General features: G+C 70.8%; 49 protein-coding genes, 1 pseudogene and 1 riboswitch (1 of these 51 running past the window's edge). Of the genes and pseudogenes, 31 read left to right on the forward strand and 19 right to left on the reverse strand.

Annotated elements, in window-relative coordinates; translation table 11 throughout:
• Positions 1–123 precede the first annotated feature (123 nt).
• The 4 genes from ABH940_RS20315 to ABH940_RS20330 all read right to left on the reverse strand — a co-directional run bounded on the left by ABH940_RS20315 (position 124) and on the right by ABH940_RS20330 (position 5,353).
• Positions 124–2,010, reverse strand: coding sequence for an ABC transporter ATP-binding protein (locus ABH940_RS20315; protein WP_370105906.1), 1,887 nt, complete (start codon positions 2,008–2,010; stop codon positions 124–126).
• On the reverse strand, positions 2,007–3,902 hold the full coding sequence (locus tag ABH940_RS20320; protein WP_370105907.1) for an ABC transporter ATP-binding protein: 1,896 nt from the start codon (positions 3,900–3,902) through the stop codon (positions 2,007–2,009). Before ABH940_RS20320 ends, ABH940_RS20315 begins: the two co-directional genes overlap by 4 nt.
• A 186-nt stretch (positions 3,903–4,088) precedes the next feature.
• A complete protein-coding gene (locus tag ABH940_RS20325; RefSeq protein ID WP_370105908.1) occupies positions 4,089–4,823 on the reverse strand; it encodes an anti-sigma factor in 735 nt (244 codons plus the stop codon).
• Positions 4,820–5,353: a sigma-70 family RNA polymerase sigma factor gene (locus ABH940_RS20330; RefSeq protein WP_370060824.1), complete on the reverse strand. Its 534-nt coding sequence runs from the start codon at positions 5,351–5,353 to the stop codon at positions 4,820–4,822. Before ABH940_RS20330 ends, ABH940_RS20325 begins: the two co-directional genes overlap by 4 nt.
• 121 nt (positions 5,354–5,474) lie before the next feature.
• On the opposite strand from ABH940_RS20330, the gene ABH940_RS20335 reads away from it, so the two are divergent.
• Positions 5,475–6,071: a hypothetical protein gene (locus ABH940_RS20335; protein ID WP_370060823.1), complete on the forward strand. Its 597-nt coding sequence runs from the start codon at positions 5,475–5,477 to the stop codon at positions 6,069–6,071.
• Positions 6,072–6,153: 82 nt separating this feature from the next.
• On the opposite strand, the gene glgX is transcribed toward ABH940_RS20335, so the two are convergent.
• The gene (glgX, locus tag ABH940_RS20340) at positions 6,154–8,469 is read right to left on the reverse strand and encodes a glycogen debranching protein GlgX (RefSeq protein WP_370105909.1); all 2,316 of its coding nucleotides are present in this window, start codon (positions 8,467–8,469) and stop codon (positions 6,154–6,156) included.
• A 261-nt stretch (positions 8,470–8,730) separates the two neighbouring features.
• Here glgX and ABH940_RS20345 point away from each other — a divergent pair, with 261 nt between their 5' ends.
• Positions 8,731–9,921: an Ig-like domain-containing protein gene (locus ABH940_RS20345; protein WP_370060821.1), complete on the forward strand. Its 1,191-nt coding sequence runs from the start codon at positions 8,731–8,733 to the stop codon at positions 9,919–9,921.
• 34 nt (positions 9,922–9,955) lie between these two features.
• Here the strand turns inward: ABH940_RS20345 and ABH940_RS20350 are convergent, their stop codons facing one another.
• Positions 9,956–10,846 (reverse strand): LysR substrate-binding domain-containing protein, encoded by an 891-nt coding sequence (locus tag ABH940_RS20350; protein ID WP_370060820.1) that lies wholly within the window; start codon positions 10,844–10,846, stop codon positions 9,956–9,958.
• Between the two features lie 150 nt (positions 10,847–10,996).
• Between ABH940_RS20350 and ABH940_RS20355 the strand changes: the two genes are divergently transcribed.
• From ABH940_RS20355 to ABH940_RS20375, 5 genes are all read left to right on the forward strand, one after another.
• Positions 10,997–11,416, forward strand: coding sequence for a nuclear transport factor 2 family protein (locus ABH940_RS20355; protein ID WP_370105910.1), 420 nt, complete (start codon positions 10,997–10,999; stop codon positions 11,414–11,416).
• A 167-nt stretch (positions 11,417–11,583) separates the two neighbouring features.
• Positions 11,584–12,828 carry an Ig-like domain-containing protein gene (locus ABH940_RS20360; protein ID WP_370105911.1) on the forward strand — a complete coding sequence of 415 codons (1,245 nt, stop codon included), beginning with the start codon at positions 11,584–11,586 and terminating at the stop codon, positions 12,826–12,828.
• A gap of 125 nt (positions 12,829–12,953) precedes the next feature.
• Entirely contained in the window at positions 12,954–13,730 is a 777-nt protein-coding gene (locus ABH940_RS20365) for an enoyl-CoA hydratase/isomerase family protein (RefSeq protein ID WP_370060817.1), read from the forward strand.
• 278 nt (positions 13,731–14,008) lie between these two features.
• Entirely contained in the window at positions 14,009–14,509 is a 501-nt protein-coding gene (locus ABH940_RS20370) for an ATP-binding protein (protein ID WP_370060816.1), read from the forward strand.
• 315 nt (positions 14,510–14,824) lie between these two features.
• The gene (locus ABH940_RS20375; protein WP_370060815.1) at positions 14,825–15,799 is read left to right on the forward strand and encodes an oxygenase MpaB family protein; all 975 of its coding nucleotides are present in this window, start codon (positions 14,825–14,827) and stop codon (positions 15,797–15,799) included.
• Here the strand turns inward: ABH940_RS20375 and ABH940_RS20380 are convergent.
• Positions 15,726–16,046 (reverse strand): MazG-like family protein, encoded by a 321-nt coding sequence (locus ABH940_RS20380; RefSeq protein WP_370105912.1) that lies wholly within the window; start codon positions 16,044–16,046, stop codon positions 15,726–15,728. The genes ABH940_RS20375 and ABH940_RS20380 overlap by 74 nt on opposite strands.
• A 93-nt stretch (positions 16,047–16,139) precedes the next feature.
• Here ABH940_RS20380 and ABH940_RS20385 point away from each other — a divergent pair, with 93 nt between their 5' ends.
• Positions 16,140–16,829, forward strand: a complete 690-nt coding sequence (locus ABH940_RS20385) for an aspartate/glutamate racemase family protein (RefSeq protein ID WP_370060813.1) — start codon at positions 16,140–16,142, stop codon at positions 16,827–16,829.
• Positions 16,830–16,900: 71 nt separating this feature from the next.
• Here ABH940_RS20385 and ABH940_RS20390 read toward each other — a convergent pair whose 3' ends face one another.
• The 8 genes from ABH940_RS20390 to gcvT all read right to left on the reverse strand — a co-directional run bounded on the left by ABH940_RS20390 (position 16,901) and on the right by gcvT (position 26,239).
• The gene (locus ABH940_RS20390) at positions 16,901–19,441 is read right to left on the reverse strand and encodes a collagenase (RefSeq protein WP_370060812.1); all 2,541 of its coding nucleotides are present in this window, start codon (positions 19,439–19,441) and stop codon (positions 16,901–16,903) included.
• A 147-nt stretch (positions 19,442–19,588) separates the two neighbouring features.
• Complete coding sequence (locus ABH940_RS20395; protein WP_370060811.1) at positions 19,589–20,545, reverse strand: LysR family transcriptional regulator; 957 nt, start codon at positions 20,543–20,545, stop codon at positions 19,589–19,591.
• Between the two features lie 255 nt (positions 20,546–20,800).
• Positions 20,801–21,259 (reverse strand): type II toxin-antitoxin system VapC family toxin, encoded by a 459-nt coding sequence (locus tag ABH940_RS20400; RefSeq protein ID WP_370060810.1) that lies wholly within the window; start codon positions 21,257–21,259, stop codon positions 20,801–20,803.
• Positions 21,249–21,518: a type II toxin-antitoxin system Phd/YefM family antitoxin gene (locus ABH940_RS20405; protein ID WP_370060809.1), complete on the reverse strand. Its 270-nt coding sequence runs from the start codon at positions 21,516–21,518 to the stop codon at positions 21,249–21,251. The genes ABH940_RS20400 and ABH940_RS20405 overlap by 11 nt, the downstream gene beginning before the upstream one ends.
• 224 nt (positions 21,519–21,742) lie before the next feature.
• Complete coding sequence (locus ABH940_RS20410) at positions 21,743–23,110, reverse strand: L-serine ammonia-lyase (RefSeq protein WP_370060808.1); 1,368 nt, start codon at positions 23,108–23,110, stop codon at positions 21,743–21,745.
• Between the two features lie 158 nt (positions 23,111–23,268).
• Positions 23,269–24,537, reverse strand: coding sequence for a serine hydroxymethyltransferase (gene glyA, locus ABH940_RS20415; protein WP_370060807.1), 1,269 nt, complete (start codon positions 24,535–24,537; stop codon positions 23,269–23,271).
• A gap of 72 nt (positions 24,538–24,609) precedes the next feature.
• Positions 24,610–24,987 (reverse strand): glycine cleavage system protein GcvH, encoded by a 378-nt coding sequence (gene gcvH, locus ABH940_RS20420; protein ID WP_370060806.1) that lies wholly within the window; start codon positions 24,985–24,987, stop codon positions 24,610–24,612.
• 133 nt (positions 24,988–25,120) lie between these two features.
• Positions 25,121–26,239, reverse strand: coding sequence for a glycine cleavage system aminomethyltransferase GcvT (gene gcvT, locus ABH940_RS20425; protein ID WP_370060805.1), 1,119 nt, complete (start codon positions 26,237–26,239; stop codon positions 25,121–25,123).
• Between the two features lie 203 nt (positions 26,240–26,442).
• Positions 26,443–26,573: riboswitch (glycine riboswitch) on the reverse strand.
• Positions 26,574–26,718: 145 nt separating this feature from the next.
• On the opposite strand from gcvT, the gene ABH940_RS20430 reads away from it, so the two are divergent.
• The gene (locus ABH940_RS20430) at positions 26,719–27,495 is read left to right on the forward strand and encodes an enhanced serine sensitivity protein SseB C-terminal domain-containing protein (protein ID WP_370105913.1); all 777 of its coding nucleotides are present in this window, start codon (positions 26,719–26,721) and stop codon (positions 27,493–27,495) included.
• Between the two features lie 87 nt (positions 27,496–27,582).
• Here ABH940_RS20430 and ABH940_RS20435 read toward each other — a convergent pair whose 3' ends face one another.
• Positions 27,583–28,242, reverse strand: a complete 660-nt coding sequence (locus ABH940_RS20435) for a trimeric intracellular cation channel family protein (RefSeq protein ID WP_370060803.1) — start codon at positions 28,240–28,242, stop codon at positions 27,583–27,585.
• A 488-nt stretch (positions 28,243–28,730) separates the two neighbouring features.
• Here ABH940_RS20435 and ABH940_RS20440 point away from each other — a divergent pair, with 488 nt between their 5' ends.
• From ABH940_RS20440 to ABH940_RS20460, 5 genes are all read left to right on the forward strand, one after another.
• Entirely contained in the window at positions 28,731–29,771 is a 1,041-nt protein-coding gene (locus ABH940_RS20440) for an ABC transporter permease (protein WP_370060802.1), read from the forward strand.
• 73 nt (positions 29,772–29,844) lie between these two features.
• Entirely contained in the window at positions 29,845–31,521 is a 1,677-nt protein-coding gene (locus ABH940_RS20445) for an ABC transporter substrate-binding protein (protein ID WP_370060801.1), read from the forward strand.
• A 135-nt stretch (positions 31,522–31,656) separates the two neighbouring features.
• On the forward strand, positions 31,657–32,649 hold the full coding sequence (locus ABH940_RS20450; protein WP_370060800.1) for an ABC transporter permease: 993 nt from the start codon (positions 31,657–31,659) through the stop codon (positions 32,647–32,649).
• A gap of 65 nt (positions 32,650–32,714) precedes the next feature.
• Positions 32,715–33,773, forward strand: a complete 1,059-nt coding sequence (locus ABH940_RS20455; RefSeq protein WP_370060799.1) for an ABC transporter ATP-binding protein — start codon at positions 32,715–32,717, stop codon at positions 33,771–33,773.
• A 24-nt stretch (positions 33,774–33,797) separates the two neighbouring features.
• Positions 33,798–34,895 carry an ABC transporter ATP-binding protein gene (locus ABH940_RS20460; protein ID WP_370060798.1) on the forward strand — a complete coding sequence of 366 codons (1,098 nt, stop codon included), beginning with the start codon at positions 33,798–33,800 and terminating at the stop codon, positions 34,893–34,895.
• A 92-nt stretch (positions 34,896–34,987) separates the two neighbouring features.
• Here the strand turns inward: ABH940_RS20460 and ABH940_RS20465 are convergent, their stop codons facing one another.
• Together ABH940_RS20465 and ABH940_RS20470 are read right to left on the reverse strand one after the other, a co-directional pair.
• Positions 34,988–35,761 carry an enhanced serine sensitivity protein SseB C-terminal domain-containing protein gene (locus ABH940_RS20465; RefSeq protein WP_370060797.1) on the reverse strand — a complete coding sequence of 258 codons (774 nt, stop codon included), beginning with the start codon at positions 35,759–35,761 and terminating at the stop codon, positions 34,988–34,990.
• A 161-nt stretch (positions 35,762–35,922) separates the two neighbouring features.
• Complete coding sequence (locus ABH940_RS20470; protein ID WP_370060796.1) at positions 35,923–36,669, reverse strand: IclR family transcriptional regulator; 747 nt, start codon at positions 36,667–36,669, stop codon at positions 35,923–35,925.
• A 181-nt stretch (positions 36,670–36,850) separates the two neighbouring features.
• Here ABH940_RS20470 and ABH940_RS20475 point away from each other — a divergent pair, with 181 nt between their 5' ends.
• The 3 genes from ABH940_RS20475 (at position 36,851) to ABH940_RS20485 (ending at position 39,972) form a co-directional block, all read left to right on the forward strand.
• Entirely contained in the window at positions 36,851–38,029 is a 1,179-nt protein-coding gene (locus ABH940_RS20475; RefSeq protein WP_370060795.1) for a cysteine desulfurase family protein, read from the forward strand.
• 86 nt (positions 38,030–38,115) lie between these two features.
• Positions 38,116–39,270, forward strand: a complete 1,155-nt coding sequence (gene mnmA, locus ABH940_RS20480; RefSeq protein WP_370060794.1) for a tRNA 2-thiouridine(34) synthase MnmA — start codon at positions 38,116–38,118, stop codon at positions 39,268–39,270.
• A gap of 171 nt (positions 39,271–39,441) precedes the next feature.
• Positions 39,442–39,972: a TIGR00730 family Rossman fold protein gene (locus tag ABH940_RS20485; RefSeq protein ID WP_370060793.1), complete on the forward strand. Its 531-nt coding sequence runs from the start codon at positions 39,442–39,444 to the stop codon at positions 39,970–39,972.
• Here the strand turns inward: ABH940_RS20485 and ABH940_RS20490 are convergent.
• Complete coding sequence (locus tag ABH940_RS20490; RefSeq protein WP_370060792.1) at positions 39,951–41,813, reverse strand: NAD-binding protein; 1,863 nt, start codon at positions 41,811–41,813, stop codon at positions 39,951–39,953. The two genes, ABH940_RS20485 and ABH940_RS20490, sit on opposite strands and share 22 nt — an antisense overlap.
• A gap of 96 nt (positions 41,814–41,909) precedes the next feature.
• Between ABH940_RS20490 and ABH940_RS20495 the strand changes: the two genes are divergently transcribed.
• The 14 genes and pseudogenes from ABH940_RS20495 to ABH940_RS20560 form a co-directional block, all read left to right on the forward strand.
• Complete coding sequence (locus ABH940_RS20495) at positions 41,910–42,599, forward strand: SDR family oxidoreductase (RefSeq protein WP_370060791.1); 690 nt, start codon at positions 41,910–41,912, stop codon at positions 42,597–42,599.
• 114 nt (positions 42,600–42,713) lie between these two features.
• Positions 42,714–43,727: a methionine synthase gene (locus ABH940_RS20500; RefSeq protein WP_370060790.1), complete on the forward strand. Its 1,014-nt coding sequence runs from the start codon at positions 42,714–42,716 to the stop codon at positions 43,725–43,727.
• Positions 43,728–43,769: 42 nt separating this feature from the next.
• The gene (ligA, locus tag ABH940_RS20505; RefSeq protein WP_370105914.1) at positions 43,770–45,941 is read left to right on the forward strand and encodes an NAD-dependent DNA ligase LigA; all 2,172 of its coding nucleotides are present in this window, start codon (positions 43,770–43,772) and stop codon (positions 45,939–45,941) included.
• Between the two features lie 329 nt (positions 45,942–46,270).
• Positions 46,271–47,740: pseudogene (locus ABH940_RS20510) on the forward strand (putative bifunctional diguanylate cyclase/phosphodiesterase); the annotation flags it as partial.
• Positions 47,741–47,993: 253 nt separating this feature from the next.
• Positions 47,994–48,122 carry a lasso RiPP family leader peptide-containing protein gene (locus ABH940_RS20515; RefSeq protein ID WP_370060788.1) on the forward strand — a complete coding sequence of 43 codons (129 nt, stop codon included), beginning with the start codon at positions 47,994–47,996 and terminating at the stop codon, positions 48,120–48,122.
• Between the two features lie 175 nt (positions 48,123–48,297).
• Complete coding sequence (locus ABH940_RS20520) at positions 48,298–50,127, forward strand: lasso peptide isopeptide bond-forming cyclase (protein ID WP_370105915.1); 1,830 nt, start codon at positions 48,298–48,300, stop codon at positions 50,125–50,127.
• Between the two features lie 3 nt (positions 50,128–50,130).
• Complete coding sequence (locus ABH940_RS20525) at positions 50,131–50,382, forward strand: lasso peptide biosynthesis PqqD family chaperone (RefSeq protein ID WP_370060786.1); 252 nt, start codon at positions 50,131–50,133, stop codon at positions 50,380–50,382.
• Positions 50,383–50,390: 8 nt separating this feature from the next.
• Positions 50,391–50,798, forward strand: coding sequence for a lasso peptide biosynthesis B2 protein (locus ABH940_RS20530; protein ID WP_370061835.1), 408 nt, complete (start codon positions 50,391–50,393; stop codon positions 50,796–50,798).
• Between the two features lie 167 nt (positions 50,799–50,965).
• Entirely contained in the window at positions 50,966–51,262 is a 297-nt protein-coding gene (gene gatC / locus ABH940_RS20535; protein ID WP_370060785.1) for an Asp-tRNA(Asn)/Glu-tRNA(Gln) amidotransferase subunit GatC, read from the forward strand.
• 6 nt (positions 51,263–51,268) lie between these two features.
• Positions 51,269–52,762 (forward strand): Asp-tRNA(Asn)/Glu-tRNA(Gln) amidotransferase subunit GatA, encoded by a 1,494-nt coding sequence (gatA, locus tag ABH940_RS20540; RefSeq protein ID WP_370105916.1) that lies wholly within the window; start codon positions 51,269–51,271, stop codon positions 52,760–52,762.
• Complete coding sequence (locus tag ABH940_RS20545; RefSeq protein ID WP_370060783.1) at positions 52,759–52,998, forward strand: hypothetical protein; 240 nt, start codon at positions 52,759–52,761, stop codon at positions 52,996–52,998. Before gatA ends, ABH940_RS20545 begins: the two co-directional genes overlap by 4 nt.
• A 36-nt stretch (positions 52,999–53,034) precedes the next feature.
• Complete coding sequence (gene gatB, locus ABH940_RS20550) at positions 53,035–54,546, forward strand: Asp-tRNA(Asn)/Glu-tRNA(Gln) amidotransferase subunit GatB (protein WP_370060782.1); 1,512 nt, start codon at positions 53,035–53,037, stop codon at positions 54,544–54,546.
• Between the two features lie 244 nt (positions 54,547–54,790).
• The gene (locus ABH940_RS20555) at positions 54,791–54,976 is read left to right on the forward strand and encodes a hypothetical protein (protein WP_370060781.1); all 186 of its coding nucleotides are present in this window, start codon (positions 54,791–54,793) and stop codon (positions 54,974–54,976) included.
• A gap of 89 nt (positions 54,977–55,065) precedes the next feature.
• Positions 55,066–57,671, forward strand: the 5' portion of a protein-coding gene (locus ABH940_RS20560; RefSeq protein WP_370105917.1) for an AAA family ATPase. Its footprint extends 433 nt past the window's final position; only the first 2,606 of its 3,039 coding nucleotides appear in the window; the start codon lies at positions 55,066–55,068; its stop codon lies beyond the right edge, outside the window.

Here is a 57,671-nt window from a genome sequence, read left to right on the forward strand (position 1 = left end):
GCAGCCGGCAAGGAGATCTACAACCAGGTGACCGAGCCCACCGCCAAGCCGTAGTGCACTGACCGGGGGCACGGGGCTCCGCCCCGCGCCCCCGATGGCGCAACCAGCTCACCTGCCCAGCGGCTAGACCAGGCTGTCCTTCCAGGCCTGGTGCAACCCCGCGAAGCGGCCCGCGCCCGCGATCAGCTCGGCCGGGGTGCCGTCCTCGACGATCCGTCCCAGGTCCATGACCAGGACCCGGTCCGCGATCTCCACGGTCGACAACCGGTGCGCGATGATCACGGCCGTCCGTCCCGCCAGGACGGTGGCCATCGCCCGCTGGACCGCCTGCTCGCCGGGCACGTCCAGGGACGACGTCGCCTCGTCGAGGATCAGCACCGCAGGGTCCGCCAGCAGGGCGCGGGCGAAGGCGACCAACTGCCGCTGGCCGGCGGAGATCCGGCCGCCACGCTTGCGGACGTCGGTGTCGAAGCCGTCCGGGAGCGCCGCGATGAAGTCGTACGCTCCGATCGCCCGCGCCGCGGACTCGACCTCCTCGCGGGTCGCGTCCGGGCGGCCGATGGAGATGTTCTCGGCGACCGTTCCCGAGAAGAGGAACGACTCCTGAGTCACCATCACGACACCGCGCCGCAGCTCCGCCGTGGCGAGGTCGCGCAGGTCGACGCCGTCCAGGGCGACCCGTCCGGAGGAGGGGTCGTAGAACCGGGCCAGCAGCTTGGCCAGGGTCGACTTGCCCGCGCCGGTCGCGCCGACGACGGCGACGCTCTGGCCCGCCGGGACGCGCAGATCGAAGCGCGGCAGCACCTCGCGGCCGGTGCGGTAGGCGAACGAGACGCCGTCGAAGTCGACCGTGCGTCCCCGGACCCCGTCCTTCTCGCCCGCGAGTTCGGGAAGCGCGGCCGGCTCGGCCGGCTCGGGGACGGACGGCTCGTGGGCGAGCAGGCCCGCGATCTTCTCCAGCGCGGCGGACGCCGACTGGTAGCTGTTGAGGAACATCCCGACCTGGTCGATCGGGTCGAACAGCCGTCGCAGATACAGCACGAACGCGGCCAGCACGCCGAGCTGCAACTCGCCGTGGGCGACCAGGTACGCGCCCCAGACGACCACCCCGGTGATCCAGATGTTGGCCGTGGCCCGGGAGGTGGCGACGAACTTGGCCATCGACAGCAGACCGCCCGCGTTGGCGTCCGCGTAGTCCGCGTTGGCGATGCCGAAGGCCTGCTCGTTGGCCGCCTCGCGGCGGAACGCCTGGACCGGGCGGATGCCGTTCATCGTCTCGGTGAAGCGGACGATGACCGTTGCCACCGCCGTGCGCGAGCGGCGGTAGATGATCTGCGACCGCCGCCGGTACGCGCGGGTGAAGTAGTAGATCGGCACGACCGACGCGAGCGAGGCCAGGCCGAGGCGCCAGTCCAGCACCAGCAGCAGGCCGCTGATGTACATCAGCGACAGGATCACCGAGAGCAGCTCCTGCAGGCCCTCGTTGAGCAGCTCGCGCACCGTGTCGACGTCGCTGGTGGCACGGGAGATGATCCGGCCCGAGGTGTAGCGCTCGTGGAAGTCCAGGCTCAGCGCCTGGGCGTGCCGGAAGATCCGGCGGCGCATCTCCAGCAGGATGGCCTGGTTGAGCACGCCGGAGAGCCGGATGAAGGAACGTTGCAGCAGCGTGGCGACCGCCGCGCAGCCGAGGTAGCCGGCCGTCACCGCGACCAGCGGGCCCGCGTCGTGATGCTGCAGCGCCGGGATGCCGCGGTCGATTGCGTAGGAGACCAGCAGCGGGCCGACCTGCAGCGCGCCCTGCTGGACCGTGATCATCACCATGGCGAGGACCACCCGCGCCTTGTGCGGGCCCAGCAGCGAACGCAGCAGCGCCCGTGGCGCGCCGGGCGGGACGGGGATGTCCTCGCCGTCCTCGCTCCCGGAGGCGGGAGCGTCCTCGTCCGGCAGCGCGGCGCGGTCGGGTTCGAGCTCCTCCAGGAGCTCCGACTCTTCGGTTTCGGTCACGCTCATCGCGTCAGGCTCCCGTCCTCGGCCCGCTCACCCGACATCAGTTCGCGGTACTCCGGGTTCGTTTCCAGCAGTTCGTGATGGGTGCCGACCGCCTCGATCCGCCCGTCGGCCAGCAGCGCGACGCGGTCGGCCAGCATGACCGTGCTCGGTCGGTGGGCGACGACCAGGGCCGTCGTGCCCTTGAGCGCGTCGCGCAGCGCCTGCTCGACCAGGGCCTCGGTATGGACGTCGAGCGCGGAGAGCGGATCGTCCAGCACCAGGAAGGGCGGCGATCCGACGACCGCCCGGGCCAGCGCGAGACGCTGACGCTGGCCGCCGGAGAGGCTCAGGCCCTGCTCGCCCACCTGCGTCCCGGCGCCCTCCGGCAGGCCGCGGACGAAGCCCGCCTGGGCCACGTCCAGCGCCCGGTCGAGCGCCTCGGTCGACGCGTCGGGAGCGCCCATCAGCACGTTGTCGCGGACCGAGGCGGAGAAGAGGGTCGGTTCCTCGAAGGCCATCGAGACCAGCTCGCGCAGCCGGGGCCGGGGCAGGTCGCGGATGTCCGTGCCGTCCAGCGTGATCCGGCCGCCGTCGGTCTCGTAGAGGCGGGGCAGCAACGCGGTGAGCGTGGTCTTGCCGCTGCCGGTCAGACCGACCAGGGCCATGGTCTCGCCCGAGCGGATGTGCAGCTCGACGCCGCGCAGCAGGTCCGGGGAGTCGTCCGGGGCGTCCGGGTAGCGGAAGTGGACGTCCTCGAAGCGGATGCCGTCGCGGGCATGCTGCTCCGTGTCCGCGAGGTCGGTCGACTGGCCGTCAGGCGCGTCCTGCTCCTCGTCGAGGTCGGTGTCCATCACCTCGAAGAAACGGTCCGTCGCCGTGGACGCCTCGTTGCTGTAGGCGAGCAGCCAGCCGAGGGACTCGACCGGCCAGCGCAGGCCCAGCGCGGTGGAGAGGAAAGCCACCAGGGTGCCCGCCGTGACGCTGCCGTGGGCCACCTGGACGACGCCGACCGCCAGCGAGCAGCCGAGCGCGAGCTCGGGCAGGCCGACGATGACGGCCCAGAGGTCGGCCAGCAGCCGGGCCTTGCGCAGTTCGGTGTCGCGCAGCAGCTCGGCCTGGACGCGGTAGCGGGCGGCCATGGTGCGGTGACGGCCGAAGGACTTGAGGATGCGGATGCCGAGCACCGACTCCTCCAGCACGGTGGCCAGGTCGCCGTTCTGGTCCTGGGAGAGCCGGGCGGCGGCGGAGTAGCGCCCCTCGAAGTACGAGCAGAGCAGGATCAGCGGCACCGCAGGGAGGACCGTGATCAGCGCCAACTGCCAGTCCAGGCCGAACATGATGCCGATGCCGGTCAGGAAGACCATCGAGTTGACGATCAGGAAGACCAGCGGGAAGGCCAGGAACAGCCGGATGGTGAACATGTCCGAGGTGGCCCGCGAGAGCAACTGCCCCGAGGGCCAACGGTCGTGGAAGGAGACCGGCAGCTTCTGCAGCTTGGCGTAGAGGTCGCCGCGCATCCGCCGTTCGACGCCGGCCAGTGGGCGGGCCACCAGCCATCGGCGGGTGCCGAAGAGCCCGGCCTCCAGCATGCCCAGCACCAGCAGCAGTGCGCCCTGCTGCCAGAGCCCGGCGGTGTCGTGGTGGGCGACCGGGCCGTCCACGATGTCCTTCAGCACCAGCGGGATCACCAGCGCGGCCAGCGAGGCGAGCAGTGCCGCAAGCGTCGAACCGGCCAGGTACCAGCGGATCGGCCGGACGTAGGGGCGCAGCCGGAGCAGCGACCGGATCGCGGAGTGCTTCGGCACGGCCGGCGGCGCGGCGTCTGCGGCGTCGGGGGTGGAGTCGGAGTCAGGCGGGGGAGAGGGACGGTCGGGGTCGAGGGACGTCTGCGGCTGGGTGGACAGCTCAGTCATCGGCTCTACATCCAGGGATCACGGTGGCGGACTTTCAGGCAGTTCTCAGGACAATGTCCGGAGCCTAGACCGCGGCACTGACAGCCCTCACCCCAATTTCCGCCCCTTACATCGCCCTGTCTCCCCGGCCGCTTCCCATACGCACCATCTGTCCCGTCTGTCGGTTGCCGCTCCGCGTGGCTCTGTTCAGCCCTGGACGTGCACCAGCACCGTGCCGCTGCCGTCGACGACGTCCAGGCCCGCGATGTCCGAGGGGCCGATCGAGGTGGACGCCGGGATGTCGGCCTTCGCGTTGTAGCCCGAGCCCCAGGTCCCGGCCGTCTCGCTCTGCCCGTCGCGGGCGTGAACGACCAGGTGGCAGGTGATGCCGGCGGGGAGGTTGCCCAGCGCCAGCTCCATCTGGGTGCCCCAGGACTCCGGGGTCAGCGAGGCGGTCGCGGTGACGTGGGTGGTCGGGTTGCTGCCGGTCCAGGTCATCGCCGCCGCCGGGGGCGCGGACGTACCGCCGTGCACGCCCCCCGCATACACCCATGCGCCGACCACGGCCGCCGCTCCGGCCAGCACCAGACCGGCGGTCACCAGCACCCGTCGCCGCGGCCGCCGGTGCGGCACGGGGACGGCGGTCGGCACCGGGGAGGCCGTCGACTCCGCCGACGCGACCGCATTCGGCGTCGGCGTCGGTTGCGCAGGCGTCTCCGTCTCCGTCAGTGGCGGCGTCAGCGACTCCGCCAGCTCGGCGCTCTCGTCCAGCTCGTCGAACGGGGTGTGCCGGAGCAGGCCCGGGAGCGGGGCCATGGCCAGCAGCTCCTCGCGGCAGTGCGGGCAGGTGGAGATATGGGACTCCAGCGCGGACCGCTCCTCCGGGTCGAGGGCCCCGAGCAGGTAGGCGCCCAACTGCACGCTCTCCTGACAGGTCGTCATCGTGAGGTCACTCCTCTCTCCTCCAGAACGTTCCGTAGTGCCCGCAGCCCGTAGAAGCAGCGTGACTTGACCGTGCCCGGCGGGATGCCGAGCTGTTCGGCGGTCTCGGCGACCGTGCGGCGCAGGTAGTAGACCTCGATCAGCACCTCGCGGTGCTCCGGGCGCAGACCGCGCATGGCCTCCAGAAGCTGCCAGCGTTCCAGCATCCGGTCCAGCTCGGCCTCGCCGCCGAGGTCCTCGGGACCGCCGCGGTCGTCGTCCGGCAGGGGCGCCTCGGCGGGCCGGGCCCGCGCCCGGCGGTAGGCCGAGACCACCAGGTTATGGGCGACCGTGTGCAGCCACGGGCCCGCCCGCTCAAGGTCCAGCGCGTCACGGTGCTGCCAGGCGCGCAGGAAGGTCTCCTGGGTGAGGTCCTCCGCACGCTGGTAGTCGCCGTGCACCAGCCGCAGGACGTGTCCGAGCACCGAGCGTCCGTAGCGCGCGTAGAGCGCGGACACGAAGGCCGCGTCCGGGGTCGGTGCGTTGTCCACACCCCCAGTACGCGCCCGGCCGGTCGCCGGTTCAAGCTGGAGGGAAGACAAATGAACTGAACCGGCGGGCTGTCCCCGGCGTAACCCGGGACAGGATTCCCGAGAGCCCTTGGGGGCGACCATGAAGACCCGCGTTCTCGTAGCGACCGCCACCGTGTTGCTGGCCGGGGGAGTGGCGGCCGGGTGCTCGTCCAGCGGCTCGACGTCAGGGAGTGCGTCGAGCGGCGCTCCGGCACCGACCTCCGCACCGGCGAGCGGCGGCACCAGCAGTCCGCTCTCGCTGACCACGCACACGGTGAGCGGCGTCGGCACGGTGGTCGACGTCAACGGCAGGGCCGTCTACTTCGACGACCAGGACACCACCGGCAAGATCCTGTGCACCGGGGCCTGCACCACCGTCTGGGTTCCGGTCACCGTGACGTCCACGCCCGCCCCGGTCGACGGCATCACGTTCGGCACGGTCGCCCGCCCGGGTGGGACCGAGCAGCTGACCGCCGACGGCCACCCGCTCTACACCTTCGCCCGCGACACCTCCGCGAGCGACGCCACCGGCCAGGGCGCGAAGGACGCCTTCGCGGGCCAGTCCTTCAGCTGGCACGCGTTGACCACGGCCGCGGCCGGAACGTCCGGCGGCGCCGGCGGCAGCAGCAGTACGCCGAGCGCTCCACCCTCGACGCCCTCCCCGACCGCGCCCAGCGGCGGCTACGGCGGGTACTGAGCACCGCCTGCCGCGCATCACTCCGCTTACTCCTCGCCCGCTCGTACGCCTCGCTCGTACGCCTCGCTCGTACGCCTCGCTCCTACTCCTCAGGCGCGCAGACGCGGAGCAGCAGCAGCGAGCGGCCGGGAACCACGATCGGCTCGCCCGCAGGGCAGTGCCGACCGTCGGGCGCGGACTGCTGCTCCGACGCGGTGTCGACGACGGTCTCGTAGCAGCGCGCCCACGGCAGCCCGGGCAGGGTGAACCGGGTCGCCCGGTGGTGCGCGTGCAGGATCAGCAGGAAGCTGTCGTCCTGGAGCGGGTCGCCGCAGGCGTCGCGTTCGGTGAGGTCGTCGCCGGAGAGCAGCATGGCCAGGGTCGCGCCGGGTGCGTACCAGTCGGCCTCGGTCATCTCCTTGCCGCGCGAGGTGAACCAGGTCAGGTCGGGCAACCCGCCCGGATGCGCCGGACGGCCGGAGAAGAAGGCCCGCTGCCGCAGCACCGGGTGGGTGCGGCGCAGCCGGATCAGCCGCGCGGTCAGGTCGTGGAGCGGTCGCCACTCCGGTGAGTCGAGCAGCGACCAGTCCACCCAGCCGACCTCGTTGTCCTGGCAGTACGCGTTGTTGTTGCCGCCCTGGGTACGGCCGAACTCGTCGCCCGCGACCAGCATCGGCACGCCGGTGGACAGCAGCAGTGTCGAGAGCAGGTTGCGCAGCTGGCGGCGGCGCAGCGCGTTGATCGACGGCGACTCGGTCGCGCCCTCCGCGCCGCAGTTCCAGGAGTGGTTGTCGTCCGTCCCGTCGCGGTTGTCCTCGCCGTTGGCCTCGTTGTGCTTGCCGTTGTAGGAGACCAGGTCGCGCAGGGTGAAGCCGTCGTGCGCGGTGATGTAGTTGACCGACGCGAACGGCCGCCGCCCGGCGCGCTGGTAGAGGTCGGAGGAGCCGGCCAGCCGGTAGCCGAGGTCCCGCACGTCCGGACGCGCCCCGCGCCAGAAGTCGCGGACGGTGTCCCGGAAACGGTCGTTCCACTCCGTCCACAGCGGCGGGAAGTTGCCCACCTGGTAGCCGCCCAGGCCCACGTCCCAGGGCTCGGCGATCAGCTTCACCCGGCTCAGCACCGGATCCTGGAAGACGGCGCCGAGGAAGGGCGCGCGCATGTCCACGTCGTAGCCGGTCCGGGCCAGGGTGGCGGCCAGGTCGAAGCGGAAGCCGTCCACGCCCATCTCGGTGACCCAGTAGCGCAGCGAGTCGGTGATCAGCCGCAGCGCCTGCGGCTGGGCGGCGTCCAGGCTGTTGCCGCAGCCCGTGAAGTCCTGGTAGCCACGCCGGTTGTGCGGCTGGAGCCGGTAGTAGCCCGCGTTGTCGAACCCGCGCAGCGACCAGGTCGGCCCGCCTTCGCCGCCCTCGGCGGTGTGGTTGTAGACGACGTCGAGAATGACCTCGATGCCCGCCGCATGCAGGGATCTGACCATCCGTTTGAACTCGCCGACCTGTTCGCCGCGCGAGCCGGAGGCGGAGTAGGCGGCGTGCGGCGCGAAGTAGCCGATGCTGTTGTAGCCCCAGTAGTTGCGCAGCCCGAGCCGCTGCAGGTGCTCCTCGTCGGCGAACTGATGCACCGGCAGCAGCTCGACGGCGGTGACGCCGAGCCCGGTCAGGTAGTCGAGCGTGGCGGGGTGACCCAGCCCCGCGTAGGTGCCGCGCAGCTCGGGCGGGACGCCGGGGAGGTTGCGGGTGAAGCCCTTGACGTGCAGCTCGTAGAGGACGGTGTCGGCCCACGACGTCTTGGGACGCCGGTCGTCGAGCCAGTCGTCTCCGTCGTGCACGACCACGCCCTTGGGCACGTGGCGGGCCGAGTCGCGGTTGTCCCTGACCGTGTCGGCGACGTCGGCCTCCGGCCAGCCGCGGACATGGCCGTGGACGGCGTCGTGGAGCACGAACGGGCCGTCGACGGCCCGGGCGTAGGGATCGAGCAGCAGCTTGGCGGGGTTCCACCGGGCGCCGGTCCACGGGTCCCAGCGACCGTGCACCCGATACCCGTACCGCTGGCCCGGACGGACGCCCGGGAGGTGGCCGTGCCAGACCTGGAAGGTCTGCTCACGCAACGGATGGCGGGTCTCCTGGCCGTCGTCGTCGAAGAGGCAGAGCTCGACGGCCTCGGCGCCGCCCGCCCAGACCGCGAAGTTGGTCCCGGGCCGCCCGTCCGGCCCCTGGTGGTACCGAGCACCCAGCGGCTGCCAACTGCCGGGCAGCACCGCGCGCTTCGGGGCTCTGCTCGCTTCGGCGGCGGTTTGGTCGTCGGCCCGGTCCTCGGTCTGGTCCTCGGGTTGGTCGTCGGCGTGGTCCGCGGCGGACCGCTCCGACGAGTGGGATCCCTCCGGTTCCTCCTGCTCCAGTCTCAACTCAGCGGGCAGCGCCATGAGCCCCACCTCCCCGTCCCGGTGAACGTCCCGATCCTCCGGCTTACGGTTACGTTCCCCACTAGCCGTCAGATGTCACCCGCCCGGTCACGTTCGGTCCGGCGAGAACCCTTCGGCGGGGTGCTGCTGTGCAGGCGGGGGAGGCGCGGGGGGACGGGGCGGAAGAGCTCAACTTCCTTGCGCGCCAGAAGGTGACGTGCCCGTGTCGTTCGATTCGACTCCTCGTTGAGCCCTTCGGAGCAAACACAGGAGTGAGGCGGCGTGAGCGTGAACGTGTGGGCCGGACGGATGAGGCGTGCGGCGGTCGGGGTCATTCTCCCGCTCGCTCTGCTGCTGGCGGGCTGCTCGGGTTCGGGCTCCGACGCCAGCAGCGACGCCGCACGGATCTCCGCCGCGCAGGTGACGCTGACGCCGGGCGACGGCGCGTCCGAGGTGCCCGCGCAGGGCGGCGTCCAGGCCACCGTCCGCGACGGACGGCTGACCCAGGTGACGCTCAAGGACGACGACGGCCACACCGTCCCGGGCACCGTCGCTGCCAACGGCGCCTCCTGGCAGCCGACCGGCAAGCTGCTGCCGGAGACCCGCTACACCCTCAACGCGGTCGCGGTCGACAAGGACGGCCTCCAGGCCGCCAAGCACGCCAGCTTCACCACCTTCGTGCCCAAGAACACCTTCATCGGCTTCTACAACCCGGTGGACAAGAGCACGGTCGGGGTCGGCTTCATCGTCAGCATCCGTTTCAACCGCGCGATCACGGAGGAGGCGGCGGTCCTGCAGGCGATCAGCGTCACCGCGAAGCCCGCCGTGCCGATCGCGCCGCACTGGTTCGGTTCGCAGCGGCTGGACTTCCGCCCGCAGAAGTTCTGGGCTCCGGGGACGGTGGTGACGCTCGCCCTGAACCTGCGTCATGTCGAGGGCGCGCCGGGCGTCTACGGCACGCAGCAGAAGTCGATCACCTTCACCATCGGCCGCAGCCAGATCTCCACCGCCGACACCGACTCCGACACCTTGACGGTCGTCCGCGACGGCTCGACGCTGCGCACCCTCTACATCTCCGCGGGCAGCCCCGGCCACTCCACCTACGACGGCACCATGGTCATCTCCGAACAGGACCAGGTCACCCGGATGAACTCGCAGACGGTCGGCCTCGGCAGCGAGTACGACATCCCGGCGGTCCCGCACGCGATGCGCCTGACCGACTCGGGCACCTTCGTGCACGGTGTCTACTGGCGTCCGGCCTCGGTCTTCGGCGCGCAGAACACCAGTCACGGCTGCATCGGCCTCTACGACGAGGCGGGCGGATACAGCGACAGCACACCCGCGGGCTGGTTCTTCGACCACTCGATGATCGGCGACGTGGTCCGCGTCGTCGGCTCGGACGGCGACCAGGTCGCCCCGGACAACGGCATGAGCGGCTGGAACATGTCCTGGACGGACTGGACCAAGAGCTGAGCGGCTGCCTCTGGACCGCCCCTCGGGCTGTGCGTCAGCCGCGCTCTTCGATGTGGCAGGCGTCGAAGAGCGGGGCGAGGTGGCGGGCCGGTGCGGAGGGCCGCACGGCCAGGGAGGTGCGGACGGTCGGTACCGGCGGGGTGAAGGGGCGGACGGCGATGGTGCGGCCGGGCGGGAGGGTCTCCGCCTGGGCGGCGTAGAAGACCGTCCAGCTCGGCCGGCCGCTGCCGATCGCGGCGAGCGTGTCCTGGTCGGTGGTGAACGGCGGGCCGAGCACCGGTTCGAAGCCCGCGGTCCGGCAGGCGTCGGTGACCAGGTCGACCAGGTGCGGGTTGTTCTCGCGCGGGGTGATCCGCAGCGGCATGTCCGCCAGATCGGCGAGGGCCACGGACTCCTGCGCGGCCAGCGGGTGGTTCGCCGGGAGTACAGCGACCAGCGGATCCGTCCAGACCGGAACGAGCTCCAGGTCGGGGCTCCGGCGGGCACCGCGGACGAACGCCGCGTCGAGTTCGCCCTCGCGCACCAGGCGCAGTCGGGTCGAGGCGTCGGCGCTGTGCAACTCCACGCTGACGTGCGGGGCGTGCTCGGCCAGGGTGGTCAGCACCCGTTCGAGGCGGGCACCCAACCCGACGTTGGTGCCGAGTCGCAGCACCGTCGCGCGCTCGGCGCGGAGTGCGGCCATCGCCTCCGTCGCGGCCTGCTCGGCCCCGAGGACCGCGCGGGCGTGCGGTAGGAACGCGCTGCCCGCGGCCGTCAACGCGACGGACCGGGTGGTGCGGTCGAACAGATCGAGGCCCAGCTCCCGCTCCAGTCGGCGCACCTGCTGGCTGACCGTCGGCTGGACGATGCGCAGCCGCTCGGCGGCCCGCCCGAAGTGCAACTCCTCGGCCACCGCGAGGAAGTACCGCAGCTGGCGCAGTTCCACGCCCACCCCACCAGCCCCAAGCGCCGTCATTCATCACGATCGTCGATCAGTGTAGGAGCGAGGTGCTCATTGGTCACAGCCGACGATCGCGGTGAACTGAACCCGCAGCACAGACGGTGGCAGTCAAAGCCCCGACGAAAGAGGGAAGTTGTGAACGCCGGCAGCACCACCGAGCAGCAGGTCGTCCTCCGCTACTTCGACGCCCTGGCCAACGGCAAGCAGGACGTGATCCGGGACAGCTTCGCGGCGGACGCCACCTTCACCTACCCGGCGGACCTGCCGATGTCCGGCACCTGGACCGGTCCGGACGGCATCGTCGACGGCTTCCTCGCCGCGGCCTTCGCCCTGCTGGACCCGGAGAAGCCGGTCTCCGTCGACGTCACCGGCGTCTACCCGGCAGGTCAGCACGTGATCGTCGAGTGGACGTCACGCGGGACCGTGCGCAACGGAAACCCGTACCTCAACCACAACATCGCCGTTTTCACCGTGCGCGAGGGCAGGATCGTCTCCGCTCGCGAGTACGCCGACACCCAGCACTGGGAGCACGCGCTGCGCAGCACCGAGAGCTGAGTCCCCGAGGGCTGATTCTCCGAGAGCCGAGACGGCGGAATCACGGCGGAACCGCTCTCCCAGGCATAGGCGTCCCCGTTTTCGGGGAGTTCCCAGCTTGCGAGGTTATCCTCGCCGCAGTGCCCAAAAGGGACAAACCACAGCAGCTGCCGTGAGGGGAGAAACGGTTGTTCGCGCGCATCGGTGTCCTGCACGCCGCACACGTCCGACGAGGTCTGCTCGGGATAGCCACCGGGGCCCTGGTCCTCGCGGCCAGTGCCTGCGGGGGAAGCACGGCCCCGGGCCAATCCGGCGGCGGCGCGGACGGCGGCAAGCCGGGTGCGACCGCGGTGGCCGTGCCCGCCGCCACCGTGACGATCCTGCCGAAGGCCGGCGCGACCGGCGTCGACACGACCGGGACGCTGCACGTCAGCGCCGCGTCCGGGCGGCTCACCGCGGTGACCGTCACCGGCGCCGACGGCAGCACCGTCAGCGGCGCGATAACCGGAGACGGGACCGGCTGGACGCCCAGCGCGGTCCTGCACACCGGCACCCGCTACAGCGTGGTGGCCACCGCCTCCGACTCGCAGGGACGCACCACCACCCAGCGCTCCTCCTTCACCACGCTGACCCCGGCGGCCAGCGACATCGCCAACTTCAACATCAACCCCGGTGAGACCTACGGCGTGGGCATGGAGGTCTCGCTGCAGTTCAACGACCCGGTCTCGCAGCAGTACCAGGCGGACGTACTGAAGGCGGTCACTGTCACCGCGAACCCGTCCGTGGACGTCGAGGGCCACTGGTTCGGCGACAGCCGCGTGGACTTCCGTCCGCAGAACTACTGGGCGCCCGGCACCCAGGTCACCCTGCACCTGCACCTGGACGGCGTCCGCACCGGCTCGCAGGAGTACGGCCAGCAGGACAAGGACGTCAGCTTCACCGTCGGCCGCTACCAGGTCAGCGTGGCCGACAACAACGCGCACACCCTCACCGTCTACTCGGCCCCTGGCGTGGTCCGCCGGACGCTGCCGGCCAGCCTCGGCGACCCGCAGCACACCACCTGGAACGGCAAGATGGTGATCAGCGAGAAGTACTCGACCATCGACATGAACTCCCAGACGGTGGGCCTGGGCAGCGCGTACAACATCCCGGACGTCCCGCACGCCCAGCGGCTGACCACCTCGGGCACCTTCGTCCACGGCAACTACTGGCGTCCGGCCTCGACCTTCGGCAGCCAGAACACCAGCCACGGGTGCGTCGGCCTCCAGGACGTCCAGGGCGGCGGCGACCCGAACACGCCCGCGGCGTGGTTCTACGACAACTCGCTGATCGGCGACGTCGTCCAGGTCGTCAACGCGCCGGACGCGGTCGTCAGCCCGGACAACGGGCTGAACGGTTGGAACATGAGCTGGTCCGCCTGGACGTCCAACTGACCCGCTACCACTGAGCCCCCTGACCCGCTCCTCGTGATCGCCCCGGGCCCGCGTTAACATCGGTTCACTCTGCGCTCTACTCGGCGCTCTGCGCCCTTCTTCATCCCGCCCGGGGAGGCACGTACATGGACCGCTTCGTGACGCTCGAGGTCGACCAGGACGCCGTCGGTGTGATCCGGCTCGACCGCCCCAAGATGAACGCGCTCGACATCGCGATGCAGGACCAGCTCAAGGAGGTCGCCGAGGAGGCGTCCGCGCGTGCCGACGTGCGCGCCCTGGTGATCTGGGGCGGCGAGAAGGTCTTCGCGGCCGGCGCTGACATCAAGGAGATGCAGCGCATGGGCTACGCCGACATGGCGCTGCGCGGCGGCGCGCTCCAGGGCGCCTTCGACGCGGTGGCCCGGATCCCCAAGCCGGTGGTCGCCGCGGTCACCGGCTATGCCCTCGGCGGCGGTTGCGAGCTGACGCTCTGCGCGGACATCCGTGTCGCCGCGGAGAACGCCAAGTTCGGCCAGCCGGAGATCCTGCTCGGCATCATTCCGGGTGCCGGCGGCACCCAGCGGCTCTCGCGGCTGGTCGGCCCGGCCAAGGCCAAGGACCTGATCTTCACCGGCCGCATGGTCGACGCCGCCGAGGCCCACCGGATCGGCCTGGCCGACCAGGTCGTCCCCGCCGACGAGGTCTTCGCCACCGCGCACGCCTGGGCCGCGAAGCTGGCCGCCGGTCCCGCGCTCGCGCTGCGCGCCGCGAAGGAGGCCGTGGACCGCGGCCTGGAGACCGACCTGGACACCGGCCTGACCATCGAGCGGAACCTCTTCGCGGGTCTCTTCGCCACCGAGGACCGGGAGATCGGCATGCGGAGCTTCGTCGAGGAGGGCCCTGGCAAGGCCAAGTTCAACTGACGCGACCGGCTTCACCGGCTTCACCGGCCTCACCGGCTTCTCCGGTTTCCTCGGTTTTCACTGCATCCACTGGCTCCACTGACGCACCACGGCGAGGGGTGGCCGGTGGTCAACGACAGGTGTCAACTGTCGTCCCACCGGCCTCTGTTGTCCCGCTCTGCCGGGTTCACCGGGCTGAGCTGGGCGTATGCAAACCTCTTTGGCATATGCCCGAAGCAATAGATGATTTTTTGTCCATTCGCCTCCCCAGAGCGCTTCTGACGCGCCATCATTGCTCCATGGCAGTACAGGGCGAAGTGGTGCGGGCGCGGACAGTGATCAATGAGCGGGTGGATTCGGCCGATTCGGCCGTCTCCGTCGAGTTCGACGACGCCGCCCGGCTCCTTTCCCCGGAGGGCGACGGCAGCTGCCTGGTCGCCGCTCCGGGTGTCACCGCGCGCGCCCGCCGGCTCACCTTGTCCGCCCTGGAGTCCTGGGGACTGGGCGGACAAGGTGAGGTGGCGGAGCAGCTGGTGGCCGAGCTGGTGGCCAACGCGATCCGGCACACCGGCGGTCGCAGCTTCGTTCTGCGGGTGCTGCGCGGCTCCGGCCGCGTCCGCGTCGAGCTGCGCGACCCGTCGCGGGCGCTGCCGTGTCTGATCAAGGGAGACACCGAGGACGAGTCGGGGCGCGGCCTCCGGCTGGTCGATCTGCTCTCCGACCGCTGGGGCGTGGACCTGCTCTCGCGGGGCAAGTCCGTCTGGTTCGAGCTCAAGATCCGCGCAGCCGCGGCGGCGTAACCTGGGGCTCGGAGTGGAGTTCGAAGGGGCTCGGAACGTCATGCGGGGCCCCATGGATCCGTTGATCCTCGGGGCCCCTGCATTGGGCCGGGCAGCCAAGGGGGTGTTGCTGCCATGGCATCGGAAGCTCGGGTCAGAGGCGTTCCGGTCACCGACTATGGCACGAATCCCGGCATATGGGCAAAGTGCAAACCGGACAAATGGCGCTATTTCGTTATGGCGTGCCGTGGATCACAAGGCGCACTCCGCCATTTGCTTAGATTTCCCTTGTCTGCCACCTGGCAAACCTTGGATCTTTCGAGTAGATCTAAAGCTGTGTGTGCTGACCGCCTCAGTTCGTCCAGCCTGCCCAGCCGGTTCTCCCTGCGTGATGCGATCCGCGACCGGATCCGGCGCCAGGTCTATGCCACCGTCCACGGCGACGGCCTCGACTACGCCCGCTACGACCGGCCCGACGGCGATCCGGGCCTGTTCGGTCCGGACAGCATGGTCTGGCTGGTCCACGGTGACATGCCCGGCATGTTCACCGGCGGTATCGCGGCCCTGCTGCTGCAGTCGCTGCACCCGCTCGCCATGGCCGGGGTGGACCAGCACTCCGACTACCGCGAGCGCCCGATCGACCGGCTCAACGGCACGGCCGGCTTCGTCACCGTCACCAGCTACGGCGGAGCGGCGGAGGCGGAGGCCGCGATCGCCCGCGTCCGCCGGATCCACGAGCACGTCCGCGGCACGGCGCCTGACGGCCGCCCGTACGGCGCGGGCGACCCGGAGTTGCTGCGCTGGGTCCACGTCGCCGAGACCGGGTGCTTCCTGGCGGGCTACCAGCGTTACGCCCCACGGCCGTTGACCCGCTCCGAGCAGGACCGCTACTTCGCCGAGGTGGCCCTTCTGGCGGAGCGCCTCGGCGCGACGGACGTCCCGCACTCGCTCGCCGAGGTCCACGCCTACCTGGCCGAGGTCCGCCCCCAACTCGCCCTGACCGAAGCCGCATCGGCGGCCGTCGACTTCCTGCGCACGCCCGGCACGTTCGCCTCCGATCCCGGCAGCGCGGCGGCGATGCGGATCCTGGTCAACGGCGGGATCGACCTGCTGCCGGACTGGGCCCGGGCCCAACTCCGCCTCCCCGCACGGTCCGCGCTGGGCGTCACGGCGGTCCGCGCCTCCGTCCGCGCCCTGGCCGCGGCGCTGCGCTACGGCTGCGAGCCCTCCGACGTCATCACGACGGCCCGAGCGCGCGCTCTGCGACCCGCGCCAAGTGCCGGGCGAACATCCCCTCCGGATCCTCACTGACCCGTGTCAGCGCGACCATCGAGGTGATGATGACGTCGCACAGCTCCCTCTCCACGTCCTCCCACGTGTGCGAGAACCCCTTCCGCGGGTTCTGCCCGGTCGCCCCGATCACCGCCTCGGCGACCTCCCCGGCCTCCTCGGTGATCTTCAGGATCTGCAGAATGGTCCGGGTCTCGGCCGGGAGCTCGCTGTCCGTCGACAGCCAGCGCTCCAGCTCGGAGATCACGTTCCACGGGGAGTCAGTCACCGTGTCAGAGTAGAGGGCACCACTGATACCCGGTGCCCGTGGGGACCCGTGGGTGTCCGTCGGTACCCGCCAGCCGGAACTACAGTGCCGGGCATGAGGACCATCGGCCTGTTGGGCGGAATGAGCTGGGAATCGACCGCGGAGTACTACCGCGTCGTCAACGGGGGCGTCCGGGAGCGCCTCGGCGGGCTGCACTCCGCCCGGTGCGTGGTCTACTCGGTGGACTTCGCCGAGGTTGAGCGACTCCAGGTCGAGGGCCGCTGGGAGGAGGCTGGCGCGCTGCTCGCGGAGGCTGCCCGGTCGTTGGAGGCCGCCGGTGCGGAGATCGTGGTGCTGTGCACCAACACGATGCACAAGGTCGCCGACGCGATCACCGCGGCGGTCTCCGTCCCCCTGCTGCACCTCGCGGATGCCACCGCCGCCGCAGTCCGGGCCCAGGGGCTGCGCAGGGTCGGGCTGCTCGGGACCTCGTTCACCATGGAGCAGTCCTTCTACCGCGACCGCCTGGCGTCACACGGACTCGTGGTGGACGTCCCCGGGCCGGAGGCACGGGCGCTGGTCCATCACGTCATCTACGACGAGCTCTGCCTCGGCGTTGTCAACGACGCGTCGCGCGAGGCCTACCAGCAGGTCATCGCCGACCTGGTGGCCCTGGGCGCCGAGGGCATCGTGCTCGGCTGCACCGAGATCGAGCTGCTCGTCGGCCCCGAGGACAGCCCGGTCCCGGTCTTCGCCACCGCCCGCCTCCACGCCGAAGCCGCCGTGGACTTCGCGTTGGGGTGACCCCCGGTGCGGGCGTGCGGCCGGGAGCGGCCGCACGCCCGCACCGGGGCACGACGGGAAGGGCGGTGTGCTCAGAACTCCGCAGTCACCGTGACGCCGCTGAAGGACGTGTGGCCGTAGAGGCTGATGTAGCGCCAGCCGGGGGCCGTGTTGGTGACGGCGAGGGACTGGGTGGTACCAGTCCTGGTTGAGGACGCGGTGTGGAGGGCAGGGGAGGCCCAGGCCCTCGGGTCGTAGTAGAGGTATGCGGTCCCGCTGCCACCCGCGGTGCTGACGGTCAGGGTGGTCCGCCCGGCCGGGAGGTAGAGGTGCAGCTGTACCAGCCCGTCGGCGTGGGCCGACTCGCCGGAGCGGGAGCAGTCGCGGCCCAGCAGTCGCGGGTCGGGTCCGGCGCAGCGGGGTGCGGCGACGGTGACGCGCTGCGAGGCGGTCGAGGTGCGGCCGTTGGTGTCGGTCACGGTGAGGGTGACCAGGTAGCTGCCAGGGGCCGCGTAGGTCTTCGCCGGAGTGGCTGCCGTCGAGCCGGTGCCGTCGCCGAAGTCCCAGGCATGGGAGGTGATCCGGGCCTTGCCCACGTCGGTGGACCGGTCGGCCAGCCGGAGCGTCAGGCCTGCGGTACTCACTCGGAAGGCGGCCGTCGGTGAGCCGGCCCCTGCGCACGCACCCGCCGCACAGGCGTCCAGCCATCGGTCGAAGTCGGCGTCGTAGCGGGTGCCGGGGGAGTGGTAGATGGCGTAGCCGCCCTGGTAGTCGCCGACCCGGAAGCGGGCGAGCATCTGCTGCACCACGGCGGGGTGGTTCTCGACCATGTACCGGACAGCCAGGTAGCCCCAGGGGTAGGTGCGGGTCACGTCGCTGTTCTCGTAGGTGTTCTGGAACAGCGTGCTCAGCGCATAGGTGTGCTTGGCCGCCTCGGCGACCGCCTCGGTGTCGGTGACGCCGCGATAGGTGTAGGAGACGTACTCGGCCACCCCCTCGATCCACCAGACGTCGGGGACGGCCGTCTCCGCGGTGAAGTCGCCGAGCATGTCGTAGCGGCCGTCGAGGTCGTGGGTGTACTCGTGGTTGAGGTTCCAGATCCGCGCGGCGAAGCCGTCGTCGGTCGGCTTCTGGTAGACGATCGAGAGCGGCCGGTTCTTCGGGTCGGTCGGGTCGCCGGTCAGGGTGATGCCGCCGTTGTCCGTGTCCACCCCGAAGAGCGCGCCAGCGTAGGTCTGGTAGTCGGTGGGGCTGGCGAAGACCACCATGGTCACGGTGGACTCGTGCTGGTGCGGCAGCGGCTGCCGTTCCTCGACCAGCTTCTGGAAGAACGGGTCCTGTCCGCGCAGGCTGGCACAGACGGCGGCGAGGTCGGCGGGCGTGAGCGCCTGGGCCTGGACGGTGTGGGTCGCGTCGCAGGTGTGGGTGACGGGCAGCGCGGCCAGGGTCAGCTGTCGGGGCAGGTCGCAGACGCCGTAGTAGCCGCACTGCGTCGGGTCCTCGCTGGCGGCGAGGTTGGCGACGCCGACCCAGAGGGGTGCGGTCCGGCCGGTGATCGACGAGGCCGCGAGCAGCCCCTTGACCAGGGGGCGCACCAGCGCCTGGAGCGCCTGGTGCTGTAGGAACCGGGCGGTCTCGACACCGGCGTTGGCATCCAGGAACGCGTCGGCGGTGCCGAGCAGGTCGGTGTGGCGCACGGTGAAGGCGTCGAGGGTGCTGACGACGGAGGGATCGGTGGTGACGGCGGCGACGAAGTCCGGGAACTGGTGGCCGCGGTAGAGCGGGGTGAAGACGTCGTTGACGAAGTCGACCATGTACGGGGAGGCGTTGTACGCGGCGCTGTAGCCGTTCAGCACCCGTTGGTAGAGGCCTAGGTAGCGGGCCTGGAGGCCAGCGCTGTCGGTCAGCGTGACGACGTCGCCCGCGACCTGGCCGTTGGCGTCGCTGACGTCGGTGAAGTGCGCCGAGGCGGTGAACGCGTCGATGCCTGCGGCGACCGCCGAGGTCAGGGCCGCGCCGTAGCCGCCGACGTCGGCGCTGTCGTTGTACTGGACGTAGTAGCCGGCGCGCAGGAAGAGCACCAGTTGCCAGATGCCGGTGGCGTCGTCGCCCGCGTACGAGGCGGAGGCCGTGGTGAAGGCGTCGGCCACGCTCACCATCTGGTTCTCGCGGAAGATCGCTCCTGCTTCCGGGCCGGTGACCCCGAAGAGGGTGTTGAGGCAGTCGGTCGTCGCGGACTCGACGAAGGAGACCAGGGCCGTACCGCTGCGCCCACCGAAGTCCGCGGGAGTGCAGGACGCGGTCGAACCCTGCCCGCTGCTGGGCCGGGTGCCCGTCGGGAAGGTGGTCGGAGAGGTCGGCGGACTGTACGGCGGGAGCTGAGCGGCGGTCAGCCGCCCGGTCTGGACCGCCGCCTGGTCTCCGGCTCCGCTCGTACGTGTGCCCGTCGGGGGCAGCGGGCGATCCGGCCCGGCGGTGGCGACAGGGCTCGTGGCGGCGGTTCGGCCGGCTGTGCCGGTGACCGTGCCGTCGGCTCCGGCAGCCACGGCCGGGGGTGCGAGCAGTCCGGCCACGGCGGTACCGGCGGCCAGAACGAGAGCCAGTAATCCAGGCAGGGGGAAGTGGTGACGCATCGTCACTCCTTGGGGAAAGCGGACGGATGCGCCTCTGAAGAGATGCTGAGGCGTGCATGGCACCGTCTCATCGGTGCCGGGTCGGCCACAATAAGGTGTGACATGCTACTTGTCCGGGGTCTGCCATAACATCCCGGTGCGCAGGGGTCAGCTCCGAGTCGCCCACGCCTGGAAGTGCGCTGCCTGCGCGATCAGGTCCCGGTAGGACGCGGACGCCGCGCCGACGAGTGTCTCGGCCAGCTCGTCACAGACGCCGTCCCGTCGCCAGACGAGCAGATATCGGCACCACAATGGGGTGCCCTCCAGCGGCTTGACCCGCACGCCGGTGATCGGCCGCAGTGTCGCCTGCACCACCGATACCCCGAGGCCCGCGGCGATCATGCGCTGCAACTGCAACTGGTCGCCCAGGAACTCGTGCACCGTGGCGGGGGAGAACCCGGCCTGCGCACAGGCGCGGTGGAACACGCCGGGCCAGCCCGCTCCGTCGTCGGGTGTGGCGAACCAGGCGTCCTCCGCCAGGTCGGACAGTGCGATCTCGGTCCGGTGGCGCAGCCGGTGGCGGGCGGGCAGTGCGACGAAGGACGGCTCGGTCACGATTCCACGGTGTCGGACCGCGTCCGAGTGGCGCAGCTCCTGGCCCGGGTAGTCGGCGGCGATCCCGGCGTCCAACTCGCCGCGCTCCAGCAGCGCGACGATCTCCGAGGAGGCGTAGACGCTGCTCAACTGCAGGGCCAGCTCGGGTACGCGGCTGCGCAGTCGCGCCACCAGGCCCGGCAAGACGGGCGAGTTGGTGGCCGCCAGCCGTAGGGTTCGCCGGGCCTCCGCAGCTGCTGCATCCAACGCCTCCGGGATCGGGCGGCGGCCGATCCCGGCCATCCGCGTCAGCACGTCCCGCGCCCGGCCCAGCACCTCCGCGCCGTACCGCGTCGGCTCGACGCCCCAGGAGTTGCGCTCGAACAGTGGAGCATCGAAGTGCTGCTCGATCCGCCGGAGTTGCGTGCTGAGCGCCGGTTGCGAGTACCCGAGCACGGCGGCTGCCCGGCTCACACTCCCTGCGTCCGCTATCGCACACAACACCCGCAGATGCCGCACCTCCAGCTCCACCCGCGCCCCTTCCGCCTTCACGCGCCGACCGGCGCCCGCACCGGCGCGCCCGGACCGCGACGGCCCGGCTCCACGGAGCGTAGCCAGGCCTCGCGGGGGTCCGGACCCGCCGAAAGGCTGCTGATCAACGCAGGTTGGGGGATGAACCGGGGGAGTCGCGTGGCACGGCCACCTCTGCGTCACCGGTCCGGCGGCACCACCGGACCGGTGACCGGCGCCAGGCTGGGTCCCGATGCGCCGAGTGCCGGTGCCCGGCTAGCGATCGTGCAGAAGCGCGGGACGCGTGACCGGCACGATGGTCAGCAGGGTTTCCAAGCCTTTGAAGTCGTCGGGGTTGGTGGTGAACAAGGGGAGGTCCTCGGCGACGGCGATGGCGGCGATCATCAGGTCGGCCACGCGCCTTCGCGGTTTGCGGCCAGCGCCGATCACAGCAGCGCAGATCCGTCCGTAGATGCGTGCGGCCTCGGTATCGAAGGGAATGGGATCGAATTCATTCTCGGCACGCTGAAGGACGTCGAGCCGACGCGCCCGCTCCGCGTATTCGTCGTAGTCGCCCTGCTCCTCGTTCCGTCGGACCTCGTGCGGCCCGGCGGACAGTTCCGCCAGAGTGATCGCGCTGATGGCCACCTCAGTCGGCAGCTCGGCCGGGTCCACCCAGCGGCGCAGGATCATGATGTTGGTGTCGAGAAGACCCCGCTCGTGCTCAGCGGGCATAGGGATCGTCCATCTCCTGCGCGGCTGTGACGTCCTGATCCGCCCGGAAGGCATCCAGGGAGATGTCGGGTGCGCTCCGCGACATCGCAGCGAATTCTGCCCGGGGAACGAAGCGCCTGCGTCGCTTCAGCGGGATCAGCTCTCCGATCCGGCGGCCGTCACGGGTGACCGTGAACGACTGGCCGGCCTCGACGGCGTCCATGATCTCTCTCGACCTGCTGCGCAGGTCCCGCTGGGTGATCTCCGGTTGCGCTGCCATGCCATCAGACTAGCGATGTGTGCCACGTGGTGCTACGGGGTTGCACTCGGTTCGGGCACAAGGCCACGACCCCGATGAGAACGCCCAAGGCTCTTGTGTGCGTCCAGGAAGGCCCTGGTCGGCAACTGTCCGCCCAGGGCCTCCTCAGGGACTCCGCGTCGTGCACACAGGGAAGGCCCCGACAGTCCTGGATGACGCGAAGTTGCAGATCAGGGTGTGTTTCGTCAGCACTCGATGACGTTGACCGCGAGGCCGCCGCGCGAGGTCTCCTTGTACTTGACCTTCATGTCGGCGCCCGTCTCCTTCATGGTCTTGATCGCCTTGTCGAGGGAGACGTGGTGGCGCCCGTCGCCGCGCAGCGCCATCCGGGCTGCGGTGACGGCCTTCACGGCCGCCATGCCGTTGCGCTCGATGCACGGGATCTGGACCAGGCCGCCGACCGGGTCGCAGGTGAGGCCGAGGTTGTGTTCGATGCCGATCTCGGCGGCGTTCTCGACCTGTTCGGGCGTGCCGCCGAGGACCTCGGCGAGGCCGCCGGCGGCCATGGAGCAGGCGGAGCCGACCTCGCCCTGGCAGCCGACCTCGGCGCCGGAGATGGAGGCGTTCTCCTTGAAGAGCATGCCCACCGCGCCCGCTGCGAGCAGGAAGCGGACGATGCCGTCCTCGTCAGCACCCGGAATGAAGTTCAAGTAGTAGTGCAGCACCGCCGGGATGATGCCGGCCGCTCCGTTGGTCGGCGCGGTCACCACCCGGCCGCCCGCCGCGTTCTCCTCGTTGACCGCCATCGCGTAGAGGGTGACCCACTCCATCGCGTTGGCCGGGCCGATGCCCTCGACGCGCAGCGCCCGCGCTGCCGATGCCGCGCGGCGGCGGACCTTGAGGCCTCCCGGGAGGATGCCCTCGTGGTGCATGCCGTTGCGGACGCACTCCTGCATCACGGCCCAGATCTCCAGCAGGCCCGCCCGGATCTCCGCTTCGCTGCGCCAGGCCTTCTCGTTCTCCAGCATGAGGGAGGAGATGGACAGGCCGGTCTCGGCGGTCAGGCGGAGGAGATCGGCGCCGGTGCGGAACGGGTACGTGAGCACGGTGTCGTCGAGCTTGACGCGGTCCGCGCCGATCGCGTCCTCGTCGACGACGAAGCCGCCGCCGACCGAGTAGTAGGTCTTCTCCAGCAGCGGCACGCCCGCCGCGTCGTAGGCGCACAGCGTCATGCCGTTGGCGTGGTAGGGAAGGGACCGACGCCGGTGCAGGATCAGCTCGTTGTCCGGGTCGAAGGCGATCTCGTGGGTGCCCAGCAGCGAGATCCGCTTGGTCTCCTTGATCCGCGCCACGTCCAGGTCGGCCTGCTCGATGTCGACCGTGCGCGGCGAGTTGCCTTCCAGGCCGAGCAGCACCGCCTTGGGTGTGCCGTGGCCGTGGCCGGTCGCGCCGAGGGAACCGAAGAGCTCGGCCCGCATCGCGTGGACGTCCGTCAGCAGGCCCTCGGACTTCAGGCGGCGCGCGAAGATCCGGGCCGCCCGCATCGGGCCGACCGTGTGCGAGCTGGACGGGCCGATGCCGATGGAGAAGAGGTCGAAGACGCTGATGGCCACGAGGACGCCCTTGTCTTGTGGGTGGGGCAGGAAACTGCGCGGGAGGGTGCGAGCGGTGTCATGGGTAGGGGCACCGCGCGCACTGTCTGGTTCCAGTGTGCGCGGTGCCCCCACCTTTCAGGGATCACGTCAGGGATGACGAATCCCCTACCGGAGGCTTACAGGTCCGGGTACAGCGGGTGCTTCGCGGCCAGCGCGCTCACGCGGGCGGACAGTTCGGCCGCCTTGGCGTCGTCGAAGGACGGCTTGAGGGCCTCGGCGATGATGTCGGCGACCTCGCGGAAGTCCTCGGCCTTGAAGCCGCGGGTGGCCAGCGCCGGGGCGCCGATCCGCAGGCCGGAGGTGACCATCGGCGGACGCGGGTCGAACGGCACCGCGTTGCGGTTGACCGTGATGCCGACCGCGTGCAGGCGGTCCTCGGCCTGCTGGCCGTCCAGCTCGGACTTGCGCAGGTCCACCAGGACCAGGTGCACGTCCGTGCCGCCGGACAGCACGGAGACGCCCGCCTCGACCGCGTCCGGCTGGGTCAGCCGCTCGGCGAGGATCTTGGCGCCCTCGAGGGTGCGGCGCTGGCGGTCCTTGAACTCCTCCGAGGCGGCGACCTTGAAGGACACGGCCTTGGCGGCGATCACGTGCTCCAGCGGACCACCCTGCTGGCCCGGGAAGACCGCGGAGTTGATCTTCTTGGCGTACTGCTCCTTGCAGAGGATCACGCCACCGCGCGGACCGCCCAGGGTCTTGTGCGTGGTGGTGGTGACCACGTCCGCGTAGGGCACCGGGGACGGGTGCAGCCCGGCGGCGACCAGGCCCGCGAAGTGGGCCATGTCGACCATGAGCAGCGCGCCGACCTCGTCGGCGATCCGGCGGAACTCGGCGAAGTCCAGCTGGCGCGGGTAGGCGGACCAGCCGGCAATGATCAGCTTCGGGCGGTGCTCCTTGGCCAGACGCTCGACCTCGGCCATGTCGACCAGGCTGGTCTCGGCGTCCACGTGGTAGGCCACCACGTTGTAGAGCTTGCCGGAGAAGTTGATCTTCATGCCGTGGGTCAGGTGGCCGCCGTGGGCCAGGTCCAGACCGAGGATGGTGTCCCCGGGCTTGATCAGCGCGAACATCGCGGCGGCGTTGGCCTGCGCGCCGGAGTGCGGCTGGACGTTGGCGTGCTCGGCGCCGAACAGCGCCTTGATGCGGTCGATCGCGAGCTGCTCGACCACGTCGACGTGCTCGCAGCCGCCGTAGTAGCGGCGGCCGGGGTAGCCCTCGGCGTACTTGTTGGTGAGCACCGAGCCCTGGGCCTCCAGAACCGCCACGGGGGCGAAGTTCTCGGAGGCGATCATCTCCAGGGTGGACTGCTGCCGGTGCAGCTCGGCGTCCACCGCGGCGGCGACCTCGGGGTCGAGGCTGTGCAGGGACTGGTTCAGGACGGTCATGACGGTGAGATCCCTCAGGTCGTCGGTCGTCGGACGTCGTGTTGGCGGACGTCGGTTGTCAGCCGCCGGAGTTCACTCGCCGAACTGGGCGGTGTACTCGTCGGCGCTGAGCAGACCCTCGGGCTCGCCGGCAAGGCGCAGCTTGAACAGCCAACCGCCGGTGAACGGCTCGGAGTTGACCAGCGCCGGGTCGTCGACGACGGCCTGGTTGACCTCGACGACCTCGCCCGTGGCCGGGGTGTAGAGGTCGCTGACGGACTTGGTCGACTCCAGCTCACCGCAGGTGTCGCCGGCGGTGACGGTGGCGCCGACCTCGGGGAGGTCGACGTAGACCACGTCACCGAGCGCGTCGGCGGCGAAGGCGGTGATGCCCACCGTCGCCACGCCGTTCTCGGCGCCGGTCAGCCACTCGTGCTCCTTGCTGTACGTGAGGTGCTGGGGGTTGCTCATGACGTGATTCTCCCGGATGAGGTGTGGGTACGGCGAAACGGGGGTTGGGACCCCGGGAAGTGTTCTCCGAGGTCGACCGGTAGGTCGACGCTCGGGAGCGTGTGTGGCGGGCGTGCGGCGGACGCGGGTCGGACTACCGCGCGCGCTTGTAGAACGGCAGGGCGACGACCTCGACCGGCTCGTGCGTGCCGCGCACGTCGACGAAGACGGAGGCGCCCGGCGTGGCGTGGGCGGCGTCGACGTAGGCCATGGCGATCGGCTTGCCCAGCGTCGGGGACGGGGCGCCGGAGGTGATCGAGCCGATCACCGTGCCCTCGGCGTCCACCACGTTCATCTCGGCGCGCGGCACGCGGCGGCCGGGGGAGACCAGGCCGACCAGCACCCGCGGCGGGCTGGCGAGCGCCTGCTCGGCGGCCTTCTCCAGCGCCTCGCGGCCGACGAACGCGCCGTCGTTGGTGGTCTTGTCGAAGCGGACCACGCGGCCCAGACCGGCGTCGAACGGGGTCAGCGCGGTGGTGAGCTCGTGGCCGTAGAGCGGCATCCCGGCCTCCAGGCGCAGGGTGTCGCGGCAGGAGAGGCCACAGGGGATCAGGCCGTAGGAGGAGCCGGCCTCGGTCAGCGCGGTCCACACGTGGGCGGCGTCGGCGGGGGCGAGGAAGAGCTCGAAGCCGTCCTCACCGGTGTAGCCCGTCCGGGCCAGCAGGGCCGGGCGACCGGCCACGGTGGCGGGCAGGGCGGTGTAGTACTTCAGGCCCGGCAGGTCGGCGTCGGTCAGCGAGCCGAGGATGGCGGGGGAGTTCGGGCCCTGGACGGCGATCAGCGCGTAGGCGTCGCGGTCGTCGCGCACGGTGGCGTCGAAGCCGTCGGCGCGGGCGGTCAGCTCGTCGAGGACCAGCTGGGCGTTGGAGGCGTTGGCGACGATCATGAACTCGGCCTCGCCGGTGCGGTAGACGATCAGGTCGTCCAGGATGCCGCCGTCCGCCGCGCAGATCATGGTGTAGCGGGCCTTGTTGACCGCGAGCGCGGAGACGAAGCCGACCAGCGCGTGGTCGAGCATCTCGCCCGCCTGCGGACCGGAGACGGTGATCTCGCCCATGTGCGAGAGGTCGAAGAGACCGGCCTTGGTGCGGACGGCGAGGTGCTCCTCGCGCTCACTGCCGTAGCGCAGCGGCATGTCCCAGCCGGCGAAGTCGGTCATGGTGGCGCCGAGGGAGCGATGGAGGCTGTCCAGCGCGGTCAGGCGGAGAGACATTCGGTGATCTCCTAGCAATCAGGGCATGCTGCGGCAGGGCCCTCCCCGTCTGTCGCTGCGACCTGAGAGCTTCACCGCGCCGACGCGCGGGGCGTGGGCGGCTTGCACCGTGGGTGGACCAGCGCGGTACGGAGCCACGACGCGGACGGTGTCGTCCGCGCCCTCTCCGTCGCTTCCTGCGACTGGTCGCTTTCCAGAACTGCCTCGCCCGTGCGGTGTGGTGCCTGAGAGATTCGGGGGAGGCCTTGCTCCTTCGGCGCCGGCGAACTCCCACTGCGCAACCGCTGGTACGGGTGGGTGCAGGGGTGTCGCCGAGCTCTCCCGCGCGGGTTCGAACGGCCGGTATGCAATTGTGGGTGCGCTCATCATGGCATGGCGCCTGGACTGTGGCGAACAGGCTGCGATCCGGCAGCGACACAGCTGAGAACCGGCAAAAGGCCGCGAACGGGCACAACGGGCGTAACGGGCGGAGGCAGACGGTGGAGCAGTACGCGGGCATCCCGCAGCAGGGCGTGCAGCACGGCGTGCAGCACGGCGTGCAGCCGGGGAGCTGGCCGGAGAACGAGCTGGAGCAGGTGCTGGCCGCGTCGGTCGGTGATCCCGGGGCCACGCCCCGGGTGATGGAGGTGCTGGGCCGCAGCCAGGTCTGGGTCCCGCTGCCCGCCGGGCCGACCCGGGACGGCACCACACTCGACATGCCCACCACCGAGCTGGCCGGGCAGCCGTTCGTCCCGGTCTTCAGCTCGGAGTCGCAGCTGCGCGCCGTCGCGGGCGACGCCATGTCGTACGCGATCGCGCCGGTACGCGAACTGGCCCGTGGGCTGCCGCAGGGCGTCGGCATCGCGGTGAACCCTGAGGGCGCGGTCGGCCTGCCGGTCCCCGCCGCCGGCGTCCCGGACCTCTGCGGCGGCGGTGACGAGGGCGTCCGCGCCACGGCGTGGGAGCCGGAGGCGCACGAGGAGCCGTACGACTTCCTGGCCGCCGCGGCGAGCGAACTCGCCGTGCTGCCCGTGGTGCTGACGGCACGACGGGCTCTGGTGCAGGTCGAGGGCGACGCGCCGAAGCTGTTCGTGGGCGTGCAGTTGGCCCGGTACGAGCCGGGCGACCACGAGGCGGTGGGCCTGGCCCTCGGTCGCGCGCTGGGCGTGGCCCCGCTGGGGTACGAGGTCTCCCTGATCCTGCTGGACGTGGTGGCCGAGGACCCGACCGTGCAGTGGATGCTGTCGACGGTCGCCCCCTTCTACGCGCAGGGGTGACCGAGGCGCAGCCCTGAGGTGAAGCGGTGACCGGTGAGGCGTAGGGAGGAGCTCCCTACGCCTCGGCCGTCCTACGCCTCACGCGCCCTACGCCTCACCCGTCTGCGAGCTGCCGCGGTGCCAGGCACGGGGTGCGCGCAGGTTGTAGTGCAGCGCCAGCATCCGCAGCCCGAAGGCGACCAGCGTGGCAGCGGTCCCGGTCACGGCGTTGAGGTCGCCGAAGGCGATGAGCGCGGCGGTGATGCCCGCTCCCAGCATCGCCGGGACCGCGTAGAGCGACCGGTCCCAACGCAGCAGCGACGGCGTCTCCATGGCCAGCAGGTCGCGGAGGACGCCGCCCCCGACCGCGGTGATCATCCCGAGTGCCACGGACGCGATCACGCCCAGGCCGAAGTCGTGCGCCTTCGCGGTCCCGGTGACGGAGAACAGGCCCAGGCCCAGGGCGTCGAGGGTCTGCACGGTGCGGTTGATCCGGGTGACCTCGGGGTGGAGGAAGAAGACCACCGCCGCGGCGATCAGCGGGGTGACGAAGTAGCCGGTGTTGGTGAACGCCGCCGGCGGTACGGCGCCGATCAGTTCGTCGCGGATGACCCCGCCGCCGAGCGCCGTCGCCTCGGCGAGCACCGCCAGTCCGAACACGTCGAAGTTCTTGCGTACCGCCAACAGGCTGCCGGACAGGGCGAAGACGAAGATGCCGGAGATGTCGAGCACCTGTTCGACGTCGGGGGCGAAGATCTGGGAAGCCACGTCGCCTTTTCTACAGGGTGCGACGCGATGGTCGGGGGAGCGCTGGGCCGGGCGTGCGCCTGCACAGCCTGTGCACAGCCGTCCCGAAGCCAGCGCGCGGCCTTCTTTGAATCTTTCCAAAGAGGGGCTTTTTGAATGTGTCCATTCATCTTTCCCCGAGCCTTGGTCCCACGCGCCCCAGAAAGCCCATTCGTCTCACATGGTGAATCGCGGAACGTTTCTTGGCATTGAGCACCATCGGAAGGGGTGTCTCCGACAAATGCTGGCAAATCGGGCATAACACCCGACCGCATGCACCCCGTTTGCGCCGTGTCAAGGCTATATATGGCACCAAAACGGACATTGGATCACAACAGCTGTATCTCGCATGATCTCATTCTGGTTTCGGCGGGTCACGGCCTCTTGAGCAGAGAAAAGCCACGTGCATAGAGTCCCCTCACCGCGCCGCGCCATGCACACCTGAACTGAGATCCGGGGATGTCCGCACCATGACCAAGCAACCCCAACCGACCGATCCCGCAGGGGAATCGTCGACCCTCGTGGCTGATCCAACGGCCGAACAAGAGGCTCCGGCGGTCCAGGGGGACTCCTCCGCAGGCCGTTCTCCTGCACGGATGGCCTGGACGCGACTGAAGCGCGACCGTGCCTCGATGATCGCTCTGGTCGTCACCGTGCTATTCATTCTGGCTGCCGTTTGCTCGCCTCTTCTCTCCACTTTGGAGGGCTGGGGGCCGATACAGCCCGACCTGAAGGCCATCAATCCGGACACGGGTAATTTCCCGATCGGTTCATTGGGTGGCGTCAGTGGTCACCACTGGCTCGGAGTCGAGCCCGGAACCGGTTTCGACGTGTTCGCCCGGCTGATCTACGGTCTCCGGACGTCGCTGATCGTGGCGATTACCGCGGCGGTCATCTCGACGGTTATCGGCGTGGTGGTCGGCCTTGCGGCGGGCTACTTCGGCGGCAAGATCGACACCGCGCTCAACTGGATCATGAACGTCATGCTCGCGTTCCCGCAGCTGCTGTTCATCATCGCCGTGACGCCGGTGATCACCAACGCCTTCACCACCAACTCCCACGGCGGCACCAGCGAGACGCTGCAGCTCAGCGCCATCATCGCGATCATCGCCCTCTTCGCCTGGGCCTACACCGCCCGACTGGTGCGCGGTCAGGTGCTCTCCCTGCGTGAGCGGGAGTTCATCGACGCGGCACGGATCATGGGCGCCGGCTGGCGGCACATCCTGTTCAAGCAACTGCTGCCGAACCTCTGGGCGCCGATCCTGATCTCCTTCGCGCTGGCGGTGCCGATCAACATCGCCACCGAGGCGGCCCTCTCCTTCCTGGGCGTCGGCGTCGTCCCGCCGAACCCGGACCTGGGCGGGATGCTCAACGCGGCCACCCAGTACTACCTGTACGACCCGACGTACCTGGCCGTACCCGGCCTCGCTCTCCTGGTCATCGTCCTGGCCATGAACCTCCTGGGTGACGGCGTCCGCGACGCGCTCGACCCGCGGGCCAACCGCAGCTGAACTTCCGCACCTCCGGGCCGATCCGTCGGCCGGGCGAGGCGGGGCAACCAAGAAGACAAGAGGAGACCCACCCATGATGCGCAGCAAGCGCACGGTCACCATGACCGCTATCGCGATATCCGTCGCCTTGGGGGCCAGCGCCTGTGGTGGCGGCGGAAGCACCACTGGTGGAGCGCCGACCAAGGGCGGCACCCTGCTGTACTACGCGCCCAGCGACTTCGACCACATCGACCCGGGGCGTACCTACACCACCCAGGGCCAGAACATCGGCCGCGAGATCTACCGCTCGCTGACCGGTTGGACCCAGCCGTCCGACCAGCCGGACGCCACCCCGAAGCTCGTGGGTGACCTGGCGACCGACACCGGCACCGCCAGCAACGGCGACAAGACCTGGACCTTCCACATCCGTCCGGGCGTCAAGTGGCAGGACGGCTCGACCGTCACGGCCTACGACGTCAAGTACGGCGTCGAGCGCACCTTCGACCCGGACCTGTCCGGTGGCCCGACCTACGCGCAGCAGTGGCTGGCCAACGACAAGAGCTACAAGGGCCCGACGAAGAGCGGCGACCTGGCCGCGATCCAGACCCCCGACGCCAGCACGATCGTCTTCCAGCTGAGCACCCCGGTCAACGACTTCAACGAAGCGACCGCGATGTCGGACTTCTCGGCGGTGCCGAAGGCCCACGACACGGGTGCCACCTACGACACGCACGTGTGGTCGGACGGCCCCTACGAGCTGAAGTCGTACACCCAGAACAAGGAACTCATCCTGGTCAAGAACCCGGAGTGGTCGAAGTCCGTCGACCCGCTGCGGGACCAGAACGTCGACGAGATCGACGTCAAGATGGGCCAGGACATGGCGTCCATCGACCAGCTGATGAAGGCCGACGGCACGGACGCGCAGAACGCGATCATCGAGGACCCGATCGCGGGCACCGACCTGAACTCCTTCGTCAACGACCCGACGCTGCAGTCGCGTCTGCACAAGGTCGCCGCCCCGGGCACCAACTACATGGCCATCAACACCACCACGGTGAAGAGCCTCCAGGTCCGCCAGGCGATCGAGTACGCGATCAACAAGCAGACCGTCCGCGGTGCCTTCGGTGGTTCGGCCTACGGTCCCTACGCCACGGTCTTCCTGCCGCCGGGCACCGCCGGTCGCCAGGACAACGCCGCGCCGTACGGCAGCAACCCGGCCGGTGACCTGACCAAGGCCAAGGCGCTCATGGCGCAGGCCGGCGTCAAGAACCTGACCCTGTCGCTGGCGGTCGAGGCGACCCCGACCCAGGGCAAGGTCGCCACCGCGATCGCGACCTCGCTGGCGCAGATCGGCATCACGGTCAACATCAAGCAGATCGACCGTGGTTCCTACTTCAACACGGTCGGGAACCTGTCCAACCACTTCGACCTGATCTGGGGTGACTGGATCGCCGACTGGCCGAACGCCAGCACGATCCTGCCGCCGCTCTTCGACGGCCGCCAGATCATCCCCCAGGGCAACCAGGTCTTCTCGCAGCTGCAGGACCCGGCCGCCGAGAAGCAGATGGACAACATCAACCAGATGGCCGACCCGAACCAGGCCAACGCCGCCTGGGGCGCGCTCGACACCCAGCTGCTGCAGAACGACGCCGCGGTCGTCCCGCTCGTCTACATGACCTTCTACGAGCTGCAGGGCAAGAACGTCGGCGGTCTGACCAACGACACCGAGCTCGCCGAGATGAACCTCGCGCACGTCTTCGTGAAGCAGTAACACCTCCGGGTCCGGGCGGCGGCGTACCCGCTGCCGCCCGGACCCACGTCCGAACCATCACTCCGCGCGCAGGTCACACCCGGCCGCCCGAAGCGAGAGGGAGGCGGGCCAGGCAGAGCCCGGTCCAAGCACCACATGACTCGTTATCTGATTCGGCGCTTGCTCAGCGCCTTCACCATCATCCTGATGGTCAGCCTCGTTACCTTCCTCATCTTTTTCGCGGTGCCGAGCAACCCGGCCGTCCTGGCTTGTGGCAAGGCCTGCAACCCGGGCCGCATCCTGGAGATCAAGCACTCCCTGGGACTCGACAAGAGCCTCTTCACGCAGTACTTCGAGTTCCTCAAGGGCATCTTCGCCGGCCGGACCATCGGCGACGGGCCCCTGGCGGTCCAGTGCCCGGCTCCCTGCCTGGGCATCTCGTTCCACGACGACTCCAACGTCTTCGACACCCTGATGAACCGTCTGCCGGCGGACATCTCGCTGGCGGCCGGTGCGGCTGTGGCCTTCCTCATCACCGGTGTCGGCCTCGGCATCCTCGCGGCCGTCCGCAAGGGCAAGCTGGTGGACAAGCTCGCCGTCGGACTGGCGATGGTCGGTATCTCGCTGCCGATCTACTTCCTCGCGCTGGTGCTGCAGTACGCCTTCGTGGACAAGTGGCAGCTGCTGCCGACCCCCAACTACTCCCCGATCACGCAGGGCTTCGGCCAGTGGTTCCAGGGCCTTCTGCTCCCCTGGGCCTCGCTGACGATCGGCTTCCTCGCCTACTACACCCGGCTCACCCGCTCCAGCATGCTGGAGACCCTGGGCGAGGACTTCATCCGCACCGCCCGTGCCAAGGGCCTGGGTCAGCGAACCCTGGTCTTCAAGCACGCGCTGCGTGCCGCGATCACGCCGATCGTCACCATCTTCGGCATGGACTTCGCCACCCTGGTGGGCGGCTCGGCAGTCATCACCGAAAGCGTCTTCGGCATCCCCGGCATCGGTCAGCTGGCCGTCCAGGCCGTGGAGAACGTCGACCTCCCCGTCATCATGGCCACCACGCTCTTCGCCGCCGTGGCCGTCGTGCTTGCCAACGTCGTCGTCGACGTGGTGTACGGCATCATCGACCCCCGCGTCCGCCTCGCCTGAAGCCGGGCCAGAACCATCCGGCGCGGGTCGGCGATCCCGACCCCCTGTCGACTGAGGAACTACCAGTGGCCATCGAAATCTCGCCGCAGACCGTCCCCGTCAGCCCGCCGTCGACCTTCCTGGAGGTGCGCGACCTGAAGGTGCACTTCCCGACCGAGGACGGGCTCGTCAAGTCCGTGGACGGGGTCTCCTTCAGCCTGGAGCACGGCAAGACCCTGGGCATCGTGGGCGAGTCCGGCTCCGGAAAGTCCGTCACCAGCCTTGCCCTGCTCGGTCTCCACAAGGGAACGCGGGCGAAGGTCTCCGGCGAGATCTGGCTGGACGGCGACGAGCTCGTCGCGCTCGACGAGCGCGAGATGCGCCCGCTGCGCGGCAACAAGGTGTCCATGATCTTCCAGGACCCGCTCTCCGCGCTCCACCCGTTCTTCACGGTGGGCGCGCAGATCGCCGAGGCGTACCGGGTCCACCACAAGGTCTCCAAGAAGGAGGCCAACGTCCGCGCGGTCGACATGCTCAAGCGCGTCGGCATCCCGCAGCCGGAGCGCCGTGCGAAGAGCTACCCGCACGAGTTCTCCGGCGGTATGCGCCAGCGCGCCATGATCGCCATGTCGCTGGTCTGCGACCCGCAGCTGCTGATCGCCGACGAGCCGACCACCGCCCTGGACGTCACCGTCCAGGCGCAGATCCTGGACCTGATCCGGGACCTGCAGGAGGAGTTCGGCTCGGCGGTCATCATCATCACCCACGACCTGGGCGTGGTCGCCGAGATCGCCGACGACATCCTGGTGATGTACGGCGGCCGGCGTATCGAGTACGGCAGTGTGCGCGAGGTGCTCAAGGCCCCCGAGCACCCGTACACCTGGGGTCTGCTCCAGTCGATGCCGCACCTGGGTGGCGACGTCAACGAGCGGCTCAACCCGATCCCGGGGTCCCCGCCCAGCCTGATCAACCTCCCGAGCGGTTGCGCCTTCAACCCCCGATGCGCGTTCAAGGGCCAGGTGCCGGACGGACGTTGCATGTCGGAGCGGCCCGAGCTGCTCCCGGTCCTCGACTCGGACCGCCACATCGCGGCGTGTCACCTCAGCGGGGAAAGCAAGATCGAGATCCGCAAGGCCGCGAAGTAAGCCGCGGACGAACAGGAGCATGCCGTGAGCACCACCGACACCATTCCTGGCCCCCGCGAAGGGGCCACTCCGGGGGCATCCGAGGGCGAGTCGCTGCTTGAGGTCAAGGACCTCAAGATGCACTTCCCGATCCGTCAGGGCATCGTCTGGCAGCGGCAGATCGGCGCGGTCAAGGCCGTCGACGGTCTCGACTTCAGCGTCAACGCCGGCGAGTCGCTCGGCCTCGTGGGTGAGTCGGGCTGTGGCAAGTCGACCACCGGCCGACTCGTCACCCGTCTGCTGGAGCCGACCGGCGGCAGCATCCGCTTCGACGGCGAGGACATCACGCACAAGCGCGTCTCCTCGATGCGGGCCGCCCGGCAGAACCTGCAGATGATCTTCCAGGACCCGTACTCGTCGCTGAACCCGCGGCACACGGTCGGGACCATCATCGAGACCCCGATGAAGCTCAACGGGATCAACCCCGAGGGCGGTCACCGCAGGCGTGCCAAGGAGCTGCTGGAGATCGTCGGTCTCAGCCCCGAGCACTACAACCGCTACCCGAACGAGTTCTCGGGCGGTCAGCGCCAGCGCATCGGCATCGCCCGCGCGCTCGCGCTCAAGCCGAAGCTGATCGTCGCGGACGAGCCGGTCTCCGCGCTGGACGTGTCCATCCAGGCGCAGGTGGTCAACCTGCTCCAGGACCTGCAGCGCGAGTTCAACCTGGCGTTCGTCTTCATCGCGCACGACCTCGCGGTGGTCCGCCACTTCTCCGAGCGCGTCGCGGTGATGTACCTCGGCAAGATCGTCGAGATCGCCGACCGGGAGACGCTCTACTCCCGTCCGCAGCACCCCTACACGCACGCGCTGCTCTCGGCGGTCCCCGAGGCCGACCCGGACAGCGAGGCGCGCCGCGAGCGGATCCGCCTCACCGGGGACGTGCCCAGCCCGATCAACCCGCCGTCGGGTTGCCGGTTCCGCACCCGCTGCTGGAAGGCGCAGGACATCTGCGCCAGCCAGGAGCCGCCGCTGGTCCAGTTGGTCGGCTCGGCCGAGGGACACCAGGCCGCCTGCCACTTCCCGGAGGTCAAGCAGGTCGTCGCGGCGGAGGAGATCCCCTCCGCGCCCGCGTCGGCGGAGTGACGCCGACAGGTTGTCGTTGAGCGGGGCCGATCCGGACGCGTCCGGATCGGCCCCTTCGCATGTCCGGTGACAGTACGTCTGGTGACGGTCTGTCAGCTTCCCGAGGTGGCGAGGTCGAGGTCGAGGTCGCGGTCGTAGAAGGCCGGGACGCGGGCGGAGAGCCAGGTGGCCACCGGGTCGTACGGGTCGGACATCGCCACCGTCGAGAGCGGCAGCGCCTCCGGGGCCGATGCCAGCGAGCGCTCGACCATCTGCCGGACCGTCTCCGCCGCGGCGGCCGACGCGTCGTGCAGGTCCAGTCCGATGACCAGGTAGGGCTCGCCCCAGGAGGGTTCCACCCAGGCCCGGCGCAGCGTGCGCACCGCAGGCGTCTCGCGGGCCTCGGCGGCGAGCCGGGAACAGAAGGGGGCGAGCGCGTCCATCGAGCTCACGCTCGAGGGGACGGCGGACGGGGGAGAGCCGACCGCCGTCAGGTTCAGCGGTCCGGCGGGCAGCCGGTCGAGCCCGCCGGCGACGCGTCTCAGGTCCGCCCACGGGATGCCGAGCCCGCCGCCCGGCTGGTGCGGGTTGAGCCAGAGTCCCCAACGCTCGTGGTAGAGCGCGGAGGCGACCTCGGGCCCGGAGCAGACCTTGTGCTGCCGGGTCCAGCCGCAGGCCGCGAGCTGCTCGGCGGAGGTGACGCACGGGGCGTAGCCGTAGCCGCCGACCTCCAGGCTGCCGTACTGGGCGTCCGGGCTGCCGGGGGTGCCGTGCCAGAGCAGCATCCACAGCTCCCCCTGGGCGATGGCCTGGAGCAGCGCCTCGTAGCGGTCGTACCGACCCGGCGAGACCTCCGGCAAGACCTCCTGCAAGGCCTGCTCGATCATGGCTTCGCGCCCCCTTCCTGGTCCACCCGGGTCTCTTGCCGCGCCACTCGTTCCGCTGGTACTGCCGGTGCCGCTTGTACTGCCTGAACTGCCGTGATGGTGTCGCCCGCCACAGCGTAGAGGCGGGGCGGGAGGGAGATCATCCGGTCGTCATCGGGTCCTCATCCGGTCCGGCCGCCGTACTCGTGGGAGATCGCCTCCGCCGTGGCCAGCAGGTCGGGGATCAGTCGTCGCAGTGCGCTCAGCGGCGCGACCACGGTCGGGGTGGAGATGGAGCAGGCGGCGATCACCTGTCGCTCGATACCCCGGATCGGCACGGCCACACAGTTGACGCTCTCCTCGTACTCGCTGCGGTCCATGGCCCAGCCCTGGTCCCGCACCGTCTCCAGTTCGGCGAGCAGCGCCTCGGGCGTGCGCAGTGAGCGCGGTGTGTACGCCGGGTAGTCCAGCCGCCGGGCCAGCTCCGTCCGGCGGCCCTCGGGCAGCCCGGCCAGCAGCACCTTGCCCACCGCGGACGCCGTCAGCGGCGCGCGCTTGCCGATGCGCGAGTACATCCGCACCGGGTAGCGGCTCTCCAGCTTGTCGACGTAGGTGGCCTCGCCGTCCTCGTAGACGGCCAGATGCACGGTGTGCCCGCAGCGGTCGTTCAGCTCGGCCAGGTGCGGGGCCGCGACGCCGCGCACGTCGATGCTCTCCAAGGCCAGCTGGGCGAGGGAGAAGAGGCGTCCGCCGAGCCGGTAGCGGTAGTCGGCCTGGCGGTGCACGAAGCCGTGCTCCTCCAGGGTCCGCAACAGCCGCAGGGCGGTCGACTTGTGCACCCCGATCCGCGCGGCGGCCTGCTCCAGCGAGACCGGCCCCTCGGCCAGCGATGCGAGCACGGTCAGCGCCCGGTCCACCGACTGCGACATGCCCCGCCCCGTTGTGCTCGACTGTGCTGTGAGCGTAGGGACGCCATTGCACAGGCTGCAATGGATGATGCGCATTCGGAACCTTTTCGCCGCGTGGCTCTTGCTTCCGCGCGGCTCCGCATGTCCGAATCCCGTACCACCCACCGGACTCCGTCGGTGGGCGCACTACACTTGGGCCGCCATGCCCTACCTCGACCACGCCGCCACCACTCCGATGCTGCCGGAGTCGGTCCACGCGATGACCGCGCAGTTCGGCAGCACCGGCAATGCCTCGTCCCTGCACGCCGCCGGACGCCGCGCCCGTCGCGTGGTCGAGGAGTCGAGGGAGAGCCTGGCCGCCTCCCTCGGCGCCCGCCCGAGCGAGATCGTCTTCACCGGCGGCGGCACCGAGTCGGACAACCTGGCGGTCAAGGGCCTGTTCTGGGCCCGCCGGGACGCCGACCCGGCACGGCGCCGGATCCTGTGCAGCCCCGTCGAGCACCACGCCGTCCTGGACGCCGTCCACTGGCTGGAGCAGCACGAGGGCGCGGTCGTCGAGTGGCTCCCGGTCGACCCGCTCGGCCGCGTCGCGCCCGAGGGCCTGCGCGCGGCGATCGCAAGCAATCCCACAGACGTCACGCTCGCAACCGTCATGTGGGCCAACAACGAGGTCGGCACCATCCAGCCGATCCGCGAGCTGGCCGCCGTGGCACGGGAGTTCGGCGTCCCGATGCACGCCGACGCGGTGCAGGCCGCCGGGCAGCTGCCGCTCTCCTTCGCGGACTCCGGCCTGGACGCGATGACCGTCACCGGCCACAAGATCGGCGGCCCGTACGGCGTCGGCGCGCTGGTGCTCTCCCGCGAGGCCGCCCCGGTCCCGCTGCTGCACGGCGGCGGCCAGGAGCGCGAAGTCCGGTCCGGCACCCTCGACGTCCCCGCGACCGCGGGTTTCGCCGCCGCCGCGCGGATCGCCGTGGAGCGGCAGCCGCAGTTCGTCCAGGAGATCGGCCGCCTGCGGGACCAGTTGGTCGACGCGGTCCGCACGGCCGTGCCGGAGGCCGTCCTCAACGGCGACCCGCGCCCGGAAGGACGGCTCAGCGCCAACGCGCACTTCACCTTCCCGGGCTGCGAGGGCGACGCGCTGCTGATGCTGCTCGACGCGCGCGGCATCGAGTGCTCGACCGGCTCCGCCTGCTCGGCCGGGGTGCCGCAGCCCAGCCACGTGCTGCTGGCCATGGGCGCGGAGCCGGCGATGGCCCGTGCGTCGCTGCGGTTCTCGCTCGGCCACACCTCCACCGAGGCGGACGTGAAGGCGCTGGCCGAGGCGATCGGCCCGGTCGTCGACCGCGCCCGCCAGGCCGGCGCGGCGACCCGGCGGTAGCGTGCGGGATCGGGCGGGATCGCGCGTGCGTCCGGCGCGGAGGGGACGCGGGGTGCCGGTCGGCAGCCCGTACTCTGGTAGGCACTATGTCTGACTTCCCCGGTGCCCCCGCCCAGCCCGCCGCCGGTCTGCCCGGCGGCCGTCTCCGCGTCCTCGCTGCCATGTCCGGTGGCGTCGACTCCGCCGTGGCCGCCGCGCGCGCGGTCGAAGCGGGACACGAGGTGACCGGCGTGCACCTGGCGCTCTCCAGCAACCCGCAGTCCTTCCGCACCGGCGCGCGCGGCTGCTGCACCCTGGAGGACTCGCGGGACGCGCGCCGCGCAGCCGACGTGATCGGCATTCCCTTCTATGTCTGGGACCTGGCCGAGCGCTTCCGCGAGGACGTGATCGACGACTTCGTCGCCGAGTACGCGGCTGGCCGCACGCCGAACCCCTGCCTGCGCTGCAACGAGAAGATCAAGTTCGCGGCCCTGCTGGACAAGGCCGTCGCCCTCGGCTTCGACGCCGTCTGCACCGGCCACTACGCGCGCGTTCTCGACCTCCCGGGCGGAGGCCGCGAGCTGCACCGGGCCGTCGACCCGGCCAAGGACCAGTCGTACGTGCTCGGCGTGCTGGACGCGCAGCAGTTGGCGCACGCGATGTTCCCGCTCGGGGACACGACCAAGGAGCAGGTCCGCGTCGAGGCGGAGCAGCGCGGGCTGGCCGTTGCCAAGAAGCCGGACAGCCATGACATCTGCTTCATCGCCGACGGCGACACCCAGGGCTTCCTCGCCGACCGGCTCGGCACGGCGTCCGGCGAGATCGTCGACGTCGACGGCGCCGTGGTCGGCGAGCACAGTGGCGCCTACGGCTTCACCATCGGCCAGCGCAAGGGCCTCCGCATCGGCCGTCCGGCGGCGGACGGCAAGCCGCGGTACGTCCTGGACATCTCCCCGGTCGACAACCGCGTCACGGTCGGCCCGGTGGAGGCGCTCGACGTCTCCGCGCTGAGCGGGGTCAAGCCCCGCTGGTGCGGGAATACCGCGCCGTCCGGCACGGGCCGGTACCTCGCCCAACTCCGCGCCCACGGCGAGCCGGTGGCGGTCACTGCGGAGATCGCCGCGGACGGCGGCCTGCGCGTCGTCCTGGACGACCCGCAGCGCGGTATCGCCCCGGGACAGGCGGTCGTCCTCTATGACGGCACCCGCGTGGTGGGGTCCGCGACGATCGCGACGACGGAGCGGGCCGCGGCAGAGCTGTAGTTGCAGCAAACCAGGGCGCGGGGAACTGCGCGACAAATCACCCACGCCGGTAGAGCCCCGAACGCGCAGGGCCGTCCGCTCGTCGGCGGTTCTCGCGCAGTTCCCCGCGCCCCTGGCAGTGCATGGCACCTCTCCTGCAAATCGTTTGCGTCGTAATGGGATAATCATCGGGTGAATATCACCGTCTTCTGCTCCGCCGCCGACCTCGACGACCGCTACACCGCTCCCGCGCGTGAGTTCGCGCGTGCCCTGGGCGCGCACGGACACACCCTCGTCTGGGGTGGGTCGCACGCGGGCCTGATGGGTGTCGTCGCCGACGAGGCGAAGGCCGCGGGGGCCAAGTTGGTCGGCATCTCCGTCGAGATGCTGCGCCACAAGGCGTACCGGGGCGCGGACGAGCTGATCACCGCCGCAGACCTGCCCGAGCGCAAGACGATGCTGTTCCAGCGTGCCGACGCGATCGTCGTCCTCGTCGGCGGGCTGGGCACGCTGGACGAGGTGACCGAGGTGCTGGAGCTCAAGAAGCACGGCCTGCACGACAAGCCGGTCGTCCTGCTCGACACCGACGGTTTCTACGACGGCATGCGCACCCAGCTGGAGCGGATGGAGCGCGAGGGCTTCCTCCCGCGTCCGGTACGCGAGTTGGTGCGGTTCGCCGGCGACGGCGAGGAGGCGCTGCGCTACGCCGAGGGCGCTGCCTGATCGGGAATCCGGCCGGGAACCCCGCCAGGGATCCGACCAGGGATCGGGTCGGGGAGGACCGCGCCGGTCCCGGATCCCGCGTCACGCCGCAGCAGGCGGCCCAGGCCCTCGCGGGTCGCGACGACGATGACCCGCTCGCCGACCGTCAGCTCGCGGCCTGACTGCGGCGTCCAGTTCAGCCCTGCCCCGCCGTTGCGCCGCGGAGTCGCGACGACCCGCCACTCGCCGGGCCGGAACGCCTGCGCGACGGTGCGTCCGGCGAGTTCGTCGCCGTCCTGCACCGTGACGTCGGCGAGCAGCAGCAGTTCCCGCCGGGCGGGGATCGCGGCCAGGACCTGGCGGCCCATCATCGCGGCGGCGAACTCGGGCGCGGCCAGGTAGGACACGCTGCGGCTACGGGTCCGTGCCTCCGGATGCGCCTGCCGCAGGGCGTCGTAGACGGTGCGGGCGAAGGCATCGTCGAAGAGCCGCAGCACCACCCGCAGGTCCGGCCGCTGCTCGCGGGCGAAGAGGACCGCCTGCAGGTTGGCGCTGTCGTTGTTGGTCAGCGCCATCAGCGCCGCCGCCCGGTCGCCGCGTGCCGCGCGGAAGACGGACTCGCGGGTGAAGTCGCCGATCACCACCGGTACGCCGAGCGCCCGCATGGCGGCGACCCCCGGTACGGACGCGTCGCGTTCGATGGCGACCACCGGCACCCGCATGTCGACCAGTCGGGAGGCCACCGCCCGGCCGACGTTGCCCAGCCCGATCAGCAGCACGTGGTCGGAGACGGTCCGCCGGACCCGCCGCACGGCCGCCGTCGGCCGCACCGCGCCGACGCTGTCCAGGACCACGGCCGCGACCAGGCCGAGCAGCAGCATGCCGGTGAACATGGTGATGATCTGCAGGATCTGCCGGGCCAGCGGCTGCCCGAAGGCCGGGTTGCCCGCCGAACAGAGGTCCATCAACACGAGGTAGAGCGAGAGCCCGAGGCTGGTCCCGGTCAACTGCCAGGTGAGCACGGTGAGCAGGGCCACCAGCACGGCCAACGCCACCGCCGCGACTTGGAGCTTGCGGGAGAAGAAGCCACGGACCATCGCGAGCAACCGCCGTCCGCCCCAGGCCCGTTCGCGCGGCAGCGGCGGCGCGTCCTCGAGGTGGCGCAGGCGCACGACCGTGGTCTTGGCGTCCGCGGGAACCAGGTCGGGGCCGGGCAGCAGCGTTCCGGTGTCCTCGGTGAGCACCGCGATCGGGACGCCCTCGCTGTCCGGCAGTCCGGTCGCGTCCTCCGGCAGCACCTCGGTGACGACGGCGCAGGTGCCGCCGTTGATCGGGATCACCTGCCGGTGGCTCGGCAGCGCCGCCGAGACCAGCGCGGGGGCGGCCGTCGCCGATGCGGAGGCGACGGTGGTCGGCGCGTCCTCGCGGTCCAGCAGGGCGCGGAGCCGCTGGCCCAGCGCAGTGCTGTGGAGGCGCAGCGCCAGCCGGACGGTCGGGTTGATGCTGCGGGCGATCAGCGCGGCCTGGGTGACCGCCTGGTCGTCGTCGAGGACCAGCGCCAGCGCGTCAGCGGACCCGAGGCCCGCCCGGCGCAGCGTCGCGGCGTCCGGCTGCTCGCCGCCGAGGACCGTGATCGGTCCCGTCTCGTGGTGCAGGGCCATGAGTTGCTGGCCGTGGCCCTGGTGCGGCTCGGGGACGATGAGGACGACCCGCTCGCCGTAGAGCGCCGCGAGGTCGGCGGCGAGACGGTGGGTCAGCGCGTCGTTGCCGACCACGACCATGTGGCCGCGTCCGTCGGCTGCTGACTCCTCTCCCGTTTCCGGGTCTGCTTCCGTGAGTTGGTCCTGCAGACCGTCCGGCACCGATACCCCCAGCTCGTCGGTGGTGTGCTGTCGTCAGCACGTTGTCGACCATGGTGGCGCAACGTCGGAGCGTGCGGGCGTGGTACTGATGAACCCATGGGTACGCATGTGATCACCGGAGCGGGTTCCGGCATCGGCGCGGCGGTGGCCGCCAAGCTCAGCGAGCGCGGCGAGGAGCTGTGGCTGTTCGCCCGCGACGCGCGCCGCGCGGCGGAGCTGCGCGAGCAGTTCCCCGGCGCGCGCACGCTGGTCGGTGACCTCGGCCAGCCGGAGCGGCTCAGCTGGGCGCTGGGCCACCAGGAGCAGCCGCAGCGGATCGATTCGCTGCTGCACATCGCCGGCGTCGTCGAGCTGGGCCGGGTCGGGGACATGGGCGTCAAGGTCTGGCAGGAGACCCTGGCGGTCAACCTGCTCGCCCCCGCCGAACTGACCCGGCTGCTGCTGCCGACCGTCCGGATGGCGCGCGGCCATGTCGTCTTCGTCAACTCCGGTGCGGGCCTGCGGGCCAACAGCGAGTGGGGTGTCTACGCGGCGTCGAAGTTCGGCCTGAAGGCGCTGGCCGACTCGCTGCGGGACGAGGAGCACGGCAACGGCGTCCGGGTCACCACGGTCTACCCCGGCCGCACGGCCACGCCGATGCAGGCCAAGGTGCACGCCCAGGAGGGCCGCGACTACGAGTCGGACGCGTGGATCGCGCCGGAGTCCGTGGCCACGGCCGTGCTCACCGCGATCGACCTGCCGCGTGACGCGGAGATCACCGACCTGTCCGTACGGCCGGGCCGTTGAGCGGCGAGCTGAGGCGCAGCGCAGCGGAGCCGAAGCGAAGCGCGAGGGGACGACGGTGAGCGGCGAGCTGAGGCGTAGCGCAGTGGAGTCGAAGCGAAGCGCGAAAGGACAAGGATGAGTGCAGTGCTGCCTTTCCCCACCCTGGCAGGTCCCGGCGCGACCGGCATCGGCTCCATGCCCGGTACGGACGCCCGCGAGGCGGCCAAGACCGTCACCGGCTCGCTGGAGGCGCTGCCGCACCTGCCGGAGCTGCCCGCGCGCGGACCGGGCGCCGACATGATCGGCCGCAGTCTCGGCCTGCTGGTCGAGCTCTTCGCCAGGGTCGAGCCGTCCGGCTGGCGTTTCGGCGACCACCCCGGCCGGGACACCCGTCGGGCCCACTCCTGGCTCGGCGAGGACCTGGACGCGCTGGAGGAGTTCACCCAGGAGCGCACCGGCCCGGTCAAGGTCCAGGCCGTCGGTCCGTTCACGCTGGCCGCGTCGGTGGAACTGCAGCGCGGCGAGAAGGCGTTGGCCGATCCCGGCGCGGTCCGCGACATAGCCGCCTCGCTGACCGAGGGCCTGCGGCTGCACCTCGCCGAGGTCCGCCGCCGGATCCCGGGCGCGGAGGTGCTGCTCCAGCTGGACGAGCCGTCGCTGCCCGCGGTCCTGGCCGGGACGGTGAAGACGGCCAGCGGCTGGCAGCGGCTGCGCGCGGTCGACCGCGGCGTCGCGCAGGAGGTCCTGGGCGACGTGATCGGTTCCCTCGACGCCCCGGTCGCGGTCCACAGCTGCGCGCCCGGAGTCCCGATCGACCTGCTGCGGCGCGCGGGCGCCTCGGCGGTGTCGCTGGACGCATCCTTGCTGACGGAGCGTGACGATGATGCGATCGGTGAGGGAGTGGAAGGAGGGACGGTCTTTCTGCTCGGTGTCGTGCCGTCCGCCGACCGAAAATTGTCAGACCCGGCCGGTAGTGTCAGCGGTGTGAGGACGTTGTGGCGGCGGCTGGGCCTCGACCCGGCGCTGCTGTGGCGTTCCGTCGTGGTCACCCCGACCTGCGGCCTGGCCGGGGCGTCCCCGGCGTATGCGCGCACCGCGCTGTCACACAGCGTCATCGCGGCGCAGAGTCTGGCCGACAATCCCGAGTAGTACCGAGCCGTCATCCGAGCAGTCAACAAGGGGGTAGTTCCAGTGGCGTTGGAGGATGCTCGCGTCCGCCATGCGGAGCTCGCGCAGGAGATCGAGGACCACCGGTTCGCCTACTACGTGAAGAGCGCGCCGACCGTCAGCGACGCCGAGTTCGACCGGCTCATGCACGAGCTGGAGGCGATCGAGGAGCGTCACCCGGAGCTGCGCACGCCCGACTCCCCGACGCAGAAGGTCGGCGGGTCCTACTCCAACGAGTTCGCCGAGGTCGAGCACCTGGAGCGGCTGCTCAGCCTGGACAACGCCTTCACGGACGAGGAGCTCGACGCCTGGGCGGACCGGGTCGAGCGGGAGCTGGCCGGCCAGGAGTTCCACTACCTGTGCGAGCTGAAGATCGACGGCCTGGCGGTCAACCTCACCTACGAGAACGGCCGTCTGGTCCGCGCCGCCACGCGTGGCGACGGGCGCACGGGCGAGGACATCACCCCCAACGTCCGCACCATCGCGGAGATCCCGCACGAGCTGCGCGGCGACCAGGGCCACCCGGCGCCGGAGCTGGTCGAGATCCGCGGTGAGGTGTACTTCCCGACCGAGGCCTTCGAGGAGCTCAACGCCTCCCGGGTCGCGGCGGGGGAGGCCCCCTACGCCAACCTGCGCAACTCCGCGTCCGGTTCGCTGCGCCAGAAGGACCCGGCGGTCACCGCGCAGCGCCCGCTGCACATGATCGTCCACGGCATCGGCGCCCGGCGCGGCTTCGACATCGACTGCCAGTCCCATGCCTACGAGCTGCTCCACGCCTGGGGCCTGCCCACGGCCAAGCACAACGCTGTGGTGTCCACATTGGCCGAGGTCAAGGAGTTCATCGCCCGCTACGGCGAAGAGCGCCACAGCGTCGAGCACGAGATCGACGGCGTGGTGGTCAAGGTCGACGAGATCGCGCTGCAGGGCCGCCTCGGCTCCACCTCGCGCGCGCCGCGCTGGGCCATCGCGTGGAAGTACCCGCCGGAGGAGGTCAACACCAAGCTGCTCGACATCCGGGTCAACGTCGGCCGCACCGGGCGCTGCACGCCGTACGCCGTGATGGAGCCGGTCCATGTCGCCGGTTCGGTGGTCGAGTACGCCACCCTGCACAACCAGGACGTGGTCAAGGCCAAGGGCGTGCTGATCGGCGACACCGTCGTGCTGCGCAAGGCGGGCGAGATCATCCCCGAGGTGCTCGGCCCGGTGGTCGAGCTGCGCGACGGCACCGAGCGTGAGTTCGTCATGCCCAGCGTCTGCCCCGAGTGCGGCAGCGAGCTGCGGCCCATGTCCGAGGGCGACATCGACCTGCGCTGCCCCAACGCCCGCTCCTGCCCGGCGCAGCTGCGCGAGCGCATCTTCTATCTCGCCGGGCGCAAGGCCCTGGACGTCGAGGCGCTCGGTTACGTCGCGGCCACCGCGCTGACCCAGCCGCTGGAGCCCGTCGAGTCGCCCATCCTCAACGAGGGCGACCTCTTCGACCTCACCATCGAGAAGCTGCTCCCGATCAAGGTCGTCGTCCGGGACCAGGACACCGGCCTGCCCAAGCGCGACGAGAAAACGGGCGAGGAGAAAGTCGTCAGCTTCTTCGCCAACCTCAAGGGTGAGCCGAAGAAGACGGCCACGGCCCTCCTGGAGAACCTCGACGCGGCCAAGCAGCGTCCGCTGGCCCGGATCCTCACGGGCCTCTCCATCCGCCACGTCGGCCCCGTCGCCGCGCAGGCGCTGGCGCGCGAGTTCCGCGATCTGGACCGGATCGCGAGCGCGGGCGAGGAGGAGCTGGCCGCAGTCGAGGGTGTCGGCCCGATCATCGCCAAGGCCGTCGTCGCCTGGTTCGCCGAGGACTGGCACCGCGAGATCATCGAGAAGTGGCGTGCGGCGGGCGTCCGCTTCGTCGACGAGGCGACGGAGGAGGAGTCCGGCCCGCGCCCGCTGGAGGGGCTCACCGTCGTCGTCACCGGCACGCTCGCCGACCACACCCGCGACGGCGCGAAGGACGCCCTTCAGGCGCGCGGGGCGAAGGTCACGGGCTCGGTCTCGAAGAAAACCGACTTCGTGGTCGTCGGCGACAACCCCGGCTCCAAGTACGACAAGGCGGTCCAGCTGAAGCTGGCGGTCCTGGACGACGCCGGCTTCGCCGTCCTCCTCTCCGACGGCCCGGAGGCGGCCCGCGCGGTGGCCCTGCCGGTGGAGGAGTAGGAGCTGAGGGGAACGGCCGGCGTCGGTCCGTCGTTCCCCTTTGTTGTCGGCTGAACGCCCGTCAGGACCGGATCGTCCCGGGTCCGCTTCATGGTGATTTCGCATCAACTGACGTGAAGCGAACTAGAGAACGGTCATTCACGGTTATTGACGGGCAAACAGGTCATTCCAGCCATGGATAGGACACCGGTCGGTCACAGGGCGTCCGATTGTCGCTCACATGTGGGAGGCGCGGCTTAGGCTGGTTCCGACCCGGTCGATTTGGACCAGTCGGTCCCCTCGGGGCGAGCGGGGAAGCAAGAGGAACACCCATGGAGCGCACGTCCAGGCCTGACCGCGCCGGGCTTGCAGCCCGGGTCGCGATCTTCCTCGGCGTGGCCGTCGCCGGGGCGGCGCCGCTGGTGCCGCTGGCTCAGGTAGTAGGGCGGCATGCGCCGTTGCTGTTGCCGCTCTTCGCCGTGCCGGTGGCCGTGCTCTTCGCGGCGTGGTGGTTCGGGCGGCAGCGGCTGCGCGAAGGGGTGACCGACCGGCTGACCGGGCTGCCGAACCGGTCCGGTCTGCGGCTGGCAGCCGCGCGGGCGGGTGCCGCGCACGACCGGTACGCGCTGCTGCTGCTCGACCTGGACCGCTTCCGCTCGCTCAACGACACGCTCGGGCATCTGGCCGGAGACCGGCTGCTGGTCCAGGTGGCCCGGAGGCTGCGGACGTTGGCCGCCGAGCACGGTGCGCTGGTGGCGCGCATGGGCGGGGACGAGTTCGCCGTGCTGGTGCTGGACCCGCCACGCGAGTCCGCCGAACTGCTGCGGCTGGCACGGGGGTTCACTGCGGGCGTGGCCGTGCCGATCCATGTGGACGGGCTGCAGCTGGTGTTGGAGTCGAGCAGCGGCATCGCCGTCCTGCCCGACCACGCCCCGGACGCTGAATCGTTGCTGCGCCGCGCCGACATCGCCATGGCGCATGCCCAGCGCAGCCGGGCCGGGGTGGCCGTCTACCAGTCGGGCCAGGAGGAGGACACCCCGCTTCGGCTCGGCCTCCTCGGCGACCTGCGGCGCGCGCTCGACCTGGGTGAGGTGCAGATCCACTACCAGCCCAAGGTGGCCTTCGACGGCAGCGTCGTCGGCCTGGAGGCGCTGGTCCGCTGGTCGCGCGCCGGGCGCGGACCGGTGAGCCCCGAGGAGTTCGTCGGCCTGGCCGAGTCCAGTGGCCTGATGCCGCAGCTGACCGACTACGTGCTGGAGGCCGCCGTCTCGCAGTTGGCGAGCTGGCGGGAGGAGGGCATCGGGGTCAAGGTCGCGGTCAACGTCTCGCCCAGGGACGTGCTGCGTCCCGGGTTCGCGATGGGCGTGGCCGACCGGCTGGCCCGGCACGGGGTTCCGGCGGACGCGCTGCAACTGGAGATCACCGAGCGTCTGCTGCTGGAGGACGGCCAGCGGGCCGCCGAGACGCTGGAGGAGCTGCGCCAGCACGGCGTCGGCATGTCGCTCGACGACTTCGGCACCGGCTATTCCTCGCTGGTCCGGCTGCGCAGGCTGCCGGTGGGTGAGCTCAAGATCGACCGGTCCTTCGTCAGCCGCATGGTCGCCGACGACCACGACGCGGCCGTGGTCCGCTGTTCGGTGCAGTTGGCGCACTCGCTCGGGCTGACCGTGGTCGCCGAGGGCGTCGAGGACGACGAGACCTGGGAGCAGCTCCAGGGCATGGGCTGCGACGCGGTCCAGGGCTGGCTGGTCTCCGCCGCCCTCCCCGCCGACCAGGCCACCGCCTGGCTGCGGACGCATGTGACGACTGCGCACGCCTGACGATTCGTGCGCACTCCTGAGCGCTCCTGAGCATGCGCACATCTGACCAGCGGCAACAATTCTTTGACGAATCTTCAACGATTGAGATCGCCTTTCGTGACCAGCGCTTTTGTCGTGTCTGGCCGAAAAGCATCGGCTGAAAATCGTGTGATGTGGATCACTTATGAGTTGACCGTGTACATGCTAGATTGCAGCGCGTTCGAGGAATTCCTCGGGCGTGGCATTCGCGATTTTGTGTATCCGGGAGGTTCTCATGGTTGAGGTCATGGAGCAGTCGCACGAATACATGCCGCCGGCGCTGGTCGAGGTCGGAGAGTTCAACGAGGACACCCTCGGTGGGCTGGGAACCGTGCCGGACTGGTTCTTCAACATGAACTGGTAGTCACGGCTGCCCTCCGCCCACCGCGCGGAATCGTGGCGCAGGCCGGATCACATTTCCGCCCGCCGGTCTGCGCCACTCCCGCCGGTCTGTGCAACTCCCCGTGCTGCGCAACTTCCCGAACGTCCCTGCATCTTCCCGAACTTCCCTGCGACTTGAACGGTGGTGGCGGCAAGCGATGGGTCCCGGCTTCGTGGTCCTGCCCGACCTCCCCGGCGCGGAGGAGATCGCCGAACGCGCGGCGGCCGCGGCGACGGTCGCGCAGGTCGTCCCGCACGCCTCGGGTCGCCCCTGGTTGGTGGGGACTTGGGCGCCCGGAGCGGTGACGCTCGCCACGGCCGGTCCGGCGCGCCTCGCGGTGATCGGCCGCTGCCCGTTGCCCGTACGGGAGCTGGAAGCGCTGGCGGGCTGCATCCAGGGCCCCTCCGACGCTGGACGCACCCTCGCGCCGCTACGCGGAGCCTGCCACCTCGCCCTGTCCCTCCCCGGACGGGTGCGCGTCCAGGGCAGCGCCTCCGGACTCCGACGCGTCTTCCGCGTCCAGGTTGCGGGTGTCACCGTCGCCGCCGACCGCGCCGACCTGTTGGCCGCGCTGACCGCGGCGCCTCCGGACGAGCAGGTCCTCGCCCTGCGCGTCGCCTGCGGCCTGCAACTGCCGTACCCCGCCAATGCCATGACCATGTGGTCGGGAATCACCGCCGTGGCCCCGGAAAACGCCGTCGAGTGGGACGGCGAGAGGGTCAGGGAATTCACGTGGTGGAAAGCACCCGAGCCCGTCCTCGGTCTTTCCGAAGGTGCGGAGGTCGTCCGCGAGGCGCTTCTCGCCGCCACCGCCGGAATACGACCGGAAAGCGGCAGGTTGAGCGCCGACCTCTCGGGCGGAATGGATTCCACCTCGCTCTGCTTTCTCGCCGCCCGCGAGGTTCCCGACCTGCTGACCTTCCGCTGGGGCGAGGCGGAGTCGGGAAACGACGACGCGCAGTTCGCGGAATTCGCGCGGAAGGAACTCGCCCGCGCGGACCATCTCGTGGTCCCGCAGGACGAGTTGCCGGACATGTTCGCCGCGCCCGGAGCGCCCGTGCCGGGTGACCTGCCCAGCCCGTTGACCCGCGCCACCGCCCGGATCCGGCACAGCGCCGAGCTGTTGGCCCGCCACGGCTCCGTCCGGCACCTGGCCGGGCACGGTGGCGACGAGCTCTTCTGTCCGATGCCCGGCTACCTCCACGGCCTGCTGCGCCGGCGTCCGCTCACCGCACTGCGGCACGTCCGCGCGCACAGTGCGCTGCGCCGCTGGCCGCTCCGTCCCACCCTGGCCGGGCTGGCCCGACCGGGCTCCGTCACCGGCTGGTGGACCGAGCAGGCCGAGCAGTTGACGGACCCCCGACCGCCCCGGCGTCTCCCGCCGCTCGGCTGGGGCCTCGGCCCTATGCGTGCGCCGTCCTGGGTCACCGCCGACGCGGCGGACCTCGCACGCAGCGCGCTGCGCGGCGTGGCCGAGCAGGCCGCGCCGCTGGCCGACGACATCGGCGTGCACCAGACGCTGCTGGTCGTCCGCTCCAACACGGTCACCTACCGCCTCCTCGGCGGCCTCTACGCCGAACACGGCATCGAGCTGGAGTCGCCGTACCTCGACGACCGGGTGCTCGACGCCGTGCTGCGCGTCCGCCCGTACGCGCACGCGGGGCCCTGGCGGTTCAAGCCGCTGCTGACCGAGGCGGTCGCCGGGCTCGTCCCGGACCGGGTCCGCAACCGAAGCACCAAGGGCGAGTTCGGCGAGGACGTCCGCCGCGGCCTGCGTCGCAACCTGCCCGCGGTGCTGGAGCTGCTGGGGCCCGACTCGGAGCTCGCCTCCCGGGGCCTGATCGACCCCGTCGAGCTGCGCACCCGCCTGACGGGCCCTCAGGCGGACAACGCCGCGGTCCAGGCGCTGGAGAACCTTCTCGGCTGCGAGAGCTGGCTGCGTGTGGCCGATCGTCCGCCCCTTTCCGCTGTAGCCCAGGAGGCCTGACCGGTGCGACTCCACCCCGACGTCTCGATGACCGACACCGAGGACGGCACGGTCCTGCTGCACGGCCGTACCGGCCGCTACTGGCAGCTCAACACCACCGGCCGCGACGTCCTCCAAGGCCTCCTCGCCGGCCGGACCCCGACCGAGCTGGCCGCCACGCTGGCGGCGGCACACGGGATCGGCGTCGAGCGCGCGAAGACCGACGTCAAGGCGGTGCTGTCGCAGCTGGCCTCGGCGGAGCTGATGCTGCCGTGAGCGTGCAGATGTCCCTCGACCACCGTGCGGCCCTCCCGCTGTGGCGGCGTCCGGCGCCGCTGCTCGCCGTGGGCGTCGCGCGTCTGCTGGCGCGGGTCAAGCCCGCGACACTGCGGAAGGTGCTGGAGTTCGCCCGTCGCGGCGCGGATGCCGCGACGGCGCGGCAGGCAGCGGTCGCGCGGGAGCAGGTCGTGGCCGTGAGCGCGCGCTGTGCGGGCAATAACTGCCTCCAGCGGTCGATCGCGGCGGCGTTGCTGTGCCGCGCGCGCGGCACCTGGCCGACCTGGTGCACGGGGGTGCGTACGCACCCGTTCGCGGCACACGCCTGGATCCAGGTGGACGGCGAGCCGATCGGCGAACCGCACCCGGCAGGGTTCTTCCACCCGCTGCTCGCGGTCCCGCCTCAGTCTGTTTAGGCGGTGCGGACGTTGCACCCACCTCAGAGCCCCGCGCCCCTGAGGTGGATGGTTCCCGCCACCCGAATAGTGCGCGCAGCGCTTCGCGGACCTCCGTAGGATGGGGACACCTCCGTGTCAATAGACTCGGCCAGGTCCGTTTCCTTCACCCACCAGAGGATCGCTGCATGCCTGGCATTACGCGCGAGGAGGTCGCCCACCTCGCCCGGCTGTCGCGGCTGGAGCTCAAGAGCGAAGAGCTTGACCACTTCGCCGAGCAGCTGAACGACATCGTGGACGCGGTCGCCCGCGTCAGCGAGATCGCCGCCGAAGACGTCCCGCCGACCTCGCACCCGCTGCCGCTGACCAACGTCATGCGCGCCGACGAGGTGCGCCCCTCGCTCAGCCCCGACGAGGTGCTGGCCTGCGCTCCGGCCGCGGAGGAGCAGCGCTTCCGTGTCCCGCAGATCCTCGGGGAGGACTGAGAAACCGTGGCCGACCTGATCCACTACACCGCCGCCGAGACCGCCGAGGCGATCGCCTCCGGCACGGTCTCCGCCGTCGAGGTCGCGCAGGCGCACCTGGACCGCATCAACGCCGTGGACGAGAAGGTGCACGCCTTCCTCCACGTGGACACGGACGGCGCGCTCGACGCCGCCCGCGCCGTGGACGCCAAGCGCGCCGCAGGCGAGGAGCTCGGCCCGCTGGCCGGTGTCCCGATCGCGCTGAAGGACGTCTTCACCACCAAGGGCGTGCCGACCACCGCCGGGTCCAAGATCCTCGAGGGCTGGATCCCGCCGTACGACGCGACCCTGACCCGCCGCCTCAAGGAGGCGGGCGTGGTGATCCTCGGCAAGACCAACATGGACGAGTTCGCCATGGGGTCCTCCACCGAGAACTCCGCCTACGGCCCGACCGGCAACCCGTGGGACCTCTCCAGGATCCCGGGCGGCTCCGGTGGTGGCTCCGCCGCCGCGCTCGCCGCGTACGAAGCGCCGCTGGCCATCGGCACCGACACCGGTGGCTCGATCCGTCAGCCGGGCGCCGTCACCGGCACCGTGGGCGTCAAGCCGACCTACGGCAGCGTCTCCCGCTACGGTCTGATCGCCTTCTCGTCCTCGCTCGACCAGGGCGGTCCCTGCGCCCGTACGGTCCTGGACGCGGCGCTGCTGCACGAGGCCATCGCCGGGCACGACCCGATGGACTCGACCTCGATCAACGCCCCCGTCCCGCAGGTCGTGGCCGCGGCCCGCCAGGCGGACGTCAAGGGCATGCGCGTCGGCGTGGTCACGGAGTTCGGCGGCGAGGGCTACCAGGCCGGTGTGATGCAGCGCTTCCACGAGTCGGTGGAGCTGCTCCGCTCGCTGGGCGCCGAGATCGTCGAGATCTCCTGCCCGTCCTTCACCTACGCGCTCCCGGCGTACTACCTGATCGCCCCGTCCGAGGCCTCCTCCAACCTGGCCCGCTTCGACGCGATGCGCTACGGCCTGCGCGTCGGCGACGACGGCAACCGCTCGGCGGAGGAGGTCACCGCGCTGACCCGCGAGGCCGGCTTCGGCCCGGAGGTCAAGCGCCGCATCATGCTCGGCACCTACGCGCTGAGCTCGGGCTACTACGACGCCTACTACGGCTCGGCTCAGAAGGTCCGGACGCTGATCACCCGCGACTTCGACCGCGCCTTCGCGGACGTCGACGTGCTGATCTCGCCGACCACGCCGACCACCGCCTTCCCGATCGGCGAGCGCGCCGACGACCCGATGGCGATGTACTTGGCGGACCTCTGCACCATTCCGTCGAACCTGGCGGGCAATGCGGCCATGTCGGTCCCCGTGGGGCTGGCTCCGGAGGACAATCTCCCGGTCGGCCTGCAGATCATCGCCCCCGCGCTGGCCGACGACCGGCTGTACCGCGTGGGTGCGGCGGTCGAGGCGGCACTCAACGAGAAGTGGGGACACCCCCTGCTGGAGGAGGCACCGGCACTATGAGCAAGCTCGAAACGGCCAAGGGCTTCAAGCACACCAAGCCGGGCCTGATGGTGGGCATCGGCGGCAGCGCCTTCGGCGCCTTCGGCATCGTCAAGGACCTGAAGAAGGCCCGCGCCGAGGCCGACACCCTCAAGCTGATCAACGCCGCCGTCGGCGCCCTCGCCCTGGTCACCAGCACTCTGCTGCTCGTCCGCGAGCTGCGCCGGCTGGGCCAGGACGACATCCTCGCCGACTGACTCAGACCGCAAGCCACACCCTGAAAGGACGCCTTTGTGAGCGTCATTGACCTGGTCCCGTACGAGGAGGCCCTGGCCTCGTACGACCCGGTGATGGGCCTTGAGGTCCATGTCGAGCTGGGTACCAAGACCAAGATGTTCTGCGGTTGTTCGACCGCGCTGGGCGCGGAGCCGAACACCCAGGTCTGCCCGACCTGCCTGGGGTTGCCGGGCTCACTGCCGGTCGTGAACGCGATCGGCGTGGAGTCCGCGATCCGCATCGGTCTCGCGCTGAACTGCGAGATCGCCGAGTGGTGCCGCTTCGCCCGGAAGAACTACTTCTATCCGGACATGCCGAAGAACTTCCAGACCTCCCAGTACGACGAGCCGATCGCCTTCAACGGCTACCTGGACGTCCAGCTGGAGGACGGCGAGGTCTTCCGGGTGCAGATCGAGCGCGCCCACATGGAGGAGGACACCGGCAAGTCCACCCACGTCGGTGGTGCCACGGGCCGTATCCACGGCGCCGAGTACTCGCTGCTGGACTACAACCGGGCCGGCATCCCGCTGATCGAGATCGTCACCAAGCCGATCGAGGGCGCGGGCGACCGCGCGCCCGAGGTGGCCCGTGCCTACGTGGCGGAGCTGCGTGAGCTGATCCGTGCCCTCGGTGTGTCCGAGGCCCGCATGGAGATGGGTCAGATGCGCTGTGACGTCAACCTGTCGTTGATGCCCAAGGGTGCGACGAAGTTCGGCACCCGCAGCGAGACCAAGAACGTCAACTCGCTGCGCAGCGTCGAGCGGGCCGCCCGGTTCGAGGTCCAGCGGCACGCCGCGGTCCTCAACGCGGGTGGCACGATCGTCCAGGAGACGCGCCACTTCCACGAGGAGGACGGCTCCACCACCTCGGGCCGGATCAAGGAGGAGGCGGAGGACTACCGCTACTTCCCCGAGCCGGACCTGGTCCCGGTCGCGCCCGCGCGCGAGTGGGTCGAGGAGCTGCGCGCCTCGCTGCCGGAGCTGCCGCGCGTCCGCCGCCAGCGGCTGCAGCAGGAGTGGGGCATCTCGGCCACCGAGATGCAGTCCGCGCTCAACGCCGGTGCCATCGAGCTGATCCTGGCCACCATCGACGCCGGCGCCCCGGCCGACCAGGCCCGCAAGTGGTGGCTGGGCGAGCTGGCCCGCCGCTCCAACGAGGACGGCGTCGAGCTGGCCGCGCTGCCGATCACCCCGGCCCAGGTGGCCCGGGTCTCGGCGCTGGTGGCCGAGGGCAAGCTGAACGACAAGCTGGCCCGCCAGGTCATCGAGGGCGTGCTGGCCGGCGAGGGCGAGCCGGACGCGGTCGTGGAGAAGCGCGGCCTGGCCGTCGTCTCCGACGACTCCGCGCTCGGCGCGGCCGTCGACGCGGCGCTGGCGTCGCAGCCGGACGTGGCCGACAAGATCCGCTCGGGCAAGTTCGCCGCGGCGGGCGCGCTGGTCGGCGCGGTCATGAAGGCCACCCGTGGCCAGGCCGACGCGGCCCGCGTCAAGGAGCTGATCTTCGAGAAGCTCGGCGTACAGCCTGAATAGCAAAGACAGGCCGAGTCGGACCGGTGCCTAAGGACTTCTCCGTCTAAGGCCCCGGTGTCTTAGGCCGAACGGACCGCCGTTCTGAGTACTCATCGGGTACTCGGGGCGGCGGTCCGTCGTTTCTAAGGCTCCCGGGTGGATCAGGATCGGGCATGCGCCCCATGTGGGGGACCCCACTGGGAGAGGAGATTGGACATCGTCAAGGGGGCGTCCCCCGAGAAACCACCCACAGGGGAGAACGACGATGTTCGAGTTCCAGATGATCCAGGCCCGCCAGGACGAGCTGATCGCTGCCGCCGACCAGCACCGGCTGGTCCGTGAGGCCGCCCGCGCCAACCGCAGCAACAAGGACCGGGGGGCGGGTGAGTCGCGCCGGAGCCGTCGGAGCAGCGGCTCGGTACGCGACGTCCTCCACTCCGTGGCCCGCTAAATAACAGCTGATCAGCCCGGAGATGTGCCATGCTGCCGAGCGTGGAGCGGATATCTGTCAGTCCCGTGTTCATCGGACGCGGATCGGAGATGGCCGCCCTCACCCAGGCGCTGCAGCGAGCTGACGGGGGACAGCCGCAGGTTCTGCTGATCGGGGGAGAGGCGGGGGTCGGCAAGACCAGGCTGCTGGAGGAGTTCCAGCACGCCGCCGAGGCTCGGGGGGCTTCGGTGGTGGTCGGGGGATGCCTGGAGATCGGCGCGGAGGGCCTGCCCTTCGCGCCGTTCGCCACCGTCCTGCGGCGGTTGCACCGCGGCGAGCTCGGGCCCGGGCTCGAACTCGCCGCGGTCGGCCGGGAGAGCAGCCTGGCCCGGCTGCTGCCCGACATGCTGCCGGACCTGGGCGAGGCGCCGCCCGAGGCCCATGACGAGTACGCCCGGGCCCGGCTCTTCGACCACACCGCGCAGCTCTTCGAGCAGCTCACCGCCGAGCGCACGCTCGTCCTCGCGGTCGAGGACCTGCACTGGTCCGACCGCTCGACCCGGGAGCTCTTCGCCTTCCTGGTCCGCACCCTGCACCGGGCGCGGCTGGTGCTGCTCGGCACCTACCGCACCGACGACCTGCACCGGCGTCACCCGGTCCGGCCCTACCTGGCCGAGCTGGAGCGGCTCCGCACCGTCCAGCGGCTCGAACTGCCGCGCCTGGCCCAGCGCGAGGTGGCCCGTCAGCTGGCCGGGATCCTCAGCCCGGCCCGGCCCACCGCCGAGCTGGTGCAGAAGATCTTCCGCCGCTCCGAGGGAAACCCGTTCTTCGTCGAGGAGTTGGCCGTCTCCCATCAGCAGGGCTGCAGCACCGGACTCACCGACTCGCTGCGTGACCTGTTGCTGGTCCGGATGGAGGCGCTGCCCGAGGAGACCCAGTCGATGCTGCGCGTGCTCGCGGCCGGGGGTTCCCGCGTCGAGCACGGCCTGCTGGCCGCCGTCCTCGAGTCCGCCGGAGTGCTCGACGAGGACGAGCTGATAGACGCGCTGCGCACCGCCGTCGGCGCCAACATCATCCAGCCCACCTCCGACGGCGACGGTTACCGCTTCCGGCACGCCCTGGTCCGGGAGGCGGTCGGCGACGACCTGATGCCGGGGGAGAGCACCCGGATCAACCGCCGCTACGCCACCGCCCTGGAGGCCGACCCGGCCCTGGTCTCCGCCGACCAGCGCTCGGCCCGGCTCGCGGGCTACTGGTACTGCGCCCACGACGCCGCCCGCGCCGTCCCGGCCGTGCTCAACGCCGGACGCGAGGCCCGCCGCCGCAACGCCTTCGCCGAGCAACTGCGGATGCTGGACCGCGCGTTGGAGCTGTGGGACGACGTGCCCGACGAGGTCCGCGCCACGCTGCGCGACTACGACCGCGCGGACGAGAGCTACCCGGCCTGCCGCGGCGTCCACGGTTCCGCCGGTGGCGGCGAAGGTGACTGCGGCGGGGAGTGCGGTTCTGACTGCGGCGCGATCCAGCTGGTCGACCTGCTGGCCGAGGCCACGGTCGCGGCGCGGCTCAGCGGTGAGACCGACCGCGGTCTGCGCTACACCAAGCGCGCGCTGCGCCTGCTCGACGAGCAGCGCACCCCGGAGCGCGCCGCCTGGTTCCGGCTGGCCCGCGCGCGGGCGCTGCGCCACGACGTCGGCTCGCGTTCGGAAGAGGACCTGCAGAGAGCGCTCGAGTTGCTCGAAGGGCGCAAACCGAGCGCGGTCCTGGCCGAGCTGCTGCACCGTCAGGCTGTCGACGGGATGCTGGGCGACCCGCGCCGCGAGCACCTCGACGCCGCCCGCCGTTCGGCCGAGATCGCCGAACAGGTCGGCGCGACGTCACTGCGGCTGCACGCCCGGCTGACCCTGGGCATGCTGCACTGCGCCTTCGGCGAGCTGGAGACCGGTGCGGCGCTGCTCGCCGAGATCCAGGAGCAGGCGGACGCGTCCGGCGACATGGACCTGCGCTCCCGCGTCTACACCAACCTCTCCAGCCACCACGAGATCCAGGGCCGCTCGCGTCGCGCGGCCGAGGTGGCCCGCACCGGGCTCGCCGTGATCCGCGCCAACGGCATGGCCGGCTACACGGGCACGATCATCCTGGGCAACCTGGCCGAGCCGCTGATCTCGCTCGGCGAGCTGGACGAGGCCGCCCAGTTGCTGGCCGAGGAGCCCAACTGGTCCGGGCAGCGCGCCCATCGGGACTTCATGGAGCGGCTGCGCGGCGAGATCGCCTACCTGCGCGGCGACCTGGCGTCCGCGACCGAGCATCTCGCCGAGGCCCGCCGTCCCGGAACGATCTGGCAGCCGCAGAAGTACCTGCCGGTCACGCTGCTGGCGATGCGGCTCGCCGCCGCGCAGGGCCGCTATGCGGACGCGCGGGCGGAACTGCTGACGCTGCTGGAGGCCGGACGCGTCGAGGGTCACGACCGCGCCTGGTGGGCCCTGTTGGCGACCGCCGCCGCGGTCGAGGCGGACGCCCGCCACCTGCCGACGATGGCCGCGGGCCGGGCGGAGATCCTCGCCCGGATCCGGGAGGTCGCCGCGGGTCTGGCCCGGGGCCTGCCGCTGTTCGAGGGCTGGTCGGCGGTCCTCACGGCGGAGTTGGCCCGTGCGGAGGGCACGGCCCGCGTGGCGGACTGGCGGCGTGCGGCCGAGGCGTTGTCCCAGCTGGAGTG

The sequence above is a fragment of the Streptacidiphilus sp. BW17 genome, assembly GCF_041262485.1.
Taxonomy (GTDB): Bacteria; Actinomycetota; Actinomycetes; order Streptomycetales; family Streptomycetaceae; genus Streptacidiphilus.

Bases quoted from the DNA above. Each gene is read 5' to 3' on its own strand.
- ABH940_RS20545 (WP_370060783.1), top strand. From the start codon at position 52,759: ATGAGCAAGCTCGAAACGGCCAAGGGCTTCAAGCACACCAAGCCGGGC.
- ABH940_RS20445 (WP_370060801.1), top strand. From the start codon at position 29,845: ATGATGCGCAGCAAGCGCACGGTCACCATGACCGCTATCGCGATATCC.
- gatC (WP_370060785.1), top strand. From the start codon at position 50,966: ATGCCTGGCATTACGCGCGAGGAGGTCGCCCACCTCGCCCGGCTGTCG.
- gcvH (WP_370060806.1), bottom strand. From the start codon at position 24,987: ATGAGCAACCCCCAGCACCTCACGTACAGCAAGGAGCACGAGTGGCTG.
- ABH940_RS20520 (WP_370105915.1), top strand. From the start codon at position 48,298: ATGGGTCCCGGCTTCGTGGTCCTGCCCGACCTCCCCGGCGCGGAGGAG.
- ABH940_RS20555 (WP_370060781.1), top strand. From the start codon at position 54,791: ATGTTCGAGTTCCAGATGATCCAGGCCCGCCAGGACGAGCTGATCGCT.
- ABH940_RS20325 (WP_370105908.1), bottom strand. From the start codon at position 4,823: ATGACGACCTGTCAGGAGAGCGTGCAGTTGGGCGCCTACCTGCTCGGG.
- ABH940_RS20530 (WP_370061835.1), top strand. From the start codon at position 50,391: ATGTCCCTCGACCACCGTGCGGCCCTCCCGCTGTGGCGGCGTCCGGCG.
- ABH940_RS20400 (WP_370060810.1), bottom strand. From the start codon at position 21,259: ATGCCCGCTGAGCACGAGCGGGGTCTTCTCGACACCAACATCATGATC.
- ABH940_RS20320 (WP_370105907.1), bottom strand. From the start codon at position 3,902: ATGACTGAGCTGTCCACCCAGCCGCAGACGTCCCTCGACCCCGACCGT.
- ABH940_RS20370 (WP_370060816.1), top strand. From the start codon at position 14,009: ATGGCAGTACAGGGCGAAGTGGTGCGGGCGCGGACAGTGATCAATGAG.
- glyA (WP_370060807.1), bottom strand. From the start codon at position 24,537: ATGACCGTCCTGAACCAGTCCCTGCACAGCCTCGACCCCGAGGTCGCC.
- ABH940_RS20500 (WP_370060790.1), top strand. From the start codon at position 42,714: ATGAGTGCAGTGCTGCCTTTCCCCACCCTGGCAGGTCCCGGCGCGACC.
- ABH940_RS20465 (WP_370060797.1), bottom strand. From the start codon at position 35,761: ATGATCGAGCAGGCCTTGCAGGAGGTCTTGCCGGAGGTCTCGCCGGGT.
- gcvT (WP_370060805.1), bottom strand. From the start codon at position 26,239: ATGTCTCTCCGCCTGACCGCGCTGGACAGCCTCCATCGCTCCCTCGGC.
- ABH940_RS20335 (WP_370060823.1), top strand. From the start codon at position 5,475: ATGAAGACCCGCGTTCTCGTAGCGACCGCCACCGTGTTGCTGGCCGGG.
- ABH940_RS20405 (WP_370060809.1), bottom strand. From the start codon at position 21,518: ATGGCAGCGCAACCGGAGATCACCCAGCGGGACCTGCGCAGCAGGTCG.
- ABH940_RS20385 (WP_370060813.1), top strand. From the start codon at position 16,140: ATGAGGACCATCGGCCTGTTGGGCGGAATGAGCTGGGAATCGACCGCG.
- ABH940_RS20515 (WP_370060788.1), top strand. From the start codon at position 47,994: ATGGTTGAGGTCATGGAGCAGTCGCACGAATACATGCCGCCGGCGCTG.
- ABH940_RS20390 (WP_370060812.1), bottom strand. From the start codon at position 19,441: ATGCGTCACCACTTCCCCCTGCCTGGATTACTGGCTCTCGTTCTGGCC.
- ABH940_RS20450 (WP_370060800.1), top strand. From the start codon at position 31,657: ATGACTCGTTATCTGATTCGGCGCTTGCTCAGCGCCTTCACCATCATC.
- ABH940_RS20365 (WP_370060817.1), top strand. From the start codon at position 12,954: ATGGACCGCTTCGTGACGCTCGAGGTCGACCAGGACGCCGTCGGTGTG.
- ABH940_RS20470 (WP_370060796.1), bottom strand. From the start codon at position 36,669: ATGTCGCAGTCGGTGGACCGGGCGCTGACCGTGCTCGCATCGCTGGCC.
- ABH940_RS20315 (WP_370105906.1), bottom strand. From the start codon at position 2,010: ATGAGCGTGACCGAAACCGAAGAGTCGGAGCTCCTGGAGGAGCTCGAA.
- ABH940_RS20495 (WP_370060791.1), top strand. From the start codon at position 41,910: ATGGGTACGCATGTGATCACCGGAGCGGGTTCCGGCATCGGCGCGGCG.
- ABH940_RS20475 (WP_370060795.1), top strand. From the start codon at position 36,851: ATGCCCTACCTCGACCACGCCGCCACCACTCCGATGCTGCCGGAGTCG.
- ABH940_RS20440 (WP_370060802.1), top strand. From the start codon at position 28,731: ATGACCAAGCAACCCCAACCGACCGATCCCGCAGGGGAATCGTCGACC.
- mnmA (WP_370060794.1), top strand. From the start codon at position 38,116: ATGTCTGACTTCCCCGGTGCCCCCGCCCAGCCCGCCGCCGGTCTGCCC.
- glgX (WP_370105909.1), bottom strand. From the start codon at position 8,469: ATGGCGCTGCCCGCTGAGTTGAGACTGGAGCAGGAGGAACCGGAGGGA.